This window comes from Winogradskyella psychrotolerans (assembly GCF_018860565.1).
GTDB classification, from domain to species: Bacteria; Bacteroidota; Bacteroidia; order Flavobacteriales; family Flavobacteriaceae; genus Winogradskyella; species Winogradskyella damuponensis.
Genome location: NZ_JAHKPS010000013.1, coordinates 180,084 through 237,754, shown reverse-complemented (window position 1 = coordinate 237,754; position 57,671 = coordinate 180,084). Strand labels below are relative to the sequence as shown.

General features: G+C 32.6%; 48 protein-coding genes (1 of these 48 only partly in view). 24 read left to right on the top strand and 24 right to left on the bottom strand.

Features of this window, described 5'->3' with window-relative positions; all coding sequences use genetic code 11:
• Positions 1 to 242: 242 nt before the first annotated feature.
• Entirely contained in the window at positions 243 to 1,841 is a 1,599-nt protein-coding gene (locus KO504_RS05645) for a nuclear transport factor 2 family protein (RefSeq protein ID WP_215925353.1), read from the bottom strand.
• 90 nt (positions 1,842 to 1,931) lie between these two features.
• On the opposite strand from KO504_RS05645, the gene KO504_RS05640 reads away from it, so the two are divergent.
• Both KO504_RS05640 and KO504_RS05635 read left to right on the top strand, forming a co-directional pair.
• On the top strand, positions 1,932 to 2,318 hold the full coding sequence (locus KO504_RS05640; protein WP_354667382.1) for a BlaI/MecI/CopY family transcriptional regulator: 387 nt from the start codon (positions 1,932 to 1,934) through the stop codon (positions 2,316 to 2,318).
• Positions 2,311 to 3,723 carry an N-acetylmuramoyl-L-alanine amidase gene (locus tag KO504_RS05635; protein ID WP_215925351.1) on the top strand — a complete coding sequence of 471 codons (1,413 nt, stop codon included), beginning with the start codon at positions 2,311 to 2,313 and terminating at the stop codon, positions 3,721 to 3,723. The genes KO504_RS05640 and KO504_RS05635 overlap by 8 nt, the downstream gene beginning before the upstream one ends.
• 75 nt (positions 3,724 to 3,798) lie before the next feature.
• On the opposite strand, the gene KO504_RS05630 is transcribed toward KO504_RS05635, so the two are convergent.
• The 5 genes from KO504_RS05630 to KO504_RS05610 form a co-directional block, all read right to left on the bottom strand.
• The gene (locus KO504_RS05630; RefSeq protein ID WP_215925350.1) at positions 3,799 to 5,607 is read right to left on the bottom strand and encodes an acyl-CoA dehydrogenase family protein; all 1,809 of its coding nucleotides are present in this window, start codon (positions 5,605 to 5,607) and stop codon (positions 3,799 to 3,801) included.
• 41 nt (positions 5,608 to 5,648) lie between these two features.
• Positions 5,649 to 6,005 (bottom strand): four helix bundle protein, encoded by a 357-nt coding sequence (locus KO504_RS05625; protein WP_215925349.1) that lies wholly within the window; start codon positions 6,003 to 6,005, stop codon positions 5,649 to 5,651.
• Positions 6,006 to 6,065: 60 nt separating this feature from the next.
• Entirely contained in the window at positions 6,066 to 7,259 is a 1,194-nt protein-coding gene (locus KO504_RS05620) for an acetyl-CoA C-acyltransferase (protein ID WP_215925348.1), read from the bottom strand.
• A gap of 78 nt (positions 7,260 to 7,337) precedes the next feature.
• Positions 7,338 to 9,746: a 3-hydroxyacyl-CoA dehydrogenase/enoyl-CoA hydratase family protein gene (locus KO504_RS05615; protein WP_215925347.1), complete on the bottom strand. Its 2,409-nt coding sequence runs from the start codon at positions 9,744 to 9,746 to the stop codon at positions 7,338 to 7,340.
• A gap of 1 nt (position 9,747) precedes the next feature.
• Positions 9,748 to 10,203: a MarR family winged helix-turn-helix transcriptional regulator gene (locus tag KO504_RS05610; RefSeq protein ID WP_215925346.1), complete on the bottom strand. Its 456-nt coding sequence runs from the start codon at positions 10,201 to 10,203 to the stop codon at positions 9,748 to 9,750.
• 172 nt (positions 10,204 to 10,375) lie between these two features.
• Here KO504_RS05610 and KO504_RS05605 point away from each other — a divergent pair, with 172 nt between their 5' ends.
• Positions 10,376 to 12,331 carry an LTA synthase family protein gene (locus KO504_RS05605; RefSeq protein WP_215925345.1) on the top strand — a complete coding sequence of 652 codons (1,956 nt, stop codon included), beginning with the start codon at positions 10,376 to 10,378 and terminating at the stop codon, positions 12,329 to 12,331.
• A gap of 4 nt (positions 12,332 to 12,335) precedes the next feature.
• Entirely contained in the window at positions 12,336 to 12,902 is a 567-nt protein-coding gene (locus KO504_RS05600; RefSeq protein ID WP_215925344.1) for a dual specificity protein phosphatase family protein, read from the top strand.
• Positions 12,903 to 12,917: 15 nt separating this feature from the next.
• Here the strand turns inward: KO504_RS05600 and KO504_RS05595 are convergent, their stop codons facing one another.
• The 3 genes from KO504_RS05595 to KO504_RS05585 all read right to left on the bottom strand — a co-directional run bounded on the left by KO504_RS05595 (position 12,918) and on the right by KO504_RS05585 (position 16,293).
• On the bottom strand, positions 12,918 to 13,958 hold the full coding sequence (locus KO504_RS05595) for a response regulator transcription factor (RefSeq protein ID WP_215925343.1): 1,041 nt from the start codon (positions 13,956 to 13,958) through the stop codon (positions 12,918 to 12,920).
• A gap of 3 nt (positions 13,959 to 13,961) precedes the next feature.
• On the bottom strand, positions 13,962 to 14,402 hold the full coding sequence (locus KO504_RS05590) for a hypothetical protein (RefSeq protein ID WP_215925342.1): 441 nt from the start codon (positions 14,400 to 14,402) through the stop codon (positions 13,962 to 13,964).
• Positions 14,403 to 14,517: 115 nt separating this feature from the next.
• On the bottom strand, positions 14,518 to 16,293 hold the full coding sequence (locus KO504_RS05585) for an AMP-dependent synthetase/ligase (protein ID WP_215925341.1): 1,776 nt from the start codon (positions 16,291 to 16,293) through the stop codon (positions 14,518 to 14,520).
• Positions 16,294 to 16,528: 235 nt separating this feature from the next.
• On the opposite strand from KO504_RS05585, the gene KO504_RS05580 reads away from it, so the two are divergent.
• Positions 16,529 to 19,162 carry a chondroitinase-B domain-containing protein gene (locus KO504_RS05580; protein WP_215925340.1) on the top strand — a complete coding sequence of 878 codons (2,634 nt, stop codon included), beginning with the start codon at positions 16,529 to 16,531 and terminating at the stop codon, positions 19,160 to 19,162.
• Positions 19,163 to 19,303: 141 nt separating this feature from the next.
• On the opposite strand, the gene KO504_RS05575 is transcribed toward KO504_RS05580, so the two are convergent.
• The 5 genes from KO504_RS05575 to KO504_RS05555 all read right to left on the bottom strand — a co-directional run bounded on the left by KO504_RS05575 (position 19,304) and on the right by KO504_RS05555 (position 28,231).
• Entirely contained in the window at positions 19,304 to 20,059 is a 756-nt protein-coding gene (locus KO504_RS05575; protein ID WP_215925339.1) for a hypothetical protein, read from the bottom strand.
• On the bottom strand, positions 20,049 to 23,717 hold the full coding sequence (purL, locus tag KO504_RS05570; RefSeq protein ID WP_215925338.1) for a phosphoribosylformylglycinamidine synthase: 3,669 nt from the start codon (positions 23,715 to 23,717) through the stop codon (positions 20,049 to 20,051). Before purL ends, KO504_RS05575 begins: the two co-directional genes overlap by 11 nt.
• A 162-nt stretch (positions 23,718 to 23,879) precedes the next feature.
• Positions 23,880 to 24,968, bottom strand: coding sequence for an endonuclease (locus KO504_RS05565; protein WP_215925337.1), 1,089 nt, complete (start codon positions 24,966 to 24,968; stop codon positions 23,880 to 23,882).
• A 200-nt stretch (positions 24,969 to 25,168) separates the two neighbouring features.
• Entirely contained in the window at positions 25,169 to 26,992 is a 1,824-nt protein-coding gene (locus tag KO504_RS05560) for an endonuclease (protein WP_215925336.1), read from the bottom strand.
• Between the two features lie 15 nt (positions 26,993 to 27,007).
• Positions 27,008 to 28,231, bottom strand: a complete 1,224-nt coding sequence (locus KO504_RS05555; protein ID WP_215925335.1) for an RsmB/NOP family class I SAM-dependent RNA methyltransferase — start codon at positions 28,229 to 28,231, stop codon at positions 27,008 to 27,010.
• A 190-nt stretch (positions 28,232 to 28,421) separates the two neighbouring features.
• Here KO504_RS05555 and KO504_RS05550 point away from each other — a divergent pair, with 190 nt between their 5' ends.
• From KO504_RS05550 to KO504_RS05505, 10 genes are all read left to right on the top strand, one after another.
• Entirely contained in the window at positions 28,422 to 29,000 is a 579-nt protein-coding gene (locus tag KO504_RS05550) for an RNA polymerase sigma factor (protein WP_215925334.1), read from the top strand.
• Positions 29,001 to 29,038: 38 nt separating this feature from the next.
• On the top strand, positions 29,039 to 29,353 hold the full coding sequence (locus KO504_RS05545; protein WP_215925333.1) for a hypothetical protein: 315 nt from the start codon (positions 29,039 to 29,041) through the stop codon (positions 29,351 to 29,353).
• 2 nt (positions 29,354 to 29,355) lie between these two features.
• Entirely contained in the window at positions 29,356 to 29,859 is a 504-nt protein-coding gene (locus KO504_RS05540) for a hypothetical protein (protein WP_215925332.1), read from the top strand.
• A 265-nt stretch (positions 29,860 to 30,124) separates the two neighbouring features.
• A complete protein-coding gene (locus KO504_RS05535; protein ID WP_215925331.1) occupies positions 30,125 to 32,440 on the top strand; it encodes a CotH kinase family protein in 2,316 nt (771 codons plus the stop codon).
• A 226-nt stretch (positions 32,441 to 32,666) separates the two neighbouring features.
• The gene (locus tag KO504_RS05530; protein ID WP_215925330.1) at positions 32,667 to 32,954 is read left to right on the top strand and encodes an EF-hand domain-containing protein; all 288 of its coding nucleotides are present in this window, start codon (positions 32,667 to 32,669) and stop codon (positions 32,952 to 32,954) included.
• Between the two features lie 172 nt (positions 32,955 to 33,126).
• The gene (locus KO504_RS05525) at positions 33,127 to 34,233 is read left to right on the top strand and encodes a YHYH protein (protein ID WP_215925329.1); all 1,107 of its coding nucleotides are present in this window, start codon (positions 33,127 to 33,129) and stop codon (positions 34,231 to 34,233) included.
• Positions 34,234 to 34,344: 111 nt separating this feature from the next.
• Positions 34,345 to 35,178, top strand: coding sequence for a YHYH protein (locus tag KO504_RS05520; protein WP_215925328.1), 834 nt, complete (start codon positions 34,345 to 34,347; stop codon positions 35,176 to 35,178).
• Positions 35,179 to 35,251: 73 nt separating this feature from the next.
• Positions 35,252 to 35,779 (top strand): toxin-antitoxin system YwqK family antitoxin, encoded by a 528-nt coding sequence (locus tag KO504_RS05515; protein ID WP_215925327.1) that lies wholly within the window; start codon positions 35,252 to 35,254, stop codon positions 35,777 to 35,779.
• Complete coding sequence (locus KO504_RS05510; RefSeq protein ID WP_215925326.1) at positions 35,766 to 36,419, top strand: SCO family protein; 654 nt, start codon at positions 35,766 to 35,768, stop codon at positions 36,417 to 36,419. Before KO504_RS05515 ends, KO504_RS05510 begins: the two co-directional genes overlap by 14 nt.
• A 93-nt stretch (positions 36,420 to 36,512) precedes the next feature.
• A complete protein-coding gene (locus KO504_RS05505; RefSeq protein ID WP_215925325.1) occupies positions 36,513 to 37,598 on the top strand; it encodes a WD40/YVTN/BNR-like repeat-containing protein in 1,086 nt (361 codons plus the stop codon).
• A 40-nt stretch (positions 37,599 to 37,638) separates the two neighbouring features.
• On the opposite strand, the gene KO504_RS05500 is transcribed toward KO504_RS05505, so the two are convergent.
• The 7 genes from KO504_RS05500 to KO504_RS05470 all read right to left on the bottom strand — a co-directional run bounded on the left by KO504_RS05500 (position 37,639) and on the right by KO504_RS05470 (position 44,694).
• Entirely contained in the window at positions 37,639 to 38,082 is a 444-nt protein-coding gene (locus KO504_RS05500; protein WP_215925324.1) for a Spy/CpxP family protein refolding chaperone, read from the bottom strand.
• Between the two features lie 8 nt (positions 38,083 to 38,090).
• Positions 38,091 to 38,594 carry a hypothetical protein gene (locus KO504_RS05495; RefSeq protein ID WP_215925323.1) on the bottom strand — a complete coding sequence of 168 codons (504 nt, stop codon included), beginning with the start codon at positions 38,592 to 38,594 and terminating at the stop codon, positions 38,091 to 38,093.
• 90 nt (positions 38,595 to 38,684) lie between these two features.
• Positions 38,685 to 39,227: an RNA polymerase sigma factor gene (locus tag KO504_RS05490; protein ID WP_215925322.1), complete on the bottom strand. Its 543-nt coding sequence runs from the start codon at positions 39,225 to 39,227 to the stop codon at positions 38,685 to 38,687.
• Positions 39,228 to 39,523: 296 nt separating this feature from the next.
• A complete protein-coding gene (locus KO504_RS05485; protein ID WP_215925321.1) occupies positions 39,524 to 41,350 on the bottom strand; it encodes an ABC transporter ATP-binding protein in 1,827 nt (608 codons plus the stop codon).
• Positions 41,351 to 41,353: 3 nt separating this feature from the next.
• Positions 41,354 to 43,081: a phospho-sugar mutase gene (locus KO504_RS05480; RefSeq protein WP_215925320.1), complete on the bottom strand. Its 1,728-nt coding sequence runs from the start codon at positions 43,079 to 43,081 to the stop codon at positions 41,354 to 41,356.
• An 84-nt stretch (positions 43,082 to 43,165) separates the two neighbouring features.
• Positions 43,166 to 44,116, bottom strand: coding sequence for a glycosyltransferase family 2 protein (locus tag KO504_RS05475; RefSeq protein WP_215925319.1), 951 nt, complete (start codon positions 44,114 to 44,116; stop codon positions 43,166 to 43,168).
• A gap of 44 nt (positions 44,117 to 44,160) precedes the next feature.
• Complete coding sequence (locus KO504_RS05470; RefSeq protein WP_215925318.1) at positions 44,161 to 44,694, bottom strand: DUF4199 domain-containing protein; 534 nt, start codon at positions 44,692 to 44,694, stop codon at positions 44,161 to 44,163.
• Positions 44,695 to 44,851: 157 nt separating this feature from the next.
• Here KO504_RS05470 and KO504_RS05465 point away from each other — a divergent pair, with 157 nt between their 5' ends.
• The 3 genes from KO504_RS05465 to KO504_RS05455 all read left to right on the top strand — a co-directional run bounded on the left by KO504_RS05465 (position 44,852) and on the right by KO504_RS05455 (position 47,317).
• Positions 44,852 to 45,103, top strand: a complete 252-nt coding sequence (locus tag KO504_RS05465; protein WP_215925317.1) for a type B 50S ribosomal protein L31 — start codon at positions 44,852 to 44,854, stop codon at positions 45,101 to 45,103.
• A 134-nt stretch (positions 45,104 to 45,237) separates the two neighbouring features.
• A complete protein-coding gene (locus KO504_RS05460; protein WP_215925316.1) occupies positions 45,238 to 46,413 on the top strand; it encodes a GlmU family protein in 1,176 nt (391 codons plus the stop codon).
• 1 nt (position 46,414) lies between these two features.
• Positions 46,415 to 47,317: a TolB family protein gene (locus KO504_RS05455; RefSeq protein ID WP_215925315.1), complete on the top strand. Its 903-nt coding sequence runs from the start codon at positions 46,415 to 46,417 to the stop codon at positions 47,315 to 47,317.
• Here the strand turns inward: KO504_RS05455 and KO504_RS05450 are convergent.
• Positions 47,304 to 48,944 (bottom strand): ABC transporter substrate-binding protein, encoded by a 1,641-nt coding sequence (locus KO504_RS05450; protein ID WP_215925314.1) that lies wholly within the window; start codon positions 48,942 to 48,944, stop codon positions 47,304 to 47,306. The two genes, KO504_RS05455 and KO504_RS05450, sit on opposite strands and share 14 nt — an antisense overlap.
• Before the next feature lie 45 nt (positions 48,945 to 48,989).
• Between KO504_RS05450 and mtaB the strand changes: the two genes are divergently transcribed.
• A complete protein-coding gene (mtaB, locus tag KO504_RS05445; protein WP_215925313.1) occupies positions 48,990 to 50,312 on the top strand; it encodes a tRNA (N(6)-L-threonylcarbamoyladenosine(37)-C(2))-methylthiotransferase MtaB in 1,323 nt (440 codons plus the stop codon).
• A 73-nt stretch (positions 50,313 to 50,385) separates the two neighbouring features.
• Here the strand turns inward: mtaB and KO504_RS05440 are convergent, their stop codons facing one another.
• Positions 50,386 to 50,682, bottom strand: a complete 297-nt coding sequence (locus KO504_RS05440) for an N-acetyltransferase (protein ID WP_215925312.1) — start codon at positions 50,680 to 50,682, stop codon at positions 50,386 to 50,388.
• Between the two features lie 152 nt (positions 50,683 to 50,834).
• Between KO504_RS05440 and KO504_RS05435 the strand changes: the two genes are divergently transcribed.
• The 3 genes from KO504_RS05435 (at position 50,835) to cls (ending at position 54,040) form a co-directional block, all read left to right on the top strand.
• A complete protein-coding gene (locus tag KO504_RS05435; protein ID WP_215925311.1) occupies positions 50,835 to 51,497 on the top strand; it encodes an alpha/beta hydrolase in 663 nt (220 codons plus the stop codon).
• Positions 51,498 to 51,628: 131 nt separating this feature from the next.
• The gene (locus tag KO504_RS05430) at positions 51,629 to 52,588 is read left to right on the top strand and encodes a lytic transglycosylase domain-containing protein (protein WP_215925310.1); all 960 of its coding nucleotides are present in this window, start codon (positions 51,629 to 51,631) and stop codon (positions 52,586 to 52,588) included.
• 3 nt (positions 52,589 to 52,591) lie between these two features.
• The gene (cls, locus tag KO504_RS05425; RefSeq protein WP_215925309.1) at positions 52,592 to 54,040 is read left to right on the top strand and encodes a cardiolipin synthase; all 1,449 of its coding nucleotides are present in this window, start codon (positions 52,592 to 52,594) and stop codon (positions 54,038 to 54,040) included.
• A 4-nt stretch (positions 54,041 to 54,044) separates the two neighbouring features.
• On the opposite strand, the gene KO504_RS05420 is transcribed toward cls, so the two are convergent.
• A complete protein-coding gene (locus tag KO504_RS05420) occupies positions 54,045 to 54,623 on the bottom strand; it encodes a DUF2892 domain-containing protein (RefSeq protein ID WP_215925308.1) in 579 nt (192 codons plus the stop codon).
• A 178-nt stretch (positions 54,624 to 54,801) separates the two neighbouring features.
• On the opposite strand from KO504_RS05420, the gene rpmH reads away from it, so the two are divergent.
• Together rpmH and carB are read left to right on the top strand one after the other, a co-directional pair.
• Positions 54,802 to 54,963: a 50S ribosomal protein L34 gene (rpmH, locus tag KO504_RS05415; RefSeq protein ID WP_115818167.1), complete on the top strand. Its 162-nt coding sequence runs from the start codon at positions 54,802 to 54,804 to the stop codon at positions 54,961 to 54,963.
• Between the two features lie 120 nt (positions 54,964 to 55,083).
• Positions 55,084 to 57,671 carry the 5' portion of a carbamoyl-phosphate synthase large subunit gene (gene carB, locus KO504_RS05410; protein ID WP_215925307.1) on the top strand. Its footprint extends 268 nt past the window's final position, so the window shows 2,588 of its 2,856 coding nt (coding positions 1-2,588); it begins with the start codon at positions 55,084 to 55,086; the stop codon falls past the right edge of the window.

The following is a 57,671-nucleotide window of genomic DNA, read 5'->3' as shown; positions in this document are numbered from 1 at the left end:
TGATATTGTGTATTGTATTTGAATCGGTTTGGGTGCGAATCACCTAAATTTAAAACTTGGCTTTAGAAAATAGCATCAGCCTATTTCGCCATCCTTATTAATATATAGACCAGAGCTTTTTTCGAGTATGTGAAGTGTTTTTAATAATAAAGCTTTGGTGGTTGAAAGTTTAGTGTCAAGCGTGGCTAAAAGTTCTTTTATCGATTCAGTCTTTTTTTGATCTTCAAGTTCGCTTTGTTGTATTATTGAATAAAAGTAACTCTAGAAATTAAATCGTTTCTAATTTCGTAAATAGCAATGGCATAAATGATTTTACCATTTACACGTACTTTTTCTTTGTCAATTACTTTATTACCTATTACAATTCTATTAACTATTTCTGTGTTTAAATCGGGTGTGCTTTTAAAAAAAGAAGCATATTGCTTTTTTAAGGCGTCTTGTCCTTCAGAGTTTAGAGTATATGGAAACGAAAATAGCATAACATCATTGGTATAAGTTTTTGTAAAACCATTAATGTCTCTGTTGTTATAGGCTTCTAATTGGTCGTTTACAATATACTCTGGGTTAGAATTTGTTTTAGAGTTGCTAATATATGTCACGACGTTAATATTATCAGCATCAGTTTCATAAATTGTAACTTGTCTATTGGTTGTGTTATTTATAGTCACTAATTCTTCATCTACAACCATATTTTTATGTGTCATTCTATTGATAACCTTGACACTTGATTTTTCGTTTTTCTTAAAAAATTGCTTGTAACTTTCTCTTAATGTAGTACGGCCAGAGTACATTTTAGCTCTAGGAAATCTGTTAACAATAACATTGGCATCGAAAGCAAAGGCAAGTTCATCTAACTTTCTATTGTTATAGGGATCAATATATTTTTGTACAATTTTAGCAGCTGCTTTCTCCATTGCTATGATTTCAGCTTCAGTATTCTCCTTAGTGGTTTCTTCCGGAGTTTCTATTGCTGAATTATCTGCAGGAATGTCTCCTGCTAAAAGTAATTTTGTCCCAGAAACATTTGTTGCTAAACGCGTTATTTTTGTAATGCCGTTAGTTGATAAATCTGCTATTTTTTTCCAATTATTATCACGTTGTAGTCTTAATTTATATAGAATATTGTCTTTGCCTAAAAGCAAGGTTTTACTATCTAACCAACAAATATCTTCTACATTTTTTAGGGTATTAGCGATAAGTTTAATCTTACCTGTTTTAGGGTTTAGTGATTTTATTTGCCATTGGTTTGCATTAGTTTTTGAAATAAAACTGACTAAATCGGAATTCGGAATTTTGTGAAATGAACGTCCAACATTTGAAGCATATTTTGTACTTATACCACTGATGATATTTGTGACATAAAGATTAAGTTTTTCGTCCTCTATTACGGCAGATACAACAGTTTCTTCATCAGCCCAAGTGTAATATGCAACGACTAAGTCTTTAATAAGGAGATTAGATTCACCATTACTTAAATTATAAGCATACAAGCGTTGTTTTCCGTCTTTATCTAAGCGTACAGCAGAAAATTCTTGTTGATTTGGGATTCTTAGAGGTGAATACTCGCTACCATCAGTAAAATTAATCCAGATTTTGCCATTATAACGTGTATCATATTTTGCAATATCGGTTTGTCCAGCTCTTGTTGACGCAAAAACAATATAACGCTCATCTAAAAAAGAAGGTTGATTGTCGTAGCCTTCGTTGTTAGAAATGTTTTTAACATTACTCAATTTAATTTTTGAGTTCGCTGTTGTTATATCTCCTAAGAATATTTCGGTGTTGGACTGAGAAAATGCCAAAACAGGTATTAAACATAAGATAGTTAGGATGTATCGCATTTTATAAAAGTTTTTTTTAAAGATATAAATTTATAAATAATTTGCATGATAATTCTTTGTTACTACATTTGTAGTATTAGAACTATAACTGTGGATATAAAACAACTGAATAAATCTGAGCTTCAAATCATGAAGTATTTGTGGATGCTTGAAAAAGGATTTATGAAAGACATCGTCGAGAAATTTCCTGAGCCAAGGCCTGCATATACAACGATTTCAACCTTATTGAAACGTATGACTGATAAAGAATATATAGGGTTTGAGCGTTTAGGAAGAGACAAACAATATTTTCCAATTCTTAAAAAGAACGATTATTTTACGAAACAAGTTAATGGAATGATTCAGCATTTTTTTAATGATTCTAAAGCACAGTTTGCGTCGTTTTTTGCCAAAAATGCCGATTTATCGATGCAAGAATTAGAGGAACTTCAAGCGTTGTTAAAGCAGAAAATGGATCAAAAGAAAGCCAATGATTAGTTATTTTGTATATACCATTATTAGTCTCGGCTGCTCATATGTGCTTTATGTTTTGTTACTCAGAAAACAAAAGACATTTCAGTTTAATCGTTTTTTTCTTTTAAGCGCTTTGGTGCTATGTCTTGTGGCTCCATTTTTAGAATTTGAACTATTTAAAGCCGTTCCAAGTATTACACAAATTCAGTTAGATAAATTTACTGAGACAAACGCTATAATAGATACTGTAGATAATGTCACAATAGGAGAGGAGGTAATTGTTAATCCTTATCGTGCCAATCCAGTTAAGATTATTTATGGCCTAATTTCTTTTTTATTCATCATTCGATTTTCAAAGAATCTACTTCAGATATACAAACTTACTAGATCGGAATATGAAACAATAGACCATCTTAAACTAATAAAAATTCAGGACTCTAATATGGTGTCTAGTTTTTTCAATTATATATTTATTCCTAAATATAACGCACTATCTATAGGTGATTACGAAAGTATTATTGCACATGAAACTGTACATAGTGAAGAATTACATACGATAGATATTATACTATTAGAATTATTGAGTTGTGTGTTTTGGTTTAATCCATTTATCTGGTTGTATAAGAAAGCAGTCTTACAAAATCACGAATTTATCGCTGATGAAAAGTCCGTCTTATCAGGCATTGATATTGAAAATTATTCTAATACCATTATCAATTTAGGACAAAAGGAAAACCGCGTTCCTCTAACCAGCGGATTTAATTTCATTCAAATCAAAAATCGAATTATTATGTTACATCAATCAAAATCATCAGTATTCAAACGAACTTTAAACATTATATCTGTTATCCTACTTTTTGCGGGCATCTTTGTCTTTAGTTCTTACAAAGACTTAAAAGAACCGCTCGTAGTTGTTATAGATGCAGGTCATGGAGGACATGATTCTGGTAATTTAGATGAGAAGGATATTGTTTTAAATATTTCTAATCAGTTATCTCTTTTAAGTAGTGATAATATCCGAATTATTACCACAAGAACTGAGGATACATTTACCACATTAAAAGAACGTGTTGAATTTATTAATACGCAAAATGCAGATCTAGTTGTAAGTTTACATGCCAATGCGCATTCAAATCCATTGACAAATGGAGTAGAGGCTTACTACAACGACAAAGACGAGTTTAAGGATAAGTCTTATGCATTTGGCAAGATTTTATTAGAAAACCAGATGGAATTATTTTCAACCAATCGCGGACTTAAAACAGTGCCTATGTATATTTTTAGACATATCAATAGTCCTGGTGTATTTTTAGAACTCGGATTTATTACGAATGAAGAGGATCATAAGGTTTTGATGAATGCGGATCGTCAAAAGCAAATAGCAGCTTCAATTTTTGAAGGATTAGAAGAAATTAGAAAGAGTAACTAAATTAAAAAAGCCAACACAACCGAAAATCATGAATCGGAAGTGTTGGCTTTTAACCATTCAACTTAACCTAAATTTTTAAAAGCAGTACTTATTCTCTGCTTTTACTTTTTCTGCGATCTCAATACGTAAATCTACGATATCTGGATAGTTTGTATATTTTGTAAAACGCTTAAGTCCCATTAATAACATACGTTGTTCGTCTCCTTCAGCAAAAGAAATAATACTTTCTTTTCCTTTTTCTTCAACGATATCTACAGCGTGATATAAATATAATTTCGCCATCGCGATTTGTGCAGATTGTTCTGCTTCACTAGTACGTTTTACGTTTTTCTCTGTTCTTAAAATTGCCGATTCTGCCATATAGATTTCAATTAAGATATCTGCAGCAGCAATTAATAACTGTTGGTGTTCTTCTAGTTGAGGTCCAAATTTTTGAACAGCTCCACCTGCAACCATTAAAAAGGCTTTTTTAAGCTTCTTAATCATTTCTTTTTCTTCTGAAAATAATTCAGAATAATCTGGAGTATCAAAAGACGGGATGCCCATTAATTCTTCTTGTACTTTTTGAGCAGGACCTAATAAGTCTACATGACCTTTCATTGCCTTTTTTACTAACATACCAACAGCTAACATTCTGTTGATTTCGTTAGTGCCTTCATATATACGAGCGATACGCGCATCTCTCCAAGCCGACTCCATAGGAGTTTCTTCAGAGAATCCCATACCACCAAAAATTTGAATACCTTCATCTGCAGCATTTTGTACATCTTCAGATACAGCAACTTTTAAGATAGAACATTCAATAGCATATTCTTCAACCCCTTTAAGTTCTGCTTCTTGATGCGAATTCCCAGCCGCTTCACGCAAAGCAATGCGATCTTCAATGTTTTTTGCAGCTCTGTAAGTTGCAGATTCACCAGCATAAGCACTAGCTGCCATTTCGGCTAATTTGGTTTTAATAGCTCCGAAGTTTGCAATAGGAGTTTTAAATTGTTTACGTTCATTAGCGTAGTTTACAGCAGTAGTTAAAATACGACGTTGTGAATCTAAACAAGCCGCAGCCAATTTAATACGACCAACATTAAGCGCATTCATGGCAATTTTAAAACCTTCACCACGACCTGCTAACATATTTTCTACAGGTACAACTGTATCATTAAAAAATACTTGACGCGTAGAAGAGGCACGAATACCTAATTTGTGTTCTTCTTCACCTAAAACAATACCGTTAGGATTATCTCCATCATATTCTACGATGAAACCTGTAATGTTTTTATCATCTTCAATACGAGCAAAAACAATCATCAAACTACAGAACCCTGCGTTTGAGATCCACATTTTTTGACCGTTAATTTTATACGATTTTCCGTCTTCTGAAAGCGTTGCTGTTGTTTTACCAGAATTGGCATCAGATCCAGCTCCTGGTTCTGTTAAACAATACGCTCCAAACCACTCTCCAGAGGCTAGTTTAGGAACGTATTTTTGTTTTTGTTCTTCGGTACCATATAATGTAATTGGCATAGTACCAATTCCTGTGTGTGCACCAAAAGCTGTACTAAAAGAACCTGTACCACTTGAGATATAATCACAAGTTAATACTGTAGATACAAAACCCATTCCCATCCCGCCATAAGCTTCAGGAACGGCAACACTTAAAAAGCCCATATCACCAGCTTTACGCATTACCTCTTCGGTTAATGCATAATCTTTAGCTTCAAAACGAGGCTTATGAGGTATGATTTCACGATCGTTAAATTCCATTACGGATGCCTTCATCATGGTTTGTTCTTCTGAAAAATCTTCAGGAGTAAACACATCTTCACAATTTGTTTCTTTTACTAAGAACTGACCTCCACGTAGGATGTCTTTTTCTGTATCTGCCATTTTTTTTTGTTATTAGATTTTAAGATTTCTAGAACCAAGAATCAAGACCACTTAAGTCCGGATTTGAAACTTGAAATCATTTTTTGTATTTGTTTTATTTTGTCTTCTAATTCTTTAAATTTTTCTTCTGAAATATAGTTTTCATTAAAAGCAACATTCAGTTGTGTTTTCCATTCAAAAGTAGCGCCTAAACTGTACTCTAAATATTGAGCAAAATGTTTGTTTGAACTTTTACTTGTGCCTTCCGATATATTAGAAGGAATAGATACAGCGCATCGATTCATTTGACTCGTTAATCCATAAGTTTCAAAATCTGGAAAATTCCTAGTGATTTTATAAGATTCTGAAACTAATGCCATGCTTTCATTCCAAATTTTTAATTTCTTGAAATTATGCATAGTCTATTGTCTTTGTCGTCTTTTTATTAATCTTGACTCTTGGTTATGAGGTCTTAATTGTTAATTAAGGAATTCAAATATTCCACAAGCTCCTTGACCAGTACCAACACACATGGTTACAGCACCATATTTACCTTGCATATTTTGTTTACGCATTTCATCAAATAACTGTACCGATAGTTTTGCTCCAGTACATCCTAATGGGTGACCTAATGCAATGGCACCACCATTAACGTTAATAATATCTGGGTTTAAATCTAGTTCTCTGATTACCGCTAAAGATTGAGATGCAAATGCTTCGTTTAATTCAATTAAACTTAAATCATCTTGTTTTAATCCTGCTTGTTTTAATGCTTTTGGAATTGCTTTAACTGGGCCAATTCCCATAATACGAGGTTCAACACCTGCTGCAGCATAGTTTACCATTCTTGCAATTGGCTCTAAACCTAATTCCTTCACCATGTCTTCACTCATTACCATTACAAAAGCAGCTCCATCACTCATTTGTGATGAGTTACCAGCAGTAACACTACCTCCTGCAGCAAATACTGCTCTAAGTTTTGCTAAAGCTTCTTTACTTGTTCCTGCACGAGGGCCTTCATCTTTAGTAACTGTATAAGATTTTGTAGCTTTCTTTCCGTTCGCATCAATGTACGTTTGCTCAACTTCAATTGGTACTATTTGATCTTGAAAACGGTTTTCAGCTTGCGCTCTTAACGCTTTCATGTGCGAATTGTAGGCGAATTCATCTTGATCTTCACGAGATACGTTGAACTGTTTTGCAACAGCTTCAGCCGTATTTCCCATGCCCCAATAATAATCTTCGTGACCTGCTTTTACAATAGCGTCGTAATTCAATTCTGGCTTAAAACCTGTCATTGGCACCGCACTCATGCTTTCTGCTCCACCAGCAATAATACAATCTGCCATTCCGGCTTGTATTTTTGCAGTTGCCATACCAATGGTTTCTACTCCAGAAGAGCAAAAACGGTTGACAGTTACTCCGGGAACATCCACAATCTCTAATCCCATTAAAGAGATTAAACGTGCCATATTTAATCCTTGAGAACCTTCTGGCATTGCGTTACCAACAATAACATCGTCAATACGCTTTGGGTCTAAACCTGGCAATTCCTTCATCATATACTTGATGGTTTCTGCTGCCAATTCATCTGTTCTTTTAAAACGGAACACGCCTTTTGGTGCTTTACCAACTGCGGTTCTGTATGCTTTTACTATATATGCTGTTTTCATAATTTTAGATTTTTAGATAATTAGATTTTTTGATATTTTAGATTTCTAAGCGTCTAGAAATCTGAGAATCTAAGTTGTCTAATTTCTTAACGGTTTTCCTTTGGTTAACATATGTTGAATACGCTCCAATGTTTTTCTTTCGGTACAAAGAGACAAAAAGGCTTCACGTTCAATATCTAGTAGGTATTGCTCTGTTACTTTAGTAGGTTCTGATAAATCGCCGCCAGCCATAACGTATGCTAGTTTATTTGCGATTTTCATATCGTGCTCAGAAATGTAATTCGAATCTTCCATTGAATCTGTTCCTACTAAGAACATACCTAAAGCTTGTTTCCCAAGTACTAAAACATCATTTCGTTTTACAGGCTGCGTATAACCAGAATTAGCCATTAACATAGCGTGTTGTTTTGCAACGGCTATCTGACGGTCTTTATTCACCACAACAACATCTTTTCCTTTTTGAAGTAATCCTAAATCGAAGGCTTCGTAAGCAGAAGTTGATACTTTAGCCATACCAATAGTTAAGAAATACTCTTGTAAAACATTTAATTGTACATCTCCTTTTCTGAAGGTGTCTGATGCTCTTAAAGCCATTTCTTTAGAACCACCACCACCAGGAATTACACCAACACCAAACTCTACAAGTCCCATGTAAGTTTCTGCTGCCGCAACGACTTTATCTGCGTGTAATGATAATTCACATCCACCACCTAAAGCCATGCCGTGAGGTGCAGAAATTGTTGGGATTGATGAATAACGCATACGCATCATGGTATCTTGGAAATATTTGATAGCCATGTTAAGCTCGTCATACTCTTGTTCTGCTGCCATCATAAAAATCATGCCGATGTTTGCACCAACAGAGAAGTTTGCGGCTTGGTTACCTACTACTAAACCAGCAAAATCTTTTTCGGCTAAATCAATAGCTTTATTTAATCCTGCGAGAACATCTCCACCAATGGTGTTCATTTTAGATTGGAATTCACAGTTAAGGATACCATCACCTAAATCTTCAATGACCACTCCAGAGTTTTTAAACACTTCGTTTGTTTTTCTGATGTTATCTAAGATGATAAATGCATCTTGACCAGGAATTTTCTCTTGTGATTTTTTAGGAATATCATAAGCATAAGTCGCTCCATCTTTTACAGTGTAAAAAGATGTACTTCCAGAGGTTAACATCTCATTTACCCAAGCATTTAGTTCTAAACCTTCTGCTTTCATCATTTCGATACCTTTTTCAACTCCGATAGCATCCCAAATTTGGAAAGGACCATGTTCCCATCCAAAACCAGCCTTCATGGCATCATCAATTTTATATAAATCGTCTGTGATTTCTGGAATACGATTTGAAACATAAGCAAATAAAGCAGCAAAACTCTTTCTGTAGAATGCACCAGCTTTGTCTTTACCTTTTACTAATATTTTGAAACGATCTACAACTTTATCTACCGTTTTAGTCAATTCTAAAGTGGCAAACTTAGCTTTTTTTGAAGCTCTGTATTCTAAGGTATTTAAGTCTAATGATAAAATTTCAGAAGAACCATCCTCTTTTCTTACTTTTTTGTAAAATCCTTGTCCTGTTTTACTTCCTAACCATTTGTTTTCCATCATGGTATTGATGAAATCTGGTAATTTGAATAACTCTAAACGTTCATCTTTAGGACAGTTTTCTCTGATGCCATTAGCGACATGAACTAAAGTATCTAAACCAACCACATCAACCGTACGGAAGGTTGCTGATTTTGGACGACCAATTACGGGGCCTGATAATTTATCTACTTCTTCAATGGTTAAATCTAAATCTTTAACCGTGTGAAATAAACTTTGAATGCTAAAAATTCCGATTCTGTTTCCGATAAATGCAGGAGTGTCTTTAGCGATAACAGCTGTTTTTCCTAAGAATTTTTCGCCATACTCATTTAAGAAATCTAATACCGCTTGGTCTGTTTTTGGACCAGGAATGATTTCAAACAATTTTAAATATCGTGCAGGATTAAAGAAGTGTGTACCACAGAAATGTTTCTGGAAATCGTCACTACGATCTTCACTCATAAACTTAATAGGAATACCAGAGGTGTTAGATGTAATTAACGTACCTGGTTTACGGTATTTTTCTAGCTTTTCAAAAACTTGTTGTTTAATATCAAGTCTTTCTACTACAACTTCCATAATCCAATCTACATCAGCTACTTTAGCGATATCGTCTTCTAAGTTTCCTGTAGTAATTCGACTTGCAAAAGATTGACTATAAATAGGAGAGGGCTTCGATTTTAAAGATGCTGTTAAGGCATCGTTTACTAATCTGTTTCGTACGACTTTGTCTTCTAAAGTTAAACCTTTTGCTTTCTCTTTGTCGTTAAGTTCTCTTGGTACAATGTCTAATAATAAAACATCTACACCAATATTGGCGAAATGACAAGCGATACCGCTTCCCATAATTCCGGATCCAATAATTGCTATTTTTTTTATTCTTCGTTTACTCATCTTATTTTAAAATGTGTTCTTTTTTATTGTATATCTGTTTGTTGGAAATCATATTATTAATGATTTCTGCAACTTTGTAAAAATTTGTCAGTTCTTCTGAAGAGACATTATTTTTAATAGCCTCATTAAAGGTTAAAACCTTTTCTTTTGATAAAGCTCTTTTTTCTCTACCAAAATCAGTTAAAAAAATAAGGACTCCACGGCCATCTTCGGGATTTGGTTTACGTTCTATTAAGCCTTTGGCTTCCATAGTTTTTAAAGTTCTAGAAAGACTTGTTGCTTCCATTCCCATTTTTGGTCCCAAAGAAGTTGAAGGGGTTCCTTTTTCTGGATCAATACTCAATAATGTAAAACCTGTTGCCATAGTGGTTCCAAATTCAGACGCTTCTTCGTTGTACATTTTATTGACAGCTAACCATGTGGTTCTAAGGACGTAGTCAATGGTTTTATCTTTCATGTATAATGTTTGAAAACCAAAGATAGTAAAAAAATACTATGCACGCATAGTATTTTAGCGTAAATTGTATATAATTTTTTGATATATGGATTTTGAAGGCTTTTTAAATAATTACATTAAATTTGTCTCATTAGTATTATTAACAGCATTTTGCAAATAACTACGCATTACATTGAACAACTCGGTTTATAGATTTCAAGAATATAAAGTATTTTTTTACAGACTTTTTTTAGTTTACCTTTTTTACTTCATTGCTAGAGTTTTGTTTCTTATTTACAATTTTGATTTATTGCATGTTGAGTCTGTTACAGAGTTTCTTAAAATTCAATACCATGGATTAGCATTTGACACAACAGCTATTTTATATGTGAATAGTTTGTTTTTGTTAATGTCATTTTTGCCTTTATTTATAAACACTAAAAAGAGCTATCAAAAGGTTTTATTTTATGTGTATTTTGTTACAAACCTAATTGCTTATGCCATCAATTTTGTAGATTTCATTTATTATAAATACACCTTTAGTCGTACCACGATAGTTGTTTTAGATGTGGTGAAGCACGAAACAGATAAAGGAGGTATGTTTTTTAGGTTTTTAATTGATTATTGGCATGTTTTTTTACTGTTTGTTTTGACTTCATCACTTTGGGTCTACTTATATAGAAAAGTGAATATAGCTTCTGTTGATAAATCAAAACTCACGACTAAGAAAAATTTAATTTATGTATTACAGTCGTTAGTTGTTTTTTGCATTGTAACAGTTTTAACTATTGGTGGCATAAGAGGAGGAGATTTTAAGAAGAGCACCAGGCCAATTAATCTTGTAGATGCCAATAGGCATGTTCAAAAAATAGAACAAGCAGATTTGGTTTTGAATTCTCCATTTGCTTTTATCCGCACATTCAATGCCAATTCTTTTAAAAAAGTGGGGTATGAAATGGATCAGGCAGTTGTAGACAAATATGTACAGCCAATTAAACAATATTCAAATAATCCTAAATCAAAACCTAATATTGTATTAATAATTACAGAAAGCCTTGGTCGTGAGTATCTAGGTGCTTTTAATACAGAATACAATATACCCAACTACGTAAGTTATACTCCTTTTTTAGATTCGCTAGCCGGAAAAAGTTTAATTTTTCCAAATGCTTTTGCCAATGGAAGTAAGTCAATTCATGGTATGTCTTCTATTTTATCAGGGATTCCTTCGTTTAAAGATGCATTTACATCTTCGGCATATTCCAAACAGGAGATTCAATCTTTGGTTTCAATATTGAATAGTGAAGGTTATAATTCGACATTTTTTCACGGAGCAGCAAGAGGTTCTATGGGCTTTTTAGGTTTTAGTAATATATTGGGGTTTGATTCGTATTTAGGGCGTGAAGATTATAACAATGACGATGATTTTGATGGTGCATGGGGAATTTGGGATGAGCCTTTTTTACAGTATATGAAGGAGAATATTGATGATATGGAAACACCCTTTTTTGCAACTGTTTTTACCGTTTCGTCTCACGAACCTTATGTTATTCCTAAAAAATATGAAGGCAAATTTCCAATTGGAAATGTCCCTATGCATCAATGTGTTGGCTATACCGATTATGCTTTTAAACGATTCTTTGAAGAAGCTAAAAAAGAACCATGGTTTGATAATACCATTTTTATTATTACTGCAGATCATGGTAATCAAGTGTATTATAAAGACATGTATTATAAACCTATTAACCGAAATACGGTTCCAATTTTGATTTATAAACCGGACAATTCCATGGCAGGCGTTAATATGGATTTGGCACAACAAATTGATATTTATCCAACGGTTTTAGATATGATAGGGTATAAGAAGCCATTTAGAAGTTGGGGGCGAAGTTTAGTGGACTCTACAGATTCAACTAAGCCATTTACAATTAATTATGGGAGTTCACATTATCAATTTCAGATGGGAAATTATATTTGTATATTTGATGGAAAGAGAGCTAAAGGATTTTATGATATTTCAGATAAAGGCTTGAAAAACAACCTTATTGGAAACAAAAATGCTGAAATGTCTCAAATTGAAAACATTTGTAAAGCCTATGTTAAAGATTACTACGATAGAATTATCGATAAAAAACTAAGCTTAAAAAATTAAGTATATGAAGAAAAAAATAGGATTGTTTGTTTTAGCTATCGTTATCATTGGCGCTGCTAAATTTTATTATGATGTAAATTTAAACTATAATTTTAAAGCTATCTCAGAGGGTAAGGTTTATAAATCTGGAGTAATTCCTCCTGATGAATTAGAAGATTATATTACTAAACATAATATTAAAAGTGTTATTGATTTAAGATTTCCTGGTACTGATGATCTTGTAAACAATCCTGAGATTCCAGAACAATTAATCGTAGAAAAAGAGGCTGTTGAAAAGATTGGTAATGTTAATTATTATAACGTAGGATCAAGGCAAGTGCCAGATCAACCAACAGTAGATAAGTTTTTAAAAATTATGGATGATAGTACTAATTATCCAGTTTTGATTCATTGTCACCATGGTGAAGGACGAGCTCCTTTGTTCTCTGCTATTTATAGAATGGAATATGAAGATATTCCAAATGAAGAAGCACGAGACGAAACACGTGTTTTAGTTAAGTGGAGTTCTTTTGATGATGGTAAACCTAAAGGAGAATTTGTTAAAAACTACAAGAAGCGTAGCAGTAAATAAGACTTAAAGATTAATCTAATCTTTAAAGTTGATGATTTCTTTTCGAGATTTTACATTCAGTTTTTGATATATAGAACTCACGTGAGATTTTACGGTGCTTATGCCAATATTCATGTCATCTGAAATTTCTTTATTAGATTTTCCGGCTTTTAATAAAGCATAAATTTTTCGTTCTTGTACACTAAGAGCCTTTAGAGCTAATGTTTGTTTATGAGGTCTTTTTCTTATTTTTCCGTTAATAAAAAAACCTAATCCAAATGATAAAAGAATACTCAAAGCAATGAGTATTCTACTGTCGAAAGCGTTTTTTCTTTTAGGAACTTTTGACTTAAAGGTTTTAAAATATTCTGAGTCTTCGTTTTTCCACTTTTCAATAAAATTTTGATAATAGTCTGTGTTATTATCTATGTCTACCTCATATTTACTTTTTTGTAATGCATATAAAGATACTAGAGGATAGGAGCAAGTGTCTGCAATTTTTCTGAGCTGTTCATTAAAAGCATTAGTAACAAACTCGCTTTTTACTCTAGTGGCACTATAGTTGGTACTGTCTATGAGTTTAACAATATCGTCTACTTTATCAATAATTTTATTTTTTACATCACTTTTAAAAGTTACATCGCTAAAGGTTTTATTGTTGTTGAAAATTTCAATTTTAGATGCTTTATTGGCAACGATAAAGAAATGGTTCTCCTCTTTACCTCCTATGATTATTGAGGCATCTGATGCCCCTTTTTTAGATATATGAAGTCGATATAAATTGTCATTTTTAGGAAGGTAGTCTATGTTAAATTTAAAATACCCAGAGCTATCAACTTCAGATTCTGCAATAATCATACTACGAGACATGGTGTACATTTTGCTAAAATCTGAAATATGTGATAGATATAGTTTAGGCTTCCAGATGCTGTCTAAAACAATGTGACCTTCAATTTTAGGTTCATTATTTGAGAAATTCTGACTGAAAAGACTATTGCTGTTAAAAAGAAGAATTAGAGTAAACGTAGCTAGTAAATTTACATAGCGATCATTAAAAGGTAGATTGGCTAGTTTCAATTTTTAGTTATGTGTTATAAATCTTGAATTAATCTTTATGGATGCATAGGTTTTTGTAGGTATTAATTTAATAATCCACTTGCCAGCGATGGGATCACTGATTATTTTTTCAATTTTACCTTCAACAAGTTCCCTATTTTGACTTTCATCATAATTTAAGGGTAATTTTTCTTTTAATTGACTTTCAACGGCAAATTCTCCTTGTTTTTCGCCTTTAGGATTGTAAATCTCTATTTTAAGACTTCCTAAGAGTACTTTACAATTAATATCGAGACCTAAGCTAGATGTTTTTTCTATGACGTTTAAAATAATACTTTGATCATCCTTGTCGTTGCTAGTTAGATTTATGGATCTTTTTAAATCAAAGGTAGAACTTTGAGCAATAGTAGGATGTGAAATACATAATGCAATTAGAAAGATTGAAATAGAAAATAAATGTTTCATAATATTTTAGTTTAGAATTTATATTACAAAACTATTTCAAAATCACAAGTATTAAAGTTTATAGCGTATGAAAAAGGTACTAATAAAGTTTTAAAAAGGTGCTAAACCATAGTAATTACTTCGGTCTATAAATTTTGTCATAGAGTTCTTGATAGATTTCTTTTATAATTTTTCGTTTCATTTTCATGGTAGGAGTAAGGTGTCCTCCTTCAATAGACCATACATCTGATGTGAGTTCAAAACGTTTAATTTGTTCCCATTTTCCAAAGTTTTTGTTGTATTTGTCTATTTCTTTTTGAATGCGGTTAATTACAATTTCTGAAGTGGCAATTTCAGCGTCCGTTTTTCCGACACCGTTTTGTTTATGATCTATCCAATCTCTAATAAAATCAAAATTTGGTTGAATTAAAGCGGCTGGCATTTTTTCACCTTCACCAACAACCATAATTTGTTCAATAAAAAGCGATTGTTTCATGTCGTTTTCTAATAGTGGAGGAATGACATATTTTCCACCAGAAGTTTTAAACATTTCTTTTTTTCTACCAGTTATTTTTAAAAACCCATCGGCATCAATTTCACCTTTATCACCAGTATGAAAGTAATTGTCAGTCATAACTTCATTAGTTTTTTCTGGGTCTTTATAATAGCCCATCATCACATTAGGACCTTTTATTAAGACTTCACCATCGTCTGCAATTTTAACTTCAACATTATCTATAGGTTTACCTACGGTTCCAACTCTGTACATATGGTCCCTGTATAACCCAACAGCAACAACAGGAGATGTTTCTGTTAAGCCATAACCTTCCATAACTCTCATTTTTGCTGCTCCAAAGATTCTTGCTAGTCTAGGTTGTAAAGCAGCACTGCCAGAAACCATTGTGCCTAGTTCTCCTCCAAGTGCTTCTCTCCATTTACTAAAAATAAGTTTGTTTGCTATTTTTAGTTGAAATTCATACCATGCTCCATTTGCACCATAGGGTTCCCATCGTTCTCCTAATCCAACAGCCCAGAAAAACAAGGCTTTTTTTATACCTGTTAACTCTTCGCCTTTAAGCATTATTTTGTCGAATACTTTTTCAAGCAATCGTGGTACAACACTCATTAAGTTTGGTTTTATTTCTTTAGCATTTTCACCAATTTTATCAATGCCTTCTGCAAAATATATTGAAGTACCAGCATGTTGATAAACATAAATTAAGAGACGTTCAAAAATATGACAGATAGGTAAGAAACTTAAGATACGGTTTTCGCCTTTTACTAGAGGAACTCTTGGAGAACTGTCTAAAGCGTTACTTGTAATATTCCAATGCGAAAGCATAACACCTTTAGGTTTGCCTGTTGTGCCAGAAGTGTAAATTATAGTGGCTAAATCTTCAGGTTTTACAGCATCTTTTCTTGCTTCAACTTCGGGTTGATTACTTTCGTCTTTACCTAATTCAAATAACTCAGAGTAATGTTTACAACCCTCAATATGATTAAATGAGTATATCTCTTTTATACTTGTATTAGCTTGAACTTTTTTTACCTTTTCTAAGACTTCTTTATCCGAAACAAAACAATAGATAGACTCACTATGATTTAATACATACTCATAGTCTTCTGCACTTATAGTTGGGTATATAGGAATATTCTGAGCTCCAAGTTGAAGAATTCCAATGTCCATAATATTCCACTCTGTTCTGTTTGTGGTAGAAATTACAGCTATTTTATCATTTTTTTTAATACCCAAACGCAGCAATGCTCTGCTCACTGTGTTGGATTTGTCAATGTACTCTTGTGTAGATATAGCTTCCCATTTACCGTTGTATTTGGTAACTAAGGATTTTGCGTTTGGTTTATGTTTTAATTGGTAATAAGGAAAATCAAAAAGGCGTGTTACTTCTGTCATATTATTAAACTCTTGTTGTAGTATTACGAAAATATGAAATATATAATTAGTAACGTAACTAAGGGTATAATAAATATTATTAGATTATTTACGGTAATCCTATTAAATACATGATGGTTTAGTGAATTATGCAGTTTTAGTCAAGTTTTTTTGTTAAAACTATATATTTTTAAGTATATTTGGTTTACCAGATTGGTTTACCAATCAAAATAATCAATATTTAATTTATACGAGTATGAAAACATTTTACCCTTTTAAGACTTCAATTTTTATTGCAATATGCACATTGCTATTATCAACATTTAGTGTGTTTTCTCAAGAAACATACATTATTAGTAATCCTGAAGATCTTGATGCCTTAAATGAAACCCTTGCAGCAGGAGATACTGTTATTTTGCAAGATGGAGTATATGACTCAGATGATAGAATTAAATTTTCACCTACAACAGGTACTGCAGATATGCCTATTACTTTTAGAGCAGAAACACCAGGAGGAGTAAAGTTTACAGGTGGTTTAAGAATGAGTATTGGAGGAGATCATGTTATTGTTAATGGTTTTTATTGGCAAGGAGGTTATGGATCGAGTGTTGTTATTGAATTCAGAGATGGGGAAGATTATGCTAATAATAGTACAATTCAAAATTGTGCAATGAATGGCTTAACTGTTGATCCTGCAGATCAGGTAGACGGGCAAAGTAAAAAACACAATTGGGTTATGCTGTACGGCACGTATAATACTGTAATTAATTGTTCGTTTATGAATAAATCTAATGCAGGAAATATGATTTTAGTAGAATTAGCATATAACGCGTATCCTCCTGTTGAAGATGGTGAGCCTGAAATAAATACGAGTTGCGATATTGTTGGTCATACAATTAGTAATAACTACTTCTATAACTATGAAAAAATTGATTCTAATTTAACTAATGCTGGTGATAGTGAAACCATACGTATTGGTACTAGTTCTTATCAGAATGTTGATAGTAGCGTAATGGTAAGTAATAATTATTTTGTTCAGGCAGATGGTGAAAATGAAATTATTACTAATAAAAGTAAAAACAACTCTTATATTAATAATACATTTAGAAGAAGTAGAGGGTCTTTAGTGCTTAGACACGGTTCTAATGCAACAGTAGAAGGGAATTACTTTTTAGGTGAAAATGTAGACGGTACAGGAGGTGTTAGAATTGTAGATAGTGAGCATACAATTACTAATAATTATATTCAAGACTGTATAACAGTGGTTGATCAGGCAAAGTGGAATAACGGTATTACATTTTTAGGTGGAAGTGCTAATAACGATGTGTCATGTTCTTCTGATAATACTTCAAGCGATTATCAGAAAGTGGAAAATATAAGTATTTCTAATAATACAATTATAAACACTAATGCTCCATTATATTATAACACAGATAAAGGGTCAACAGACCCAACTGGAACAGTTTCTAATAATTTAATTTATTTCACTGCGGGCAATCCAAATATCTCCAATGTTATTAGTGGAGATACCGACAATGCATATGCTAACCTAGGCACAACTTTAAATTACAGTGGAAATGTTTATGCAGGCGCTACATTGGGAGCTACTAATCTTGGTTTTTCTGAAGAGTCAGGAATTATGGTGACTTCTGTTGGAGAAATTTTTACATTTTCAGGACTTGGCTCTGTAGGCAAAGGAGCTGATATGGGTGTTTATGCTCCAACAACGGATGCTATGGTTGGTCAAGGCATTGGAGCTTGTTTTTTAAATAATTTAGGAGCGAGTATAATTGATGGAGATTGTACCATTGAAATACCAGAATCATTAACAGTGAGTAGTTTGCCTGTGCTTGATTCTGAAGCTTCTAATTATGATGTTTCTGTGAATGCAAATATAAGTTGGGTAGCTGTTTCCAATGATCCATGGATATCTATTGATATTAATTTAGGTACAGGTGATGCTACAGTTGTAGTATCTGTAACCGATAATGAAGATACTAGTAGTAGAACAGGTTCAGTAACTTTTACTCAAACATCTGGAGAAAATGTAATTGTAAGACAATTACATATAACTCAAAACGGGGCTGATTTAACAGATCTATATAACCTTATTAATACAGGTTTAGGTGACGATCCGGTTACTATTCATTCGTTCTCACAAGAGCAAGTAGATCTTGATGCAGATCCTCCAAAAACAAATTATGCAAATAACACTTTAGATAAAGATACAGGAACACAATGGACAGCAGCAGATGGAGATGTTTTACCTGGTGATTATAAGGGTGACGGAGAATATGTAATTTACGATTTAAATGATGAGTATGAACTTGATTTAATACAGATAGCTACAGATGATAAGTCTGACCCTTATGGCATTCAAATTTGGGTTTCTACAACAGGAACAGCACCTTCAGATTTTACAATGCTTTTACCAACAACAAACGAGTTATTAATAACAACAACAACGGGAACAAGAGATGATTTTGATCAATACGAAGTATCGGCAAATGCGCGTTACGTGAAATTGTTAAGTTTTGGAAGATTTAATACAGCAGGAAATAATAGAACAAGTGTTTGGTCTAACATTACCGAAATAGAATTTTTTGGTACTTCAGCGTTGTCTTTAGGTGAGGTTGATTTGAAAGACAATATTTCAATTTACCCTAATCCAGTAAAAAATAGCTTAACGATTAAGCTTTTAAATGCTACAGAAATAGAGTTTGCAAAAATATACAGTTTAGAAGGTCAGTTAATTTTGAATAAAAAAGTAGCGTTTTTAAACTCAGAAACTTCAATAGATGTCTCAAGTATTGCAAGCGGAACTTATATTCTAAACCTTTCTAATTTAAAAGGAGTTGATATTTCTAAATTTATAATAGTAACAGATTAATAGCAAATCATGTTATAATAGTTTTAGTGTTTTTAAAACTATTTAAAAAAAAGCTTTTACATTGTGTAAAAGCTTTTTTTATAGGTAAAAGATTAATGATTGAACATTCAAAATATGCAATAGTTCATTTAAACTTTTGAGCTATTTTATAGAATTCAAATAGTCTAATTTTTCAAAAAAATCATTTTTATGTTTCTCCCATCGTTTTCCTTTGGCGATATCTGAAAGCAACTTATTATTACCGTCAGTATAATTCATGCAAAAAAAGTCTCCATTGGGATGAATTACTATGGTATGAAATCTAGTCTTATAATCTCTAAATAACTCATTTATTATACCAAAATAATCTTTATACCATCTCTCTTTTTTATAGGTTAATGGATGACCATTATTGTGTTTAAAGAAATGATACACCTCTGACGTATTTTTTTTACGTAAATTTTTAGTACAGGCCCTCTGATTTTTTACATAGTCAGAATGACTGATTGCATGTCTATGAGATGTGCTATCTTTATTATAAACAACGCCCGATTTTTCTGGAAATTCACTTATTTTTTTCAAGGTATCTTGATAGTGGATGACCATAATTTTTGTTGTATCAATTTTATTTCTATTTGAAAAAAGTAGAAAAAGTTGATTTCGTTTTATACTATCTAGTTTTCCAAATAGGTATGAATGCCTAAGGCGGTGTAAGACCAGTGTGTCATTTTCGTACCTCAGGCTAGAAAATAGTTTGCTTTTTAATTTAATATTGTGTTGTTTTTTAGAAATGTTAAAGTATTCAACATCAGAATACAGCGTGTCTTTAGCATATTGTAGATAATACTTAGGCTTTTTTATCTGTGAGTATCCTAATAATGAAAAACATAATAAAAAAACAAACAGCTTAAATTTCATTGGTAATCCATTTTCTAGCATTCACAAAAGCTTCAAGCCATGGTGATACGTCATCTTTTCGTCCTGCTGGGTAATTAGCCCAGTTCCATTGAAAAATAGAACGTTCAATATGTGGCATCGTTACTAAATGTCTTCCGGTTTTATCGGTTAACATAGCTGTATTAAAATCTGAACCATTAGGATTTGCAGGATAATCTGCATACCCATATTTGGCTACGATATTGTATTGGTCTTCCGTATAAGGCAATTTGAATTTTCCTTCACCATGAGAAATCCAAACTCCTAAAGTAGCACCTTCTAGAGAAGATAGCATCACAGAATTATTCTTTTGAATCTTCACAGACGTAAAGCCACTTTCGTGCTTATGAGAATCATTATACGTCATTTTTCCGTGAACCTCGTGTTCTGGATTTACTAAATCGAGTTCCATCATTAATTGACAGCCATTACAAATACCAACAGACAATGTGTCTTCGCGCTTAAAGAAATCATTAATTACTTTATTGGCTTTGTCGTTATATTTAATAGCTCCGGCCCAACCTTTAGCAGAACCTAAAACATCAGAATTACTAAAACCACCAACAGCTCCTAAAAACTGAATATCTTCAAGGGTTTCTCTTCCTGAAATTAAATCGGTCATATGCACATCCTTCACATCAAAACCAGCTAAATACATCGCATTTGCCATTTCGCGTTCAGAATTTGAACCTTTTTCTCTAAGAATAGCGGCTTTTGGTCGTGTGTTGGTTGTGCCAAGCGTATCTTTTAATTTTCCTGTAAAATGACTTGGGAAGGTAAAGTCTAAAGCTTGATGTTTATAATTATCAAATCGGTCTTTGGCTAAACCATTTGCGGTTTGTTTTTGATCGAGTAGGAAAGAGGTTTTAAACCACATGTCTCTTAATCTCGAAACTGTCATGGTAAAAACTTGATCTCCATTTATAATGCCTAAAACATCACTTTCAGTAACTTTTCCTAGTTTATGAAATTCAATATTAGCTTTAGATAATTCTTCTTCAATTGAATCATTTTCAGACTGAAAAACTAGTCCTGCGTTTTCAGCAAATAAAACTTTAAATGCATCTTTTTCGTTTAAGCTAGTGATATCTAATTCAGCTCCTAAATTAGTATCTGCAAAACACATTTCTAAAAGTGTGGTTATTAATCCACCAGAAGCCACATCATGACCAGCAACAATTTGATTGTCTTTTATTAAATTTTGAATGGTATTAAATACCGTTTTAACGTAAGCCGCACTTTTTATGTTTGGTGTGGTATTTCCAATTTTGTTATTAATTTGTGCGAATGAACTTCCACCTAATTCAAACGTATCTTGTGATACATTAATATAATAAATAGATGCTTTTCCTTTTTGAAAAACAGGCTCCACAACTTTCGTAATATCATTACAGTTTCCGGCCGCAGAAATAATTACGGTTCCTGGAGAAATGACATCACCATCAGGATATTTTTGCTTCATGGATAAGGAATCCTTTCCTGTTGGAACATTAATTCCCAAATCGATTGAAAATTCTGAAATTGCTTTTACCGCTTCATACAAACGCGCATCTTCACCTTCATTTTTACAAGGCCACATCCAGTTTGCGGATAAAGACACACTCTTAAGTCCATCTTTTAAAGGTGCCCAAATAATGTTGGTTAACGCTTCTGCGATAGAGTTGCGACTTCCTGCATCCGGATTAATTAATCCTGAAATAGGAGAGTGCCCAATAGAGGTTGCAATCCCTTCTTTACCTTTAAAATCGAGTGCCATTACTCCAACATTATTTAAAGGAATTTGTAAAGGACCAACACATTGTTGTTTGGCCACTTTACCACCAACACAGCGGTCTACTTTATTTGTTAACCAATCTTTAGAGGCGACAGCTTCTAGTTGTAATACTTGGTCTAGATAATCGTAGAATTTATTCGTGTCATAAGAAATACCTCCATAATTTTTTTCAACCGTAATATCGTTCATTATGGTTTTTGGAGAGCTTCCAAACATATCTTCTAAGGCTAAATCCATTGGTTTTTCGCCAGTAGTTTTAGATTCGAAAGTAAAGCGGTGTTTTCCTGTAACTTCACCAACATCGTAAATTGGAGAACGTTCTCTGTCGGCTATTTTATGTAATGTTTCTAAGTGTTTATCGGCAATTACTAACCCCATACGTTCTTGAGATTCGTTACCAATAATTTCTTTTGCAGACAATGTTGGGTCTCCAACAGGTAATTTGTCTAAATCAATGTTTCCTCCTGTATCTTCAACAAGTTCAGATAAACAGTTAAGGTGTCCACCAGCTCCATGATCGTGAATAGACACAATAAAATTTTCATCGCTTTCTACCATGCCACGAACCGCATTGGCAGCACGTTTTTGCATTTCTGGGTTAGAACGTTGTACAGCATTTAATTCGATGCCTGAAGCCAAAGCTCCTGTATCTGCTGAGGACACTGCAGCTCCTCCCATTCCGATTCTATAATTATCACCACCAAGAATCACGATTTTGTCGCCTTCTTGAGGTGTATCTTTTAACGCTTGATTTGCTTTTCCGTAGCCAATACCACCAGCTTGCATAATGACTTTGTCGTAACCAATCTTACCATTTTGATCTTGGTGTTCAAAGGTTAAAACAGAACCACAGATAAGCGGTTGCCCAAATTTATTTCCAAAATCAGAGGCACCATTACTGGCTTTTATTAAAATGTCCATTGGTGTTTGGTACAACCATTTACGTTCAGGGAAGGCTTTTTCCCAAGGACGTTCTTCTTCTAATCGCGAGTATGAGGTCATGTAAACGGCTGTTCCGGCTAATGGTAAAGAGCCTTTTCCGCCAGCCAATCGATCTCTAATTTCACCACCAGAACCTGTTGCAGCGCCATTAAATGGCTCAACAGTTGTTGGGAAATTGTGGGTTTCTGCTTTTAATGAAATTACAGATTCGTAATTTTTAGTTGTATAGTAATCTGGAACATCCGCGCGTTTTGGTGCAAATTGCTCAACAACAGGTCCTTTTATAAAGGCAACATTGTCTTTATATGCTGAAACAATATCGTTAGGATGTTGTTTCGATGTTTCTTTTATAAGTTTGAATAACGACGTTTCTTTTTCTTCTCCATCAATCACAAAGGTTCCATTGAAAATTTTATGACGACAGTGCTCAGAATTGACTTGAGAGAAGCCGAAAACTTCAGAATCGGTTAATGGTCGACCTATTTTTTTAGAAACGCTTTCTAAATAGTCAACTTCTTCATCACTAAGAGATAAGCCTTCTTGTTGGTTGTATTCTGAAATGTTTTCAATATTAAGAATGGCTTCTGGTTGAATATCAATTTTGAAAATATCTTGATTTAAACTTTGATATTTTTCAGAAATCATAGGGTCGTAATCTTTGAAATCTTTAGGAACTGAAGTGAATTCTTCAATTCTTAGGATATCAGAAATTCCCATGTTTTGAGTGATTTCAACAGCGTTTGTACTCCAAGGAGTAATCATTGCTGCTCTAGGTCCAACAAAAAAAGCATCGAGAGATGCTTGTTCTATTTTTGGTTGGTCGCCAAATAACCATGTCAATTTTGAGACGGTTTCTGTTGATAATTCTTTTGTTGCTTGAACAGCAAATACCTTGCTGTTTTGGTTTCCGAAGAAATGAATCATTTATGTCGTGTGTTTGAGTTGTGTTTAGTAAAATGCAAATTTACTTTTTTTAAACGTGATTTAACTCATAATTGTGTATTGAAAATTGGGAGTTGTTCACGATGTTTTAAACATAAAAAAAAGCGACTCACTGAGTCGCTTTTTTTTATATGATAGTTATACTTATTGTTTGATTAATCTTTTTGTCTGCGTACCGACTTCAGAATTTAACTTTACAATATAAACACCTTTAGTTAAGTCAGATATATTTAATTTAGATTGGTTTGACGAGATGTTTTGAACCGTGACTTTTTTACCTAAAATATCATAAACTTCGGCAATAATGTCTTGGTTTGATAAAATAGTAACCTCATTACCATTTACAGGATTAGGGAACATTTTAATGCGATCTTGTTTTGCATCTGTAATAGAAAGACTTTCCCATCTGTTTTGAGCTTCAGGCCCTCCCCAAATTACAGTAGCTAAATAAGGGTTGTCTATAAAAGGGTTTCTGTTTCCTTGTGAAAATTCGTTATTTGGATTTCCGTGATAGGTATTTCTTGCATCTTCTATACCGCCTTCAACTACAGGATCTTCGGCATTCCATCTTAAAAATAAATCAATCATATCATCAGGTGTCGCTGAGCTACTTCCAAAGCCAACCCCTGTTGGTAAACAGCGATCACCGTAACGTATATACATATACATAATAATTCTAGCGCAGTCACCTTTCCATTCATCACCAGGATACCAACCTCCGTTGGTGTTACCAGATTCACCATTAAGGAATTCACCATTGTTTTTGTCTGTAAATCGTAAGCTTCCGCGTTGACCGTTTCTTTGAACGTCAGTGGGTCTTAACATTTGAGCATCAGAGCCAGGTCCAGAAGTCCCTAAATTTGGGTTTCCTAAAGATTTAGGGTATACATGTTCTCTATTCCAATCTCCAACACCACCTCCGTTATTATACTTTCCTCTTGTTCTGTCAGTTGTTATGTCACCATCAGTATCATTATAACCGTAAAGTAAAATGACATTGTTAGAATTGTTAGGATCTACATCCGTAATTCTAGACGCATCCCAAATATCGCTATAACTTAAATAATAGATGTGATTATCTGTGGTAACGTCGATTAAATCATTTTTTAAGGCTATACCTGTAGCCGAAAAATCAACGCTATTGTAATAAGATTCTAATTCGGTTGGAGGAACTAATTGTGCAAATGCAATTGAAGTTACAAATACTAATAATAGTGTGTATATATGTTTCATTAATTATAGGTTTTTTAATAGAGACAAGTGAAATCTGTAGAAAGAAGATTTATGTGTTTAGTCTTCTGCAAAGGTAAAAATTTTTATAGATTATATGTTTTTTTAACACCTCCATAGAACGCCTTTCTTTAAGTTTTGATAATTGTTTTAAACAAAAAAAGCAGCTAAAGAAGCTGCTTTTTGTATTAAAAGTTTGTGTTTTATTGTTTAACAAGTTTTTTTGTTACTGTAGAGTTCCCTTGTGTGATTTTTACAATATAAATCCCAGTTTTTAAATCTTGAAGATTTAAATGGCTTGTTTTAGATATATTCTTTTTAAAAACGCGTTTTCCAAGAATATCATAGATTTCGATGTCTGTATCTGTATTAGATTTTAAATCTACAGTTAAACTATTTTTAATTGGGTTAGGATGTATCTTAACCTTTGTTGTATTAAATTCATCTGTACTTAATTCTGTGTAACAGGTGTAAGTTAAGTCTTCAAATATAACTCTATTACTAGATTCACTATTACCATCGATTACAATAGAAACACTATTTTCTATATTAATATTAGGAATTGTAATGGTTTGTTCAGTACCACTGTATGCAATTGTACCTACCAATATTCCGTTAACATTAACGTTAAATGTTCCTTCCGAACCGCTAAAGGCGCGTTGTGTAGTTACTATTAGTGAGCCAATTCCGCCAAACGTTGTAGGTGGTGTTAGCGAACCATTTCTAATGGTAATAGCTTTAGAGTTTAAGGTTTGATCAGTTCTTGCATCAGTTGCATTCCATGTACCTCCTTCATCTCCAGTCCAAGTAATATTCGCATAAGTATTTGGTACAACTACTATGTTTTCGAAAGTTTCAGTTAAACAATCTGATCCGTCAATAGTACCATTGTCTGTTGTAGTTTCACAATCTTGATTACTAAATCCAGATTCGTTATTAGCAGCATCTTTAGCTTTAACTGTAAAACAATAATTAGTTGCAGCAATTAAACCCGTTGCTACTGCTGTGGTATTACCAGAACTAAAGGCAAACGTTCCGTCAATATAGATATCATACGATATAACTCCAATATTATCGCTAGAAGCTGTCCAAGATAAAGTAATACTATTGTCTGTAGGATTAGAGGCTATTAAATTAGTAGGGTTTGTTGGAGCTTCAGTATCTGGAGTTGGGTTCCATATCATGTCGGCATATTCTGGATGATCTACAAAAGGGTTTGCATTGCCTTGAAAATCATAAGCCGCATTGTTTCTATCACGTTCTCTTTGGTCTACAGGGTCTACATTGTTGTGCCAATCGAGTAAAACCTCAATTGCCCAAGGAAAAAACACTTGGTCTTCGGTTCCGTTAAACATGTCAAAACTTGTATAATCATCAACAGTACTTTCGTAACGTGTAGCAAAATAAAGTAAGGCTCTAGCGATATCTCCTTTAAACTCATCGATAGGTTCAAAAACTATACCTGAATAGCCAGGCATTGCACTTGTTCCTCTTTTAGAACCATTTTGAGATGTAAGGTTTGCAGATCCTACATTTCCAAAAGGATAAGAGCCTCTATAGTTATTAACTCTACAATCTGTTGGAATAACGTGATGGATATCACTTTGCATAGGGTAATTACTATTAAAAGAGGATTGTGGTACTAAGTGCTCTCTGTTATAACAATCTCCTTCTGAATTTTGATTACCACCTTCATCAACATTATGTGTAAAATTGTATGGATCTGCACCTGTTGGATTTTCAGAATAGAAATCCAGAACCGTTCCGTCATTTTCATAAATGTTTCCAGAAGATACAGGGACATCAGAGTGTGTGTCTACATAGCCATTAGAGCCAGAAACACCAGAACCGTCATAAAGCTGGTCGTATGTTCTAGCTGTGTGACCGTTAGATATAATACTTTTTAGCTGTGTTTTTAATTCGAAACCCGATAAGCCATTAGCGCTATCGTAGTAATTAGATGGTATTTGAGCAAAACTATAGCTTAAAGTAAATAATGCTGTAATTATAATGTAAATATGTTTCATGCTTAATATTACTTTTTAAAATTGGGGTTGTTTTTTTTCTAAAAGTGCCATATAAAACCCATCAAAACCAGATTTGTATGCTAAAACTTTTTTGTCTTTAATAAACGTAAATTCTTTGCCTGCATCTGTTGTTAAAAATGTCTCAACTTGTTTTTGATTTTCTGAAGGTAAAACAGAACAGGTTGCATAGACCATCTTTCCACCAGGTTTTACCATTTTAGAGTATTGTTCTAAAACGTCTTGTTGTGTTTGTTTGATGTTTTCTATAAACTCAGGTTCTAATTTCCATTTGGCATCTGGATTTCGTCTTAACACACCTAAACCAGAACAAGGAGCATCTATTAATAAGCGATCTGCTTTACCATGTAATTTTTTAATAGGCTTTGTAGAATCGATAACTTTCATTTCAATATTATGAACTCCATTTCTACGTGCTCTAATTTTTAGTTTTTTCAATTTACTTTCGTAAATATCCATAGCAATAAGTTGACCTTTATTTTCCATTAAAGACGCTAAATGCAAAGTTTTTCCGCCAGCACCAGCACAAACGTCTACCACCTTCATACCAGGCTTTACGTCTAAATAATCGGCTACTAATTGTGAAGAAGCATCCTGAACTTCAAACCAGCCATTTTTAAAAGCTTCAGTTTTAAATACATTAGCACGTTCAACTAATTTTAAAGCCGAAGGATGCTGAGGTAAAAACTCGGTTTCAATATCTTCTGATTGTAATTTAAGTTGTAAATCTTTTTTAGTTGTTTTTAAAGTATTTACTCTAAGAATAACATCTGCTTGTTCATTTTGTTTCGCAATTTCCTTGGTCCACTCAGCTTCACCTAATTCCTTTACTCCTAATTCATCTATCCAATCAGGAATAGATTCTTTATATTTTCTAATTTTAGAAAGCTCATCAAAACGGCCTTTTATTTTTCGAGTTGGAGTATCTGTAAAGTATTTCCAATCTGGTAATTTAATGCCTTTTAATGTTGCCCAAACAGCAAACATTCTCCACAAATCATCTCTGTGGTATGGTGCTTTTACATTTGCTATTTCGGCATAAAGTCTTTGGTAACGTACAATGGTATAAACGGTTTCTGCAACAAAACCTCTATCTCTGCTTCCCCAACGTTTATCGCGTTTTAGTAATTGTTGTATCACTTTATCTGCATATTCACCTTCATTAAAAATAAGGTGTAATCCGTCAATTACGGCAAAGCATAAATTTCTGTGTAGTCTCATAAAAAAAGATTCAATTTTCTTCTCTCAATATGCAGTTTGGTTTGTCTGCAAAAAAGAACAAGCAAAGGTACGTTAAAAGTTTAAAAGTATGAGGCTTTGTTTAAAAGTGTTATTTTTAAAAAAATAATTAGAAAGAGCGCAAGTTTTTGTTAGAAATGGTATCTAAAGATAATTAAGCAATAAGATTTTTTTGACAGAAACTGAATTTATAGAGCAATTAAAACAGAAAAGCACAATAGCTTACAGTAGGCTTGTGGACGATTTTCAACAAAAAGTCTTCGCGACTTGTATCTCTTTTGTGCCTAATAAGGAGGATGCAGAAGATATTGCTCAAGACGTTTTTGTGGAGGTCTATAATGCTATTAATAAGTTTAAGGGAGATTCAAAATTATCGACTTGGATTTATAGAATTACAACAAACAAGTGTTTAGAATTTATTAGAAAGAAAAACACCAAAAAACGTTTCGCTTTTTTACAGTCTATAACAGGAAATGCCATTCCAATGGATAAAACAGATTATTTTACTGAAATGAATCATCCTGGAATTTTATTAGAAAACAAAGAGCTAACTGCTACATTGTTTAAGGCAATTAGTCGTTTGCCAGAAAGCCAATCCGTGGTTTTTACACTGCATAAAATAGACGGTAAAAGTTACCAAGAAGTTGCAGAGATTACAAAGCGAAGTTTATCATCGGTTGAATCTGTTATGTTTAGAGCCAAAAAGAATTTAAAAGGATTATTAGAAAATTATTATAAAAATGAACAGTAGCGCAAGTTTTTTTAAACTTTTACATCTAAATATAAAATATGAAAATTAATGTTGATATGACTAAAAAAGTAAATGACACTTTCGATTCTATTGAAGCGATACAAGAAGTTAAAGTGTCTCCTTTTTTTAAGGAAAATGTGATGCATAAAATTCGTATGGCATCCGAAGATATTCAAGAAACAACCTACTTATGGTTTACACCAAAATTACAGTTAGCGACTTTGGTTTGTGTAGTTGTTTTAAATATGATGGCATTTAATAATTTAAAAGAAACTACTTACGATAAAAATGTGAGCAGTTTTGCAGAGTCTTATGGCTTATCTACAACTATTGAATCTACTTTATTAAAATAATCATGAAGAAGAATAACATATTATATATTTTAGTTGCTTTTCTAATTGTAGTTAATGGATTTTTTCTATTTAATTACATGAGTAAAAGTGATGGTAACACGTTAAATGAACCTAAAGGAAATAGAGATTTTATTGTAAAAGAATTGGGGTTTAATAAAGCGCAGTTAGCAGAGTTCAAGGCCAATAGTAAAGACCATCATAAAACGATGATGCGCTTATCAGACGAAATTAAAAATTTAAAAGATGAACTCTTTAGTAAATTGTCAGATGACTCTATTAATGAAGCAACAGTTGATTCTATTTCATCTTTAATTAGCGAAAAAGAAAAAATAAAAGACAAAGAAGTTTTTTATCATTTTAAAATGATACAAGAGTTGTCTAATGATAAACAAAAAGAAAAATTTAAAATAATAATAATGGATGCTTTACGTAAGGGCGAACAAGGGCAGAGACCACCACGTCATGGAGAAGGTAAAGGACATAGACCACCGCCACGCAATTCGTAATTAAAAAACCACGAAAAGACCTTTAAGTATTGAGGGTCTTTTTTTGTTTTATTTCAGAAAAACGGTCGCTAGTTTAAAGCAGTATGTAGGTCAATAACAGGCAATCATTTAAGAGGTGAAATCCAAATATTAGATTTTAAACAACATAACGAGTTAGAAGATGAGTAGTGCTTTTCTTTTTTCAAAAAAAGAGAGTATAAAACACAAGTTTTTTTTTAATACGGCATCTAAACAATTATTGCGTTAATAATTTTAAACTAAACAAATGAAAAAAACAATTACTCAATTAGTATGCTTGTTAGTATCAATAAATGCGTTTTCGCAGGATTTGTATGATATAAACACTATTCAAACTATAGAGATTCAATTTGCTCAAAGCAATTGGGATACACTTTTAGATGCCGAAAAAGCAGGTGATAATAATTATACAGAAGCCACTTCTGTAACAATTAATGGAACCGTTTATAATCAGGTTGGTGTAAAATATAAGGGAAATAGCTCTTATAGTGCAAACCAAACAAAGAACCCATTTCATATTGAGCTAGATACTTATGTAGATCAAGACCACCAAGGTTATACAGATATAAAATTGGCAAATGTAATGTTTGACCCTTCCTTTGTAAGGGAAACGGTAGCTTATAATATTGTAAATCAATATATGGATGCACCTCAAGCCAACTATGCAAATGTATATGTTAATGGAGATTTAATTGGTTTATACACCAATACAGAATCTGTTTCAAAGAAATTTGTGAATAAACATTTTAATTCTAATGACAATGCTTTTTTTAGTTGTAGTCCACCAGATGGTGCAGGGCCTCAAAGTAATAACTTACCAAACTTACAATATTTAGGAACTAATAGCTCAAGTTATGATGATGCTTATGAAATCAAATCAGATGACGACAATGATCCAACAGTTGCTGATGCTCATTGGAATGATTTAATAGAATTAACTCAAATTTTAAATAACGACATCACTAATATAGAATCTGTGTTAGACGTTGATATGGCTATTTGGATGCTAGCATTTGACAATGTTATGGTGAATTTAGACAGTTATATCGGTCAGTTTAAGCAAAATTATTATTTATATAAAGACAATAACGGACAGTTTAAGCCTGTGGTTTGGGATCTAAACATGTCTTTTGGAACTTTTGGTATGACAGGCGAAAATGGAGGAGGTCCTGGTCCAGGTGGTCCAGGTGGAAATTTAAACTCAACTACACAAAAAGCACAGTTAGATCATTTATTGCACGATACAGATGCTAATTTCCCATTAGTTTCTAAACTGTTGGCAGTACCTAAATATAAGAGAATGTATTTAGCACATTTTAAAACTATTTTAACAGAAAACATAAGTAATTCAAACTACTTAACTTTAGCTAATGATTATCAAGCTATAATCTCTGCAGCAGTAATGGCAGATACAAATAAGTTCTATACCGATGCTCAGTTTACTGGTAATATAAATACAGATTATAGTGTAGATATGAATACGGCTTCTGGACTTACAAATTTAATGAATGCTAGAAGTGCATACTTATTGGCACAATCAGATTTTACAAATACACAACCCACTATAGTTAACTTAGGATCTTCGGTAACTACACCTACAATTGGAGATGTAATTACAATTACAGCAAATGTAACAGATACAAATGATGTGTTTTTAGGATATAGAACAGATGAAACACTCCCATTTACAAAAGTTGAAATGTTTGACGATGGCGCACATAACGATGGTGCTTCAGGAGATGGTGTTTATGGTACAGATATTACAATAGATGAAGCTTACATGCAATATTACATCTATGCAGAAAATAGTAATATAGGTGCCTTTTCTCCAGCAAGAGCAGAATATGAATTTTATACCGTAGATGCTACTTACCCGACCTTAAATGTAGGTGATTTGGTAATCAACGAAATCGTAGCTTCAAACGATACAGGTGAAACTGATGATGCGGGCGAATATGAAGATTGGATAGAGCTATACAATACCACAAACACGACATTAAGTTTGGATAACCTATATTTATCTGATGATGCAGAGGATCCTTTAGTTTATCAATTTCCAACAGGAACAACTTTAGCAGCAGACAGTTATTTAATTGTTTGGTGCGATAAGGATACCGAACAAGGAGAGTTTCATGCCGATTTTAAATTCTCTTCAGGTGGTGAAACGGCTATATTGTCGTATGCAGATGGCACTGTTTTACAAAATATAACCTTTGGAGAACAAACTACAGATATGGCTTATGCTAGAAATCCAAACGGAACAGGTGATTTTGTGATTCAAGCACCAACATTTGGAATGAATAATGAGTCGCTTTCGGTTGACGAGGTTACATTTAATAATCACTTAAGATATTTTCCAAATCCAACAAAAGATTATATAACTATAGAGAATTCAAATTTTTCAATTGAGTCGGTTGAGGTATATAACCTACAAGGTCAGCAATTGCATAAAAATAAATACACAAACAGAAATTCAATCACTTTAGATTTTACATCCTTTTCCAAGGGACTATATATGGTGGTGGTTAATAAAACATCAATTTTAAAAATTGCAAAAAAATAACAGCTTATAGGATTTGTAATTCACATCTATTTAAATTGTTTTAAAAACAGAAAAGCTCAAGAAATATAATGTTCTTGAGCTTTTGTCTTTAATAAAGGTTACAATTAATAGATGAGTTTATGCTTTAATAATGACGGTTATAAGTTTTGTGTTTTTTTTAACAAGAATACACACAAGTTAAAAAGGTTAAGCACATCTAAACTTATATAACTTAAAATTTAAAAAAATGAAAAGCAACACATTTAAAACAGCAGTACTGGTCTTTGGAATTATGATTATTTCCAATATGTCTTATGGACAATCACAAGGAAGGCAAGAAAGAAAAGCACCACCAACATTTAGTGAATTATTAAAAGAGATGGATAAAAACGAAGATGGTAAACTTTCAAAAGAAGAATTAAAAGGCCCATTAAAAGAAAATTTTTCTAAAGTAGATACAGATGAAGATGGATTTATTACAGAAGAAGAATTTAAAAAAGCACCAAAGCCTAAAAGAAAAGAGAGAAACAAGTAAAGCTAAAAAATAGAAACAAGAATTTGAGTTAGTCCTAAGATTTTTGATTTTGATTGGTAGATAGTAGTTAAAGGCTTCGAGAGAAATTTCGGAGCTTTTTTCAAAAATAGACCCGATTAGCACAAGTTTTATTAGAATAACGCATCTAAAAATAAAATTTAAATCATAGAAAATGAAATATTTAAATAAAAGCATAGGTATTATGGCTTTATCTGTGTTGTTAATTTGTAATAGTTGTAAAGGAACTAGTGAACATAGTCATGATGGTTTAGGTAAGCACTCACATGCAACTGAAAGCGTAGCCAACGATTATTTTGGAGCTTACAGTTTAGAGGACGAAAATTATGGTACCAAAACAAAAGTAACGCTTACAGCAAATCAACGTATTATGGTAACCAATGCATTACCAAATCATAAAACAGGAGCATTTCCAACAAAAGGAAATCCTAATACGATTTCTGCACAAAACAGAACCTATACCTTTCCTATAACCCCACAATATACAGGAAAAGCAGAATGGGTTAGAGAGCCAGGAGTAGCATTAAATGGAGTAAAGTTTGAACCAGGAACAGCAGAAGTTGTAGAGTGTGAAACAGGTGAGAATTATCGTGTTGAAGCTCTTCAAGATGTTATCGATTTAGGGTTGGATTTTAACCATGCACATGTACAACCAACAGGAGCTTACCATTACCATGGCACGCCAACGTCTGTTATCCAAAATTTTGATACAGGAGAAGATTTAGTTCATATTGGATTTGCACACGATGGCTTTCCAATGTATTACTCTAAAAGCGGTAAATATAAACCAAGTTATAAAGCCCTTGATGGAAATAGAGAAGGAGAAGAATGTTCATATGAAAACCCACATCAATCTATGGATATTTCTGTTGGAGGTCATCACGACGGTACCTTTACTTCAGATTTTGAATATGTAGAAGACTCTGGAGATTTAGACGAGTGCAACGGAATTACTATAAACGGACAATACATGTATCTAGTAACCAATGAGTTTCCTTATGTAAGTCGTTGTTTAATGGGAGAAGTTTCTCAATCAGAACGCCAGGGACCACCAAATAGAGATGGTAGAAATCAAGGTCAAAGACCAAGCGCAAAAGCTATTATAGCTGAGATGGATAGTAACAAAGACGGAAAACTATCTAAAAACGAAATAAAAGGACCATTAGTTAATGAATTCTCTACGGTAGATACTAATAACGATGGTTTTATCTCTCTTGAAGAATTAAAAAATGTAAACCAAGAAAAAAGACAACGTCCTTAAGGGGTTAGGAATTGATTTTTAAAATAAAGCGCAAGTTTTTTTAGATAAGCATATCTGAATAATAAACGGCCTAAAAAAATATCATACAAAACCACTAATAAAATTAAAATTATGAAAAATATATTCAAATTATTAGCCTTAATATTAATGCTTTTTGCTGTTACAATTGCTTGTTCTTCAGATGATAGTTCAACATCAACAGACGATGCTGGAGATGATGGAGAGGTAACAGAACTTCATGCTGCCTTTGCCGATTTTAATACAGATAATACAACAATAGCATTAAGTGGAAATAACGTAGTTATTCAAACTAATGGCTTGCCAGATCATACCTCTCCGTATTGGTCTAATACAACATCTAGAACAATAACAGGTCCTGAAGGTAATACTATGACTACAGTATCAAGTTCTAACCATCCGCTTTGGGTAGAACCTACAATAACCTCTTATGATCAGATGGCACCCGGAAATATTGATGATTTTAATGGGGCGTATACATTAACAGTTTCAGCAAGTCCTACTTTGGCCAGTAGCTCTACTGCAACAGGATTAGGCGCTATTGGTATTTCAGTTTCAGGAGCTGTAATCTATAATGATGAAGAAGGACCAAATATTCCTCTAGATAATGCCGTAGGATCTTTAGATTATACTGCAGCACATACTGGGCCACAAAGCTACCATTATCATTTAGAACCAAAAGCATGGTCAAATAACGATGATGATTTAATAGGAATTATAGCAGATGGGTTTTTCTTATATGGAAGAAAATGTAACTCAACAGGAACATATCCTACAGATTTAGATGCTTCAGGCGGACATACAAGCACAACACAGCATACAACAACTGCCGAGTATCATTATCATATTCAAAACGAATTATACTTAAACCAATACTATATTTTATTCCCAGGTGACTATCAAGGAACTCCAAGTAATATTCAATAAAAGCTGTATAATTTTCAGTTTAGTATTCTTTTTTAATTGTCAAAATGAAGGCCATAAAAATGAAGTACTAGCTATGGTTCAAGTTAATGAGATAAAGGAACTAAGTGTTGCTAAGTCGCAATTAATATTGAATCAAAATGTTGGGCTTGTTTATTATAGAGGCAAGCCTTTTACAGGAACTTCAGTTTTAAATTATCTTAATGGTAATAAAGCTGAAATAATTAATTACACTAACGGAATAAGAGAAGGAGTTTATAAAAAATGGTTTGAAGATGGTTTATTGAGTTTTGAAGCCTATTATGTAAACGGAAAGTTAGATGGTGTCTCAAAATCATGGTGGTTTAATGGTAACCTTAGATCAGAGTCACATTATATAGATGGAGTAGCAAACGGTATTCAAAAACAGTGGTATGTTACGGGTGAAAAGTTTAAACAAATGATCATTGTTAATGGTAAGGAAGAAGGCATGCAAAAAGCATGGAGACGTAACGGAAAAATCTATAATAATTACGAGGCCAAAAATGGACGTATTTTCGGATTAAAACGTGCCAATTTGTGTTTCCAACTAGAAGAAGAAATTGTTCAAGATGAAAAAATATAGTATTTTATTTTTAGTATGTATACTGCTGAGTTGTAAGGAGGAAACTAAAGTAAAAACAAGTAGAGTCGCTACACTTCCTTATTATAGTGAAGCCAGTTTTACACCACATTGGTTGTATAAAGGAGACGAAGAATTAAAAAACTTTCATAAAATACCAAGCTTTAGTTTAGTAAACCAAGACGGGAAAAAAGTCACTGAGAAAACTTTTGAAGACAAAATTTATATCACAGATTTTTTCTTTACAACTTGTCCTGGTATTTGTCCAAAGATGACAGCAAATATGTCGATTTTACAAGACGAATTTATTAATGATGATGAGGTTTTACTATTGTCACATTCTGTAACACCAGAAACAGATTCTATCCAAGTTTTAAAAGATTATGCAGAGGCTAAAGATGTTGTAAGTGCCAAATGGCATTTAGTTACAGGCGAACGGAAAACTATTTATGACTTAGGTCGTAAATTTTATTTTGTTGAAGAAAATTTAGGTGAAGAAAAAACAGAGGATGACTTTTTGCATACTGAAAATTTTGTGCTAATAGATAAAGACAAACACATACGTGGAATTTATAATGGTTTAAATAAAACAGCTGTTCAACAATTAATAACAGATGTAAAAACCTTAAAAAACGAAAAATAAAAAGACCTTGATTTGATTGATTAAGATTGATTTGTAGAAAGGCTTTACGATTATATCGTAGAGCTTTTCTATTTTTAGGGAAAATTATTGAATATGAGATTTATATTGCTATTACTTTGCTTCGTTTTTTGTAATTCTTGTAAAGATGAATATATAAGACCGGAAGTTTTTTCTAAGGTCATTTTAGAACCAATAGTAGAAGATTCTACATTAAGTGTTAGAGCTATTGATTTTAATAATGAATACTTGTTATATGGAAGTTCCGATCATTTAGGAAAACATGCATTAAGTTCCGAGTTTAAGATTAACCTTAATGAGCTGAATGTAAATACCGGAAAAAATCACTTTAAGTATATACTTAATTATAATGAAAAGCCACTTCATTTTAGAGCAATTGAAGAAGTGAATGGAAACCTTTTTGCTGTCTCGATAGCTAATCCTGGACGATTGTATAAACTATCTAGAAAAGCGAAAAATCCTAAATTGATATATGAGGAAGAAGATGAAAAAGCCTTCTACGATGCCATGAACTTCTGGAACGATGAAGAAGGTATTGCCATTGGTGATCCAACAGACGATTGTATGAGCATCATCATCACAAGAGATGGCGGAAATACATGGACAAAGCTATCTTGCGAGGATTTACCAAAGACTAAAGAAGGAGAAGCTGCTTTTGCTGCAAGTGATACCAATATTTCTATTGTAGGAGATCACACTTGGGTTGCTACAGGTGGCAAAGCAAGCAGAATATTATACTCACCAAACAAAGGCAGAACTTGGGAGGTATTTGAAACTCCTATTATTCAAGGTAGAGCAACTACAGGAATATATTCTTTAGACTTTTACGATGAACAAAATGGATTCGCTATAGGTGGAGATTACACCAAGCCAAACGATACTTTAAACAATAAGATAAGAACTAGTGATGGAGGAAAAACTTGGCAAGTTGTGGCTAATGGAAGAGGTCCTGGTTATAGGAGTTGTGTGCAATACATTCCAAACTCAGATGGAAAGGAACTCGTCGCTATTGGTTTTAAAGGTATTGATTATAGTAATGATGCTGGAGAATCTTGGACACATTTAAGTGATGAAGGCTTTTATACCATTCGGTTTTTAAATGATTCTGTGGCTTATGCAGCAGGAAAGGGAAGAATAAGCAAACTTAATTTTAGAGAATAAAAAAAAGGAAACTGTTTAAGTTTCCTTTTTGTCTTTTTTATTAGCGATTACCTTTTTCATTGGTATGGCGTTTTTTATATTCTTCAAACATTTTATGTTTAAAGGATCGCTCTGCCTGATACAATTTTATTATTTTTTTGGCAGGAAGAATTTCTAGCAATTCATTTAACATTTTAGAGTGTATGGCTACCTTTTGTTTTTCCATTTTTTCCATATCTAATAATAGGGATTTGGCTTCAGTTTCAGAAAGGTCTTCAGGCCTTTTTTCTTTTCGCCTTTCCATAGATTGCTCTCTAAGTTTGTCTTCTGCATCTTCATTAGCATTATATATTGGCCAAAATTTCTGTGCCTCAGTTTTAGTTAAGTCTAATTGCTCGGTAATATGAGCAATTTTTAGGGCTTTAATTTTTTCTCTATCTAGTTTTTGCGCAAATAAGCTGGCAGAAACAAATAATGTAAGAATGATTGTCTGTATTGTTTTCATAAACTTTTTTATTCAAAAATTAGGTCTTCTGGTTCTATGTTTTCGAAATATTGATTTAGTGTTTCTTCTGAAATGTTTATATCTATAAAATCGGTTTCTGAAATATCGCTAGTTTTAAACAAAGAGGCAAAATCATCATTGGTATATTCTTCATAATATAAATAATTTTCAATGAGTGCAGTATCTATGTTTTCAAAAGAAATACGATCCTTATTAAATACTAAGCTAAAAAGTAATACAAAACTAGCAGCAATACCAGCAATGTAATAAAATGTATTTCTAGATTTTAATGTAATTACTGGTTTTTTAGTTGTTGTTTTAAGCTCTTCTAAAATTTTAGTTTCAACCGAATTAAAATAATTATTAGGAACAGTAAAGCCAGGAGTTTTAGAACCGCTAATTATTTCTTTTTCATTTAGACGTTCAAAAATTTGATTGTCTAAAGATTCAAAATAGTGATCTGGCGTTTTAAATCCCGAATCTTTAATGTTATGGATGCGTTCTTTTTTCATGTTTGCTGAACTTACTTCAGTATCTGTTTTCTTGAAACTGACGTTATATTCTGTATTCTATGTATTAAGACTTCAAATTTCTAAAATGGTTTAATCTGAAGTTAAAAATGCTTCAATCTTTTTAGCTGCTATATGATACGATGCTTTTAATGCTCCTTCACTAGTATCTAATATTTCTGCCATATCTTTATATTTTAAATCGTCAAAATACCTCATGTTAAATACCAGCTGTTGCTTTTCAGGCAGTGTAGCTATAGCTTTTTGTAATTTTAGTTGAATGTCATCTCCTTCAAAATAAACATCTGCTGTCAAATTATTAATGGCCTTTTGTTGATGCTCTTCATTTGTAATCTGTAGTCGCTTAGCATTTTTATTAATGAGCGTAATAGATTCATTAGTTGCAATTCTGTACATCCAAGAAAATAACATGCTGTCTCCCTTAAATTTATCAATACTACGATAGATTTTTATAAAAGTATTCTGAAGTGCATCATCAGCATCATTATGATTAATCACAATTTTTCTAATATGCCAATATAAACGTTCTTTATAAAGCTGCAATAACTCCCTAAAAGCAGCCTCTTTAGACTCTGGGTTTTGTAAACGTTTTATGAATTCTAATTCGTTAATCAAATGATTTACTTTATATATTAGACGCGTTAAATTACTAAAAGTTTAATTGTAAATTAATAGTGAAAATTTAAGGAATTTGCTTTTGTTGATTATCAGCTTGTTAAGTTTGATATTTTCGATAAAAAGCATAAAAACACGATAAAATACACTTTTTTCTTGTGTAGTATATTTATTTAGTATATGTTTGTCTTAGCTTAACCTATTTACCGTTATCAGTTCCCCAAATCTGGTAACAAAAGAAAAAGGATGCATTTAATTATGCATCCTTTTTTATGTATTAAAACGAAAATTTTGTATTACTCAAAGCTTTGCATATCAACAAGTTTTCTGTAAACTCCATTTTTAGCAATCAGTTCTGCATGAGTGCCTTGTTCTGCAATCTCACCTTTTTGCATTACCACAATTTGATCTGCATTTTGGATTGTAGATAAGCGGTGTGCAATAACAATAGAGGTTCTGTTTTTCATCATGTTTTCTAAAGCATCTTGAACTAAGCGTTCGCTTTCTGTATCTAAAGCTGAGGTGGCTTCATCTAAAATCATAATTGGTGGATTTTTTAGTACAGCTCTTGCAATACTTAAACGTTGTTTTTGTCCACCAGACAATTTGTTTCCTGAATCGCCAATATTAGTTTCTATGCCTTTAGGTAAGTCTTTAACAAACTCCCAAGCATTAGCAATTTTTAAAGCGTCTATTATTTCTTCATCTGTAGCATTTTCTTTGCCTAAAAGAATATTGTTTTTAATACTGTCATTAAATAAGATGGAATCTTGAGTTACTAATCCCATTAAATTTCTTAACGAGTGTTTTGTAATATCTTTTATATTGTCATCGTCTATTTTAATGCTGCCTTCATTTACATCGTAAAAGCGTGTCACTAAATTGGCAATAGTACTTTTCCCGCTTCCAGATTGCCCAACTAAGGCAACGCTTTTCCCTTTAGGGACTTGTAGCGTAAAGTTTTTGAGGACTAAATCGTCTTCGTATTTAAAAGAGATATTATTTAAATGTAGTGCTGAAGTAAAATTGGTTTTAACTTTAGCATTGGGCTTATCTTCAAGTACAGAAGGTGTTTCAATAATTTCTAAAACACGGTCGGCCGCTGCATTACCTGCTTTTACTTTATAACTGGCCTTACTAATAGCTTTGGCAGGAGTTAAAATTTGGTATGCTAAGGCCATATAAGTTATAAAGGCACCTCCAGAAAGGCTATTCTCTATTAATACCATGCTGCCACCATACCATAGTAGTGCAGCTATTGTGGCAATACCTAAAAACTCACTTGCAGGCGATGCTAAATTTTGACGATTCAGTAATTTGTTTGAAAAATTATAAAAACGAGTTGTAGAGTCCTGGAACTTTTTATTAAAGTGTGCTTCTGAGTTAAAGCCTTTTATCACTTTTAGACCACTTAAGGTTTCTTCTAAGGTTGATAGAAATACGCCTTGTTCGGTTTGTACACGACTAGACTTTTTCTTCAAACTTTTTCCTATTCTTGAAATAATTAATCCAGCTACGGGAATAAAAATAAATACAAAAATGGTTAGTTTTACTGAAATTGTAAACATGGTCACAATTGCAAAAACAATGGTAAGAGGTTCTTTTACTATAAGTTCTAATACGGCAAGTAGTGAATTTTTTACTTCATTAACATCACCAGAAATTCGGGCTATAATATCTCCTTTTTTCTTTTCAGAATAATAAGAAATAGGTAAGGTTAGTACTTTATTGTAAATAGAATCTCTCAAGTCTTTTAAAACTCCATTTCTAAGAAAAGTAATAAAAAATAAAGCGAGATAATTAAAAATATTTTTAAGTAAAAACAAACTAATGATTAACATAATCATATACAGTAAGGTGCGTTGCGGACCTTCACTATCGTTAGTTGTAGTTACAAAATAATTTAAATAATCTTCGGCATAAGGTTTAATCTCTCTAATGCCATTATAGACAGGCTTTACGTTTAACCTTTCGGTTTCACCAAATAAAACATTAATCATTGGCATTAAAGCCACCATGGCTAATGTGCTAAAAAGCGCATAGAGCACATTGAAGAAAATGTTGAGGTAACCAAATTTTTTATACGGAATTATAAACCGTGATAATTTTTTTATATAGTCCATTAATTACAAATTCATATCCTTGAGGATAGCATCAATTCTATCTTCCAATAACCGCTCCGTTGAAGCAAAGTCTGCCGTATTGTCAAGATCGGCATTTACGCTGATATAGAATTTTATTTTTGGTTCTGTTCCACTTGGTCTTAGTGCTATTTTACTACCATTTTCAGTATAGTAAATTAAAACATTAGATTTTGGAATGTCTATAGTCGTTTCTTCTTGTGTTTGAAGGTTTTTAGAAATGGATAATTGATAGTCTTCGATTAAGACCACTTTTTCTCCATTGATTTCTTTTAAAGGATTTTCTCTAGCATCAATCATCATTTGTTTAATTTCTTGTGCGCCTTCAATACCTTTTTTAGTTAAGGCAACTAACCGTTCTTTAAAGAAACCGTGTTCTTTATATAAATCAATTAATTCTTGATACATTGTTTTTCCATTGGCTTTAGCTTGTGCAGCTATTTCGCAAGCCAAAAGAGTAGAGGTTACAGCATCTTTATCTCTAACGAAATCGCCAACCATAAACCCAAAACTTTCTTCTCCACCTCCAATAAAATCGAGTTCAGGAAAATCTTTAATCATTTTAGCAATCCATTTAAAGCCTGTAAGTCCAATTTTACATTCTACATTATATGCATTTGCTAAAACAGACATCATAGGTGTAGATACAATTGTAGAGGCAATAAATTGATTTCCATTAATTTTTCCTTCTTTTTTCCATTGTTTTAATAGAAAATTAGTCATTAATACCATGGTTTGATTACCATTAAGAATCACTAATTCATTTTCTAGATTACGGACTACAACACCTAAACGATCACAATCTGGATCTGTACCAATAACGATATCTCCATCTACTTTTTTAGCTAATTCCATAGCCATTTTTAAGGCTTCTGGCTCTTCCGGGTTGGGAGAAACAACGGTTGGAAAATCTCCATTTGGTATACGTTGTTCTTCAACAATGTTTACATTAGTATAGCCTGCACGTTTGAGCGTCTCAGGTATTGCTGTGATAGACGTGCCGTGTAAAGATGTAAATACAATATTTAAATCTTCTTTAGTTTTAGAAGGTGTATTAAAACTACCATTACTCACTGAGGCATCAAAAAAAACGTTATCAATGTCTTTTCCTATATATTGAATTAAATCTGAATTCGCTTCAAACTTAATTTCAGAATAATCTAATCGGTTTATTTCTTTAATTACTGCAGCATCTTGAGGTGGCACTAATTGACCTCCATCTTGCCAATACACTTTGTAACCATTATATTCGGGTGGATTGTGTGATGCTGTTAATACAATTCCACAATGACAGTTTAAATGCTTTAAGGCGAATGATAACTCTGGTGTTGGTCTTAAGTCTTCAAATAAAAAGACTTTAATTCCATTTGCAGAAAAGACATCTGCGACCAGCTTGCCAAAAGTGTTGCTATTATGTCTACAATCGTAAGCAATAGCGACTCTTAGTTCTTCATTAGGAAAGGACTCTTTTAAGTAATTACTTAGCCCTTGTGTATTTTTTCCTAAAGTATATTTGTTTATTCTGTTGGTGCCAAGTCCCATAATACCTCGCATACCACCAGTTCCAAATTCTAAATCTTTATAAAAACTCTCTTCTAAATCTTTAGGATTAGAAGCAATCATGTGTTTGATTTGTTTTTGCGATTCTTCATCAAAAGCTGGAGTTAACCAACTGTTTACACGTTCTAAAATTTCTGGCTTAATATGTATCATTTATAAATAAGTAAAATGGATTCAATAACAAAAATAAACAATTCGTAATTTGAAATGGACTTACAAGACTATAAATTCTAATCGCTAGGATAGATTCAAATTTTCTTTAATAAAATAACGTTGCTGTTGGCGGTTAGATCGCAAAGTAAGTTCGCCTAAAAAACCAGCAATGAAGAATTGTACTCCAATTAACATAGTAGATAAAGCAATATAAAATTGGGGCCTGTCTGTAATTAATCTACCTGTAGGATTAAAGAATAGTTTGTCTAATCCCAAATAAAGAGAAAAGCCAAAACCAATAATAGACATTACGACTCCTAATGCTCCAAAGAGGTGCATTGGTCGTTTTCCAAATCTAGAGATAAACCAAATGGTTATTAAATCAAGGAAACCATTGATAAAACGATTCATCCCAAATTTTGTATGCCCATATTTACGGGCTTGGTGCTGTACAACTTTTTCTCCTATAGCAGTAAAACCAGCATTTTTGGCTAAAACAGGGATGTAGCGGTGCATTTCGCCATAAACATCAATGTGCTTAACAACTTGATTTGAATAAGCCTTTAAACCGCAATTAAAATCATTTAAGATCACACCAGATGTTCGTCTTGCTGCCCAATTAAAAAGTTTTGAGGGTAAGTTTTTAGATAAGTAAGAATCGTATCGTTTCTTTTTCCAACCAGAGACCAAATCAAAATGGTCTTCTGTAATCATTTTGTAAAGTTCAGGGATTTCTTCTGGATTGTCTTGCAAATCCGCATCCATCGTAATAACAACATCGCCTTCAGCTTTTGCAAAACCAGCATGTAAAGCTTGAGATTTTCCAAAGTTTTTTAGAAACCTAATCCCTTTAACGCTAGGATTTATTTCTGCAAGTTCTGAAATAATATGCCAAGACCTATCAGTACTGCCATCGTCTATAAATAGAATTTCATAAGAAAACTGATTGGATAGCATCACTGATACTATCCAATCGTGTAGTTCTTTTAAAGATTCTTCTTCGTTAAGTAGTGGTATAACTACTGATATATTCATATTGATGTTGTCTAATTTCTAGACTTCAAAAATAGAGAAAATTTTTAAGCTGCATTAGGATCATTTTTTTTAACTACAGCAGCTACAATTAAACCTATAATACTAAAGCCAACAAGTTGGTATGCTATAGATTTTAACGAATTGCTTATAGAGAAAAAGCTTCCTTGTGCTTCCATTTGTTTAATTGCTTCGTCAATAGCTTCTTGAGGTGCACCAAAATTTTGCATCATAGATAATTGAGATTCTACGATTTTGTCTTGTAATAAGGTAGCGGCATCAGGATCAATAAAATTAAAGATAACTAAACCAATAAGAGCAGGTATAACTATACCAATTGCAATAGTTATAAAAAAGGCAGTAAAAGCTTCTTTAAAACTTATAAATCCTCCAGAAAGTGTTCTCGCTTTAACAGAGGATACAATGCCAAAAATAATAACAAGTAACATTTGGCCAATTCCAAACCACCATTGGGTAAATAAGTCTAGATATACAGCGTATCCTATTATAGTTAATGAGGATAGAACTAAAGCTAAATAAAGCCCGTATGACGTTGCTGAAGATTTTAAAGATTTTTCCATTTTTAGTTGATTTTTTAGTTAATTATCTAGTTAGTACTCAAAGTTACGGAAATGTTACATAAATTTGTGAAATAAAAAGTACTAAAAAGATTGTACATTTATAAAAAATACTTAAATTTGCACCTCGAAAAATCGAATACATTTAAAGCATTTAGTGATGAAAGCAGGAATACATCCAGAAAATTATAGAGTAGTAGCGTTTAAAGATATGTCTAACGAAGATGTATTTTTAACTAAATCTACAGCAGATACAAGTGAAACTATTGAAGTTGACGGTGTTGAATATCCATTAGTTAAGTTGGAGATTTCTAGAACATCTCATCCATACTATACCGGTAAATCTAAATTAGTAGATACAGCTGGTCGTATTGATAAATTCAAAAACAAATACGCTAAGTTTAAAAAATAAACTCAAGCTATTAGATATTTTTAAAAAGCCCTTCTTTAACAGAAAGGCTTTTTTGTTTTATACAATTAAGTTATTTTTGAAGGGTTAATCGAGGTTTTTAGTTGAAGCTAAAAACTTTAAATTTTAAACTCAGAATGAACTATATACTTTTTGATGGCCCATACCGCAACAACTTGTTGCCATTTACATTTACAAGACCTGTTGCAGATATTAGAGTCGGTATTTTAACGATTCGTCAAAAATGGGAGTCGTATTTAGAATATACTACCACTACTGTAACTGAAGACTATTTGGCAGATAAGTTTCCAATGGTAGAAATGGAAGACAACATTATGATTAATGCGTCTTTTTTACCTAATATGGAAGTGGTTGAAGTTGTAAAAAACTTAAATCATAATCAGGCTTTATTTAAAGCTGAAGATGTCATTGCGTTTTTTGCTAAAGAAGGCGAGGAAGTGAATGATTTTTCAAATTTTGAAGCGATAGAATTTGAAGGTGATATTCTGAAAATTGAGCATACTTGGGATGTTTTTTCTAAGAATGGTGAAGCCTTAGTTGAGGATTTTAACTTAATAACAAAGGACCGACAATCAGAACCAATTCCTGCAACAATCAATACCATAAATCCTGAAAATATTTTTATTGAAAAAGGAGCAACTTTAAATTTTGCAACTTTAAATGCCAGTTCTGGTCCAATTTACATTGGTAGAAATGCCGAAGTTATGGAAGGGGCTATTGTTAGAGGGCCTTTGGCACTTTGTAATAATGCGACATTAAAAATGGCTAGTAAAATTTATGGACCAACCACTATTGGGCCACATAGCAAAGTAGGTGGCGAGGTTAGTAATTCTGTTATTTTTGGTTTTTCTAATAAAGGGCACGATGGCTTTTTAGGTAATTCAGTATTAGGAGAATGGTGTAACCTTGGTGCAGATACCAATAACAGTAACTTAAAAAATAACTATGCAGAAGTAAGGCTTTGGGATTACCAAACCGAAGGTTTTGCTAAAACAGGATTGCAATTCTGCGGATTAATGATGGGAGATCACAGTAAATGTGGTATTAACACCATGTTTAATACTGGTACAGTTGTTGGTGTAAGTGCTAATATCTTTGGAAGTGGATTTCCTAGAAATTTTGTGCCAAGCTTTTCTTGGGGCGGAAGTAAAGGCTTTGTAACCTATAAAACTAATAAAGCATTTGAAGTTGCAGAAGTAGTTATGGCAAGACGAAAAGAAGAGTTTACGGATCAAGATAAAGCGATTTTAGAACATATTTTTGAAGAAACAAAACAATATAGAAGAGAATAGCATGATACTAAAACCCCAATTTACCCTACTTTTTTTATTTATTTTAAGCCTTGGGTTTTCTCAAGAGGTCGAAGTCAAAAGACTAAAAATAAACAACAAACTCGATCATTTTGCAGCAAGAGTTGTAAAAGATAAAGTGTTTTTTAGTTCTAATTTAGTGACTAGAAGTGGTAGAGCAATATTAGATAAATATGCACAAAATTTATATGCTATTTATGAGGCTCCATTACGTGAAGACGGAGAGATAAAGGATGCTAAGCTTGTAAAGAAGAAGGATGTAGGTATGTCTAATATGTCTGTTTCAACTTATTCTAAAGATGGTAAGTATATGTATTATACAGCAAATCACACCGAAAAAGGAGAAAATAAGTTAAAGGATATGAATACGTTTAACCTTTTAATACAAAGAGCAGAGTATGTGGAAGGCAAAGGTTGGACAAACATAACCATCTTACCATTTTGTGATCCAGATTATAATTTTGCGCATCCTGCTTTAAGTCCAGATGGGGCTACATTATATTTTATTGCAGATATTAAAGGGACAAAAGGCAAATCAGATTTATACAAAGTTTCCGTTTCTGATCATAAAACTTATGGTGAAGTGACAAAATTAGGAGAACATATTAATTCGCCACGTACTGAGACCTTTCCTTTTGTTAGTGCAGATAATAAGTTGTACTTCTCTTCGGATAGACGTGGAGGAAAAGGTGGTATAGATATTTATGAATACGATTTAAATGCTACTAACATCATTAAAGAACCGGTATCTTTAGATGAACCTATTAATAGTCGTGGTGATGATTTTTCATTTTTCTTAAATGATGATTTAACCTCAGGATTTATATCATCTAGACGCTCTAGAGGTGAAGGTGGTGATGACCTTTATTATTTTACTGGATTTTAGTTTTTCTTACCGATTTTAATTCCAATAAATTTGTAGCATTAATTCCTAAACCATTTACGTTTTGTCTTGTAAACCTAACTACTTCGTCATAAAAAAGTGGTACAATAGGGGCAGAGTTCATAATAAGCGAATCCATTTTAGTATAAAGTTTTGCTCGTAAATCAGGATTAGTTTCTAAATAAGCAGCTTCATACATTTGGTCGAATTTTGAATTTTTAAAATGCGTGTAATTAGGGCCATTTGGAGCAAAATTATTACTGTAATATAACGACAAATAGTTTTCAGCATCAGGATAATCGGCTATCCAGCTCGCTCTAAAAAAATCGACTTGCCCATTAGCTTTAGCATCTTTTAAGCTAGAAGGTGGGATAACATCCACATTAACTAATAAGCCCGTTTTCTGTAATTCGCGTTGAATAAATTCACAAAAGCTTAAATAATTGCTTGTTGTGGTGAGGGTGATTTCTGGGGTTTTAATTCCAGTTTCAGTCTTGAATTCTGAAACGAGTTGTTTGGCTAATTCAGGTTGATATTTAAAACCAATAGAAGCATCAAAACCAGGTAAACCTTTTGGTATAAAACCGCCATTTGCAGGAATTCCAATACCATTTCTTAAATACGTCATCATTTTGTTTCTGTCAAAACCTACATTAATTGCTTTTCTCAGTTTTAATGCCTGAATTTCGTTGACTTCAGATGCCATAAAAAAGGCTAAATATTCGGTGTTAAGATATGGTCCTCTTATCATTTTTACGTCATCAGCATAGGTTGCTCTTAATTTTCCTTCTGCGGTTAAAATTTCATCTTTATAAGAGCCATCTAAACCAGAAACAAAGTCAATATTACCTTGTGCAAACTGTAGAAACTCACTTTGCTTATCTGGCAAAAAAGTAATAGCAATAGCTTCAAGATACGGCAGCTGTTGCTCATGAGCAGCAGTTTCAAAATAATGCTCATTTCGTCTAAATACTAACTTTAAGTTTTCTTCCCAGCGTTTAAATTTAAAAGGACCAGTTCCTATGGGATGTGCTCTAAAATCATTACCATAATGTTCTACGATCTCTTTAGGAACAACAGAACAGTATTTCATGGTTAACAAGCCTAAAAATGCAGGAAAAGGTTGTTTTAATTTAATTTGAAATGTTGAATCGTTAATAGCAGAAAAGTCTTCTACTTTATTTAAAACCCAACTACCTGGAGAAGCAATGGTTTTATCTTTTAATCTATTGAAACTATATTCAAAGTCAGAAGCATTTACATTTCTAGTAGAATCCTGACTGTTTGAAGAAGTCGCAAATAATTCATGTTTATGAAACTTTACATCGTTTCTAAGTGTAAAAGTGTAGGTTTTGGCGCTATCTGTAATGGTCCAATTTTTAGCAATGGAAGGTTTAACGTTAAGCTGGTCATCCATTTGTACTAAACCATTAAACAATTGATGTGTTGCCCAAATGTCTGCTAAATCTTTAGAAAAAGCAGGATCTAAAGAGCCAATATTTTTGTGTTCATTGTATCTAAATACCAAATGGTCTAATTGAGAGCTTTCTTTAGAGCTGCACGATAAAATTATGAAAAACAATGATCCATAACGTAATCTATTGAATAAGGATAGTCTGAGTTTTAGCATATAACTTATATGTTGTAAATTTGCCAACTTGGTAAAAGTACAAGAATGAATCCAACAAAAAAAGTCGCATTTTATACACTAGGTTGTAAACTGAATTTTTCTGAAACGTCTACCATAGCTAGAGGTTTTACAGACGAAGGATTTGATCGAGTAGATTTTAAGGAATCGGCTGATATTTATGTAATTAATACCTGCTCTGTAACTGAAAATGCAGATAAACGTTTTAAGTCTATTGTAAAACAAGCTCAAAAGAATAATCCTGAAGCATTTGTAGCGGCGATAGGTTGCTATGCACAATTAAAACCTGAAGAATTAGCAGACGTTAATGGTGTAGACTTGGTATTGGGAGCGACAGAGAAATTTAAAATAACAGATTACTTAAATGATCTCACAAAAAATGACTTAGGTGAAGTGCATTCTTGTGAAATTGAAGATGCTGATTTCTATGTTGGCAGTTATTCTATAGGTGACAGAACTAGAGCTTTTTTAAAAGTACAAGATGGTTGTGATTATAAATGTACTTATTGTACAATTCCTTTAGCGAGAGGGATTTCAAGAAGTGATACAATGGCAAATGTTTTGAAGAATGCCAAAGAAATTTCAGAACAAGGCATTAAGGAGATTGTATTAACAGGTGTAAATATTGGAGACTACGGAAAAGGAGAGTTTGGGAATAAAAAACACGAACACACTTTTTTAGATTTGGTTACAGAACTTGATAAAGTTGAAGGTATTGAGCGATTGAGAATCTCATCTATTGAACCTAATTTATTAAAAAACGAATCCATAGATTTAGTTTCTAAATCTAGAGCTTTTGTACCACATTTTCATATTCCATTGCAAAGTGGAAGTAATGACATCTTAAAAAAGATGAAACGTCGCTATATGAAAGAATTATATGTAGACAGAGTTTTAAAAATAAATGAAGTTATGCCACATGCTTGTATTGGTGTGGATGTGATTGTTGGTTTTCCTGGTGAAACAGATGAATTGTTTCTAGAGACTTATAATTTTTTAAACGCATTAGATATATCGTATTTACACGTATTTCAATATTCTGAACGTGATAATACAGAAGCTGCTAAAATGCCAAATGTGGTGTCTAAAGCTAAAAGAGTTAAACGCAGTAAAATGTTACGAGGCTTATCTGCTAAAAAACGTCGCGCGTTTTACGAAAAACAAATAAATACAGAACGAACTGTTTTATTTGAAAGTGAAAATAAAGAAGGTTACATTCATGGTTTTACAGAAAACTATGTAAAGGTTAAAACACCATGGAATCCAGAATTAGTTAATACATTGCATAAAGTAGAACTTACTAAAATTGATGAAGATGGTTTGGTACGTTTTAAATTTCTCGAAAAATAAAAACGTAATACACTGATAAAAAAAAAATCCGAAACTTTTAAAGTTTCGGATTTTTTTAATGTTTTTTCTAGAATTATATTCGAATTCCAACTGGTAGCATGCGTTTATATTTCCTGTTTCGCCTTACAAATTTTGCGATTTCAGGACTTGTAGGTACTACACTAATGTTACGTTCCTTAATATTAGAGAATACCATATCAATAAAGTCCAGTTCAAACTCATCTGTTCTAATCGTGTCAGGAATAATCATTTTGGTTAAGAATATCTTTCGTTCTTGTAAAGAATATTCAATAATAGCCATTTCGTTTTCAACCTTTAATTCAAATTGACGTAGAAAATCATTGTCAATCAATTCAGCAGTTTCTGTCATAATTTTATTGTATTAAATTCAGCGGTTGGTAGCGTAGATACTATATTTTATATAGTTTTGCTGTGCAAAGGTACAAAAAATCAACTAAAGTATTAGGTTATTGTTGTTAAAACCTTAAATTGTAATTAATTAGGACGTCTCAAACATACCCAATGAATCCCCAATTAACACAGATTTATTTAATGCCTGGTATGGCAGCAAATCCATCTATATTTGAACATATAGATCTTCCAAAAAACAATTATGAAATCCATTGGCTAGAGTGGCAGATTCCCAATAAAAATGAGACACTCAAAGATTATGCTCTGCGCATGTGTACATTTATTAAGCACGATAATGTTGTTTTGTTAGGTGTGTCTTTTGGAGGTGTTTTAGTACAAGAAATGAGTAAGTATTTAAACTTAAAAAAGTTAATAGTAGTCTCTAGTGTAAAGTCGCATCACGAGTTGCCAAAACGGCTTAAATTACTTAAAGTTACTAAGGCTTATAAATTTTTGCCTACACAATTGATGAGTAATATTGATTTATTAGCCAAATATGCATTTGGAGAGACCATAAAAAAACGTGTGGATTTGTATAAAAAATACTTATCTGTAAATGATAAAACCTATTTAGATTGGGCTATTAAACAAATGGTTTGTTGGAGTCAAGAGGAAGCTCATCCAGATGCGATATATATTCATGGAGACAATGATGCTGTTTTTCCGCACTCTTGCGTTGGAAATTGTATCGTAATTAAGGGCGGAACACATATTATGATCATTAATAAGTACAAATGGTTTAACGAAAATTTACCAAAACTTATTGAAGGTTGAATTTGAATCTTGTTCTTAGATTGATTACATTTATAAAAAAGAAAAATTATTCAATGCGCATGTTTATAGCCTTGTCATTTAGCACATATTGGTAGTGAATAACATGGAGCGTTTAAAATAAATTAAAACTTATGAAAATCATAAAAAATAGTTTAGCACTAATCGGAGTTGTTTGTATATCAGGCTTATTTATTTTTGCCATGCAAAAGGCACCAGATAAAAAAGCACCTTCAGATTATTTATTAGGTAAGGAAGATCCAATTGTAAATAGTTATAATGTGTACGCATTAGAAATGCCAGAAAATTTAAATTTTGCTGGTGAACCAGTTCCTGTTGAAGATCCCGATATCTATGAGCGTATGGATAGAGAGCTATTAGTCAATACCTATTGGCAATCTAATGGTTTGCTAATGTTTAAACGTGCACAAAAGTATTTTCCTATTATAGAACCCATTTTGAAGAAAAATGGTGTGCCAGATGATTTTAAATATTTAGCAGTTATAGAAAGTGGGTTGGTACAAACAGCAAAATCACCTGCAGGTGCCAGTGGTGTTTGGCAAATTATGAAAGCTACAGGAAGAGAAAATGGTTTAGAAGTAAATACAAATGTTGATGAGCGTTATAATTTAGAAAAAGCAACAGAAGTCGCGTGTAATTACTTAAAGAAAGCAAAAGAGAGCTTAGGTTCATGGACAAAAGCTGCCGCTGCTTATAATGCTGGTAATTATGGTGTGTCAAGACGTTTAAAAGAACAAGATGTTGATGGGTATTACGATTTGTTACTAGGAGAAGAAACCGGTCGTTACGTATTTAGAATTGTAGCTCTAAAAGAAATTCTTTCTAATCCTGAAAAATATGGCTTCAATTTTAATAAGAGTCACTTGTATAAGCATGTCCCAACTTATAAAGTCGAAGTCGATACTGCAGTGACCGATTTTGCGCAATTCGCAAAGAAATTTGGAATTAACTATAAGATTTTAAAACTTCATAATCCTTGGTTAAGAGAGCCGCATTTAAATAATAAATCAAGAAAATCATATCAAATAGATATTCCTGAAAAAGGGTATTACAATACTAATACTCAACCTTAATTCTTGGAATTTGTTAGAAATCATATCTGGCAAATCTTAATTGCACTCAATTATACGCTTGCATTATCTGCTGTTGTAACAATTTTACTTAAAAAATTGAATCCAACTAAAGCCCTTAGCTATATAATAGGTTTATTGGCTGTACCGTTTTTGGGTTTAATTGTTTATTATTTTTTTGGACAAGAATATAGAAAGACTAAAATATTTAGTAGAAAGCATGTTTTAAATCAATCTATTGTAAAAAAGATTCAGGACCAATTGCAGCTTGACACTAAAGCTATTAATGAAGTAGATGAATTGCTTGAAGAAAAATCTAAACTAATTCCATTACTCTACAATAGTGAAAAATCTAAGCTTACAATTAATAATGATGTTAGGCTTATTAAAAATGGTGACGAGAAGTTTAAAATACTTATCAAAGATATAAAAGAGGCTAAACACCATATTCATCTTGAATATTTTATAATTAAAGATGATAAGATAGGTACAGAAATTCTCAATTTATTATGTAAAAAAGCAAATGAAGGCCTAGAAATTAGAATCGTAATAGATGATGTAGGAAGTTCTATAACTTCTAAAATGAAACGTAAACTGAAAGATAACGGCATTGAAATGAATTCATTTATGCCTGTCTTATTTTCAAGATTTACTGGTCAAATGAATTATCGCGACCATAGAAAAATTGCTATTATAGATGGGAAAATTGGGTATGTAGGTGGTATAAATATTTCAGATAACTATGTTAATGCTCATAATAATAGATATTGGAGAGATACACATGTACGTATAACAGGTGAAGCTGTAAAACCACTCCAAATCTTATTTTTTACAACTTGGGATTTTGTTGGTGATGATAAATTAGAAATTTCTAAAAGTTATTTCCCAGATCATAATTGTAAAGAAAATATACCGCTTCAAATTGCGGCTAGCGGACCAGATACGGATTGGTCTAATATAATGGAAGCGATTTTTGTTGCTATTACGAATGCCGAGGATCATGTATATATAACTACCCCTTATTTTATTCCTAACAGTGAGATTGTAACAGCACTGCAAGTTACCGCAAGAAGTAATATTAAGGTAAAACTAATTGTACCTAAAACATCCGATTCGTGGATAGCAGAATATGCTACTAACTCTTATTTAGAATTACTGCTAGAAGCCGGAGTGGAGGTGTACCAATACACTAAAGGCTTTGTTCATGCTAAAACCATGGTTGTAGATGGTGTATTTAGTACTGTTGGTACCACTAATATGGACTATAGAAGCTTTAATATTAACTTTGAAGTCAATGCCTTAATTTATAATAAGGAGTTTAGCCATCAATTAACAGATCTGTTTAATGAGGATTTAAAAGACTGTGAAAAGTTAGAATTAGAAGCATGGCAAAAACGATCTAAGCGCACAAAGCTTATTGAAGCTTTGGCGCGACTTATGGCGCCTTTACTGTAATAAATTAACGTCTACTTCTACGATTCTGTCTAGCTGAAGTCGGTTGGCCGTATTGTTGTTTAGGTATAACCGCTTTTTTCATTTGCTGCTTCATCATTTTTATTTGTTCAGCAAGCATATCTCTTTTATCTAACTTTTCAGCTTCAGCTAATAATTTCTGTGCTTCAGGTTTTCTTCGTTTAGAAAAAGCAATACCAGCTAAATTTAATTTTGCCATAGCCAAATCATGATCCATAGATAAACCTAAACTAATCGCTTTCTTAAAATAAGCTTCGGCTTCATTCATATTGGTTTGAGAAACCATAATACCATTGAGGTAATTTAAATAACCTTGTTGTTTCTTTACTAAAGCACCTTCAGGATTTTTAATTTTATCTAACCATTTCTTTGCTCCCGCAAAATCTTGCTTTCTTAATTTTAAAAAAGCGAGTAAAATCATTTCATTTTTAAAGTAAAGAAAAATGAATATGGTAGAAAGTAATATGTACATTATACCATTTCCAATGTAACCTTCAGTGAATTGATATATCGCATAACCTATTATTAATGCGAAAATGACTAATTTTATATTTTTATTAAACATATTTATGTGTGTTTTTGCAGAGCGCAAAGGTAATAAAAACAAAGAGTTTAAAATCTATTCAAAAAAAATCTTTTGCTATTTGCTAAAGTAAAAACTTGTTGTATATTTGCACGCAGTTTTGAGATAGCTCTCAACTTAGATCATATAAAAGGAATATTAGTTTTTAAAAATATAAGACATGCCAAAAAGAACGTTTCAACCGTCAAAAAGAAAGAGAAGAAACAAACACGGTTTCAGAGAAAGAATGGCTTCTGTTAACGGAAGAAAAGTTTTAGCACGTAGAAGAGCTAAAGGAAGAAAGAAATTGTCTGTTTCAACTGAATCAAGACATAAAAAATAATGATTAACAATTGTTAATATATTAGAGGCGTTACTTAGGTGTAACGCCTTTTTTTGTATCCATTTCTTAACTACTTTTGCACTGCAAAAAAATATACTAGATCATCAAATATAAAGTCTCATGCCTAAAAACAACAACATAAAATCAGTATTACTAATCGGCTCAGGTCCTATTGTAATTGGTCAAGCCTGCGAATTTGATTACTCAGGTTCTCAAGCACTACGCTCATTACGAGAGGATGGAATTGAAACGATTTTAATCAATTCTAACCCTGCAACAATAATGACAGATCCTACTATGGCAGATCATGTTTATTTGTTGCCATTAACAACAAAATCTTTAGTAAAAATATTAAAAGAACATCCTCAGATTGATGCTGTTTTGCCAACTATGGGAGGACAAACTGCTTTAAACTTGTGTATTGAAGCCGATGAAAAAGGCATTTGGGAAGATTTTGGAGTAGATATTATAGGTGTAGATATTGATGCCATTAATATCACTGAAGACAGAGAGCAGTTTAGAGAGTTAATGTTAAAAATAGGTGTTGGTATGGCACCTCAAGCAACTGCAACCTCTTACCTTAAAGGAAAAGAGATTGCACAAGAGTTTGGTTTTCCGCTAGTTATTAGAGCATCTTATACTTTAGGAGGAGAAGGAGCTTCTTTTGTTTATAAAGAAGAAGATTTTGACCAGATGTTAACACGCGGATTGGAAGTATCTCCAATTCATGAGGTTATGATTGATAAAGCTCTTATTGGTTGGAAAGAATACGAATTAGAATTATTACGTGATAAAAACGATAATGTAGTTATTATCTGTACAATTGAAAATATGGATCCGATGGGAATTCATACAGGAGATTCTATTACTCTTGCCCCAGCAATGACCTTATCTGATAAAACGTTTCAGAAAATGCGAGACATGGCTATTCACATGATGCGCAGTATTGGTGATTTTGCAGGTGGTTGTAATGTGCAGTTTGCTGTAAGTCCTGATGATGAAGAGGAAATCATCGCTATTGAAATTAATCCGAGAGTATCGCGTTCTTCTGCATTAGCAAGTAAAGCAACAGGGTATCCTATTGCTAAAATTGCAGCAAAATTAGCTATAGGTTATAATTTAGATGAATTAGATAATCAGATTACAAAATCTACATCAGCCTTATTTGAGCCTACCTTAGATTACGTAGTCGTTAAGATTCCACGTTGGAATTTTGATAAATTTGAAGGTTCAGATCGTACTTTAGGTTTACAGATGAAAGCCGTTGGTGAGGTGATGTCTATTGGCCGATCATTTCAAGAAGCATTACACAAAGCAACACAATCACTTGAGATTAAAAGAAATGGTTTAGGAGCAGACGGAAAGGGATATAAAGATTACGATACTATTATTGAAAAATTAACGCATGCAAGTTGGGATCGCGTATTTGTGATTTATGATGCTGTTGCTATGGGAATTCCGTTAAGCCGTATTCATGAAATCACAAAAATTGATATGTGGTTTTTAAAGCAGTATGAAGAATTATTTCAACTTGAAAGAGAAATTTCTCAATTCAAAATAGAAACTATTGAACGCGAATTATTACTAGAAGCGAAACAGAAAGGCTATGGTGATAGACAAATAGCACATATGTTGAGTTGTTTAGAAAGTCAGGTTTATAATAAGCGAAAAGAACTTAATATTAACCGTGTGTTTAAATTGGTAGATACTTGTGCGGCAGAATTTAAAGCACAAACACCATATTATTATTCAACTTTTGAAAGTGAGGTTGAAACAGCAGACGGGAAAGTGTATGTACAAAACGAAAGTATTGTTTCAGATAAAAAGAAAATTATTGTTTTAGGTTCTGGGCCAAACCGAATTGGGCAAGGTATTGAGTTTGATTACTGCTGTGTGCATGGTGTTTTGGCAGCAGCTGAATGTGGCTATGAAACCATAATGATTAACTGTAATCCTGAAACGGTGTCTACCGATTTTGATATCGCAGATAAATTATATTTTGAGCCTGTTTTCTGGGAGCATATCTATGATATCATTCAGCATGAGAAACCAGAAGGTGTTATTGTGCAATTAGGTGGACAAACCGCTTTAAAACTTGCTGAAAAATTAGAGCGTTATGGTATCAAAATTATGGGAACTAGTTACCAATCTTTAGATTTAGCTGAAGATAGAGGTAGTTTTTCAAACATATTAAAAGAGAACAATATTCCTTATCCAGAATTTGACGTTGCAGAATCTGCTGATGAAGCTTTAGCTATTGCAGATGTTTTAGATTTTCCAATATTGGTTAGACCTTCATATGTATTAGGAGGACAAGGGATGAAAATTGTGATTAATAAGCAGGAATTAGAATCTCATGTTATAGATTTATTAAAATCTATTCCTGGAAATAAATTGTTATTAGATCATTATCTAGATGGCGCTATTGAAGCCGAAGCTGATGCTATTTGTGATGCCGATGGTAATGTGTATATCATTGGAATAATGGAGCATATTGAGCCTTGTGGAATTCATTCAGGTGACAGTAATGCATTATTGCCAGCTTTTAATTTAGGTGATTTGGTAATGCAACAAATTATAGATCATACACACACTATTGCTAGAGCATTAGATACTATTGGTTTAATTAATATTCAATTTGCGATAAAAGATGATGTTGTTTATATCATTGAGGCTAACCCAAGAGCTTCTCGTACAGTGCCTTTTAT

What these genes read in the sequence shown, in the direction of transcription:
- KO504_RS05610 (WP_215925346.1), bottom strand. Translation starts at nt 10,203, where the DNA reads ATGAAAGATAAAACCATTGACTACGTCCTTAGAACCACATGGTTAGCT.
- KO504_RS05635 (WP_215925351.1), top strand. Translation starts at nt 2,311, where the DNA reads ATGATTAGTTATTTTGTATATACCATTATTAGTCTCGGCTGCTCATAT.
- mtaB (WP_215925313.1), top strand. Translation starts at nt 48,990, where the DNA reads ATGAATCCAACAAAAAAAGTCGCATTTTATACACTAGGTTGTAAACTG.
- KO504_RS05460 (WP_215925316.1), top strand. Translation starts at nt 45,238, where the DNA reads ATGAACTATATACTTTTTGATGGCCCATACCGCAACAACTTGTTGCCA.
- KO504_RS05540 (WP_215925332.1), top strand. Translation starts at nt 29,356, where the DNA reads ATGAAGAAGAATAACATATTATATATTTTAGTTGCTTTTCTAATTGTA.
- KO504_RS05470 (WP_215925318.1), bottom strand. Translation starts at nt 44,694, where the DNA reads ATGGAAAAATCTTTAAAATCTTCAGCAACGTCATACGGGCTTTATTTA.
- KO504_RS05600 (WP_215925344.1), top strand. Translation starts at nt 12,336, where the DNA reads ATGAAGAAAAAAATAGGATTGTTTGTTTTAGCTATCGTTATCATTGGC.
- KO504_RS05505 (WP_215925325.1), top strand. Translation starts at nt 36,513, where the DNA reads ATGAGATTTATATTGCTATTACTTTGCTTCGTTTTTTGTAATTCTTGT.
- KO504_RS05435 (WP_215925311.1), top strand. Translation starts at nt 50,835, where the DNA reads ATGAATCCCCAATTAACACAGATTTATTTAATGCCTGGTATGGCAGCA.
- KO504_RS05590 (WP_215925342.1), bottom strand. Translation starts at nt 14,402, where the DNA reads ATGAAACATTTATTTTCTATTTCAATCTTTCTAATTGCATTATGTATT.
- KO504_RS05525 (WP_215925329.1), top strand. Translation starts at nt 33,127, where the DNA reads ATGAAATATTTAAATAAAAGCATAGGTATTATGGCTTTATCTGTGTTG.
- KO504_RS05630 (WP_215925350.1), bottom strand. Translation starts at nt 5,607, where the DNA reads ATGGCAGATACAGAAAAAGACATCCTACGTGGAGGTCAGTTCTTAGTA.
- KO504_RS05420 (WP_215925308.1), bottom strand. Translation starts at nt 54,623, where the DNA reads ATGTTTAATAAAAATATAAAATTAGTCATTTTCGCATTAATAATAGGT.
- KO504_RS05440 (WP_215925312.1), bottom strand. Translation starts at nt 50,682, where the DNA reads ATGACAGAAACTGCTGAATTGATTGACAATGATTTTCTACGTCAATTT.
- KO504_RS05480 (WP_215925320.1), bottom strand. Translation starts at nt 43,081, where the DNA reads ATGATACATATTAAGCCAGAAATTTTAGAACGTGTAAACAGTTGGTTA.
- KO504_RS05450 (WP_215925314.1), bottom strand. Translation starts at nt 48,944, where the DNA reads ATGCTAAAACTCAGACTATCCTTATTCAATAGATTACGTTATGGATCA.
- rpmH (WP_115818167.1), top strand. Translation starts at nt 54,802, where the DNA reads ATGCCAAAAAGAACGTTTCAACCGTCAAAAAGAAAGAGAAGAAACAAA.
- KO504_RS05520 (WP_215925328.1), top strand. Translation starts at nt 34,345, where the DNA reads ATGAAAAATATATTCAAATTATTAGCCTTAATATTAATGCTTTTTGCT.
- KO504_RS05645 (WP_215925353.1), bottom strand. Translation starts at nt 1,841, where the DNA reads ATGCGATACATCCTAACTATCTTATGTTTAATACCTGTTTTGGCATTT.
- KO504_RS05510 (WP_215925326.1), top strand. Translation starts at nt 35,766, where the DNA reads ATGAAAAAATATAGTATTTTATTTTTAGTATGTATACTGCTGAGTTGT.
- KO504_RS05485 (WP_215925321.1), bottom strand. Translation starts at nt 41,350, where the DNA reads ATGGACTATATAAAAAAATTATCACGGTTTATAATTCCGTATAAAAAA.
- purL (WP_215925338.1), bottom strand. Translation starts at nt 23,717, where the DNA reads ATGATTCATTTCTTCGGAAACCAAAACAGCAAGGTATTTGCTGTTCAA.
- KO504_RS05615 (WP_215925347.1), bottom strand. Translation starts at nt 9,746, where the DNA reads ATGAGTAAACGAAGAATAAAAAAAATAGCAATTATTGGATCCGGAATT.
- KO504_RS05530 (WP_215925330.1), top strand. Translation starts at nt 32,667, where the DNA reads ATGAAAAGCAACACATTTAAAACAGCAGTACTGGTCTTTGGAATTATG.
- KO504_RS05495 (WP_215925323.1), bottom strand. Translation starts at nt 38,594, where the DNA reads ATGAAAAAAGAACGCATCCATAACATTAAAGATTCGGGATTTAAAACG.
- KO504_RS05430 (WP_215925310.1), top strand. Translation starts at nt 51,629, where the DNA reads ATGAAAATCATAAAAAATAGTTTAGCACTAATCGGAGTTGTTTGTATA.
- KO504_RS05455 (WP_215925315.1), top strand. Translation starts at nt 46,415, where the DNA reads ATGATACTAAAACCCCAATTTACCCTACTTTTTTTATTTATTTTAAGC.
- KO504_RS05560 (WP_215925336.1), bottom strand. Translation starts at nt 26,992, where the DNA reads ATGAAACATATTTACATTATAATTACAGCATTATTTACTTTAAGCTAT.
- KO504_RS05545 (WP_215925333.1), top strand. Translation starts at nt 29,039, where the DNA reads ATGAAAATTAATGTTGATATGACTAAAAAAGTAAATGACACTTTCGAT.
- KO504_RS05575 (WP_215925339.1), bottom strand. Translation starts at nt 20,059, where the DNA reads ATGAAATTTAAGCTGTTTGTTTTTTTATTATGTTTTTCATTATTAGGA.
- KO504_RS05500 (WP_215925324.1), bottom strand. Translation starts at nt 38,082, where the DNA reads ATGAAAACAATACAGACAATCATTCTTACATTATTTGTTTCTGCCAGC.
- KO504_RS05555 (WP_215925335.1), bottom strand. Translation starts at nt 28,231, where the DNA reads ATGAGACTACACAGAAATTTATGCTTTGCCGTAATTGACGGATTACAC.
- KO504_RS05465 (WP_215925317.1), top strand. Translation starts at nt 44,852, where the DNA reads ATGAAAGCAGGAATACATCCAGAAAATTATAGAGTAGTAGCGTTTAAA.
- KO504_RS05565 (WP_215925337.1), bottom strand. Translation starts at nt 24,968, where the DNA reads ATGAAACATATATACACACTATTATTAGTATTTGTAACTTCAATTGCA.
- KO504_RS05475 (WP_215925319.1), bottom strand. Translation starts at nt 44,116, where the DNA reads ATGAATATATCAGTAGTTATACCACTACTTAACGAAGAAGAATCTTTA.
- KO504_RS05515 (WP_215925327.1), top strand. Translation starts at nt 35,252, where the DNA reads ATGGTTCAAGTTAATGAGATAAAGGAACTAAGTGTTGCTAAGTCGCAA.
- KO504_RS05625 (WP_215925349.1), bottom strand. Translation starts at nt 6,005, where the DNA reads ATGCATAATTTCAAGAAATTAAAAATTTGGAATGAAAGCATGGCATTA.
- KO504_RS05535 (WP_215925331.1), top strand. Translation starts at nt 30,125, where the DNA reads ATGAAAAAAACAATTACTCAATTAGTATGCTTGTTAGTATCAATAAAT.
- KO504_RS05585 (WP_215925341.1), bottom strand. Translation starts at nt 16,293, where the DNA reads ATGACAGAAGTAACACGCCTTTTTGATTTTCCTTATTACCAATTAAAA.
- KO504_RS05580 (WP_215925340.1), top strand. Translation starts at nt 16,529, where the DNA reads ATGAAAACATTTTACCCTTTTAAGACTTCAATTTTTATTGCAATATGC.
- KO504_RS05620 (WP_215925348.1), bottom strand. Translation starts at nt 7,259, where the DNA reads ATGAAAACAGCATATATAGTAAAAGCATACAGAACCGCAGTTGGTAAA.